The organism is Bacillus sp. IBL03825 (genome assembly GCF_024712505.1).
GTDB lineage: Bacteria > Bacillota > Bacilli > Bacillales > Bacillaceae_G > Bacillus_A > Bacillus_A wiedmannii.
The window spans coordinates 5,047,318-5,104,988 of the sequence record NZ_JAMXKE010000001.1 but is presented as its reverse complement, the minus strand read 5'-3'; the positions used below and the strand labels follow the sequence as shown (position 1 = coordinate 5,104,988).

50 protein-coding genes, 1 pseudogene and 1 riboswitch (2 of these 52 only partly in view) are annotated in these 57,671 nt (G+C 37.0%); of the genes and pseudogenes, 31 read left to right on the top strand and 20 right to left on the bottom strand.

Annotation, left to right across the window (positions count from 1 at the left end; genetic code table 11):
• From NHG49_RS26425 to NHG49_RS26410, 4 genes are all read right to left on the bottom strand, one after another.
• Window positions 1–375: the beginning of a NupC/NupG family nucleoside CNT transporter gene (locus tag NHG49_RS26425; protein WP_064476164.1), read on the bottom strand. The gene continues 837 nt to the left of window position 1, outside the view; only the first 375 of its 1,212 coding nucleotides appear in the window; it begins with the start codon at window positions 373–375; the stop codon falls past the left edge of the window.
• Window positions 376–719: 344 nt separating this feature from the next.
• Window positions 720–2,468, bottom strand: coding sequence for a C40 family peptidase (locus tag NHG49_RS26420; protein ID WP_154131444.1), 1,749 nt, complete (start codon window positions 2,466–2,468; stop codon window positions 720–722).
• Window positions 2,469–2,678: 210 nt separating this feature from the next.
• Entirely contained in the window at window positions 2,679–3,563 is an 885-nt protein-coding gene (locus tag NHG49_RS26415; protein WP_081257338.1) for a D-amino-acid transaminase, read from the bottom strand.
• A gap of 648 nt (window positions 3,564–4,211) precedes the next feature.
• Entirely contained in the window at window positions 4,212–6,140 is a 1,929-nt protein-coding gene (locus NHG49_RS26410) for an LTA synthase family protein (RefSeq protein ID WP_064476167.1), read from the bottom strand.
• Between the two features lie 546 nt (window positions 6,141–6,686).
• Between NHG49_RS26410 and NHG49_RS26405 the strand changes: the two genes are divergently transcribed.
• Both NHG49_RS26405 and NHG49_RS26400 read left to right on the top strand, forming a co-directional pair.
• Window positions 6,687–7,052 carry a YkvA family protein gene (locus NHG49_RS26405; RefSeq protein ID WP_064476168.1) on the top strand — a complete coding sequence of 122 codons (366 nt, stop codon included), beginning with the start codon at window positions 6,687–6,689 and terminating at the stop codon, window positions 7,050–7,052.
• 50 nt (window positions 7,053–7,102) lie between these two features.
• Window positions 7,103–7,594, top strand: coding sequence for a metal-binding protein (locus NHG49_RS26400; RefSeq protein WP_064476169.1), 492 nt, complete (start codon window positions 7,103–7,105; stop codon window positions 7,592–7,594).
• A gap of 118 nt (window positions 7,595–7,712) precedes the next feature.
• Here the strand turns inward: NHG49_RS26400 and NHG49_RS26395 are convergent, their stop codons facing one another.
• Window positions 7,713–8,030: a magnetosome magnetite crystal formation protein family gene (locus NHG49_RS26395; protein WP_064476170.1), complete on the bottom strand. Its 318-nt coding sequence runs from the start codon at window positions 8,028–8,030 to the stop codon at window positions 7,713–7,715.
• A gap of 284 nt (window positions 8,031–8,314) precedes the next feature.
• On the opposite strand from NHG49_RS26395, the gene lldP reads away from it, so the two are divergent.
• Together lldP and thiC are read left to right on the top strand one after the other, a co-directional pair.
• The gene (gene lldP / locus NHG49_RS26390; protein ID WP_258126712.1) at window positions 8,315–9,970 is read left to right on the top strand and encodes an L-lactate permease; all 1,656 of its coding nucleotides are present in this window, start codon (window positions 8,315–8,317) and stop codon (window positions 9,968–9,970) included.
• A 71-nt stretch (window positions 9,971–10,041) separates the two neighbouring features.
• Window positions 10,042–10,157: riboswitch (TPP riboswitch) on the top strand.
• Window positions 10,158–10,269: 112 nt separating this feature from the next.
• Window positions 10,270–12,030, top strand: a complete 1,761-nt coding sequence (gene thiC, locus NHG49_RS26385; protein WP_258126710.1) for a phosphomethylpyrimidine synthase ThiC — start codon at window positions 10,270–10,272, stop codon at window positions 12,028–12,030.
• Window positions 12,031–12,283: 253 nt separating this feature from the next.
• On the opposite strand, the gene NHG49_RS26380 is transcribed toward thiC, so the two are convergent.
• The 3 genes from NHG49_RS26380 to cydA form a co-directional block, all read right to left on the bottom strand.
• The gene (locus NHG49_RS26380) at window positions 12,284–13,642 is read right to left on the bottom strand and encodes an arsenic transporter (RefSeq protein ID WP_048560350.1); all 1,359 of its coding nucleotides are present in this window, start codon (window positions 13,640–13,642) and stop codon (window positions 12,284–12,286) included.
• Between the two features lie 313 nt (window positions 13,643–13,955).
• Window positions 13,956–14,981 (bottom strand): cytochrome d ubiquinol oxidase subunit II, encoded by a 1,026-nt coding sequence (locus NHG49_RS26375; RefSeq protein WP_064476173.1) that lies wholly within the window; start codon window positions 14,979–14,981, stop codon window positions 13,956–13,958.
• A complete protein-coding gene (gene cydA / locus NHG49_RS26370; RefSeq protein ID WP_064476174.1) occupies window positions 14,974–16,329 on the bottom strand; it encodes a cytochrome ubiquinol oxidase subunit I in 1,356 nt (451 codons plus the stop codon). The genes NHG49_RS26375 and cydA overlap by 8 nt, the downstream gene beginning before the upstream one ends.
• A 254-nt stretch (window positions 16,330–16,583) precedes the next feature.
• Here cydA and NHG49_RS26365 point away from each other — a divergent pair, with 254 nt between their 5' ends.
• Both NHG49_RS26365 and NHG49_RS26360 read left to right on the top strand, forming a co-directional pair.
• Window positions 16,584–16,733: a hypothetical protein gene (locus tag NHG49_RS26365; RefSeq protein ID WP_000283173.1), complete on the top strand. Its 150-nt coding sequence runs from the start codon at window positions 16,584–16,586 to the stop codon at window positions 16,731–16,733.
• Window positions 16,734–16,824: 91 nt separating this feature from the next.
• The gene (locus NHG49_RS26360) at window positions 16,825–17,910 is read left to right on the top strand and encodes a transcriptional regulator (protein WP_258126708.1); all 1,086 of its coding nucleotides are present in this window, start codon (window positions 16,825–16,827) and stop codon (window positions 17,908–17,910) included.
• 55 nt (window positions 17,911–17,965) lie between these two features.
• Here the strand turns inward: NHG49_RS26360 and NHG49_RS26355 are convergent, their stop codons facing one another.
• A complete protein-coding gene (locus NHG49_RS26355; RefSeq protein WP_000421920.1) occupies window positions 17,966–18,850 on the bottom strand; it encodes a LysR family transcriptional regulator in 885 nt (294 codons plus the stop codon).
• Window positions 18,851–18,985: 135 nt separating this feature from the next.
• Here NHG49_RS26355 and NHG49_RS26350 point away from each other — a divergent pair, with 135 nt between their 5' ends.
• Window positions 18,986–20,986: a YhgE/Pip domain-containing protein gene (locus NHG49_RS26350; RefSeq protein WP_258126706.1), complete on the top strand. Its 2,001-nt coding sequence runs from the start codon at window positions 18,986–18,988 to the stop codon at window positions 20,984–20,986.
• Window positions 20,987–21,025: 39 nt separating this feature from the next.
• On the opposite strand, the gene NHG49_RS26345 is transcribed toward NHG49_RS26350, so the two are convergent.
• The 3 genes from NHG49_RS26345 to NHG49_RS26335 form a co-directional block, all read right to left on the bottom strand.
• The gene (locus NHG49_RS26345) at window positions 21,026–21,406 is read right to left on the bottom strand and encodes a VOC family protein (protein WP_258126705.1); all 381 of its coding nucleotides are present in this window, start codon (window positions 21,404–21,406) and stop codon (window positions 21,026–21,028) included.
• Between the two features lie 42 nt (window positions 21,407–21,448).
• Window positions 21,449–22,606, bottom strand: a complete 1,158-nt coding sequence (locus tag NHG49_RS26340; protein ID WP_258126704.1) for an acyltransferase — start codon at window positions 22,604–22,606, stop codon at window positions 21,449–21,451.
• 164 nt (window positions 22,607–22,770) lie between these two features.
• Window positions 22,771–23,988, bottom strand: a complete 1,218-nt coding sequence (locus NHG49_RS26335; RefSeq protein WP_000649365.1) for a dicarboxylate/amino acid:cation symporter — start codon at window positions 23,986–23,988, stop codon at window positions 22,771–22,773.
• Window positions 23,989–24,212: 224 nt separating this feature from the next.
• Between NHG49_RS26335 and NHG49_RS26330 the strand changes: the two genes are divergently transcribed.
• The 4 genes and pseudogenes from NHG49_RS26330 to NHG49_RS26315 all read left to right on the top strand — a co-directional run.
• Window positions 24,213–24,515, top strand: coding sequence for a PTS sugar transporter subunit IIB (locus tag NHG49_RS26330; protein WP_048563423.1), 303 nt, complete (start codon window positions 24,213–24,215; stop codon window positions 24,513–24,515).
• Window positions 24,516–24,529: 14 nt separating this feature from the next.
• Window positions 24,530–25,831 carry a PTS cellobiose transporter subunit IIC gene (celB, locus tag NHG49_RS26325; protein WP_000617771.1) on the top strand — a complete coding sequence of 434 codons (1,302 nt, stop codon included), beginning with the start codon at window positions 24,530–24,532 and terminating at the stop codon, window positions 25,829–25,831.
• A 9-nt stretch (window positions 25,832–25,840) separates the two neighbouring features.
• A complete protein-coding gene (locus tag NHG49_RS26320; RefSeq protein ID WP_087983153.1) occupies window positions 25,841–26,158 on the top strand; it encodes a PTS sugar transporter subunit IIA in 318 nt (105 codons plus the stop codon).
• 109 nt (window positions 26,159–26,267) lie between these two features.
• Window positions 26,268–26,435 (top strand): annotated as a pseudogene (locus NHG49_RS26315) (DUF3021 family protein); the annotation flags it as partial.
• Window positions 26,436–26,528: 93 nt separating this feature from the next.
• On the opposite strand, the gene speD reads toward NHG49_RS26315, so the two are convergent.
• Together speD and NHG49_RS26305 are read right to left on the bottom strand one after the other, a co-directional pair.
• Window positions 26,529–26,900 (bottom strand): adenosylmethionine decarboxylase, encoded by a 372-nt coding sequence (gene speD, locus NHG49_RS26310; RefSeq protein ID WP_064476183.1) that lies wholly within the window; start codon window positions 26,898–26,900, stop codon window positions 26,529–26,531.
• Window positions 26,901–26,927: 27 nt separating this feature from the next.
• A complete protein-coding gene (locus NHG49_RS26305; protein WP_258126703.1) occupies window positions 26,928–28,184 on the bottom strand; it encodes a polyamine aminopropyltransferase in 1,257 nt (418 codons plus the stop codon).
• 397 nt (window positions 28,185–28,581) lie between these two features.
• Here NHG49_RS26305 and NHG49_RS26300 point away from each other — a divergent pair, with 397 nt between their 5' ends.
• From NHG49_RS26300 to chbG, 5 genes are all read left to right on the top strand, one after another.
• On the top strand, window positions 28,582–28,884 hold the full coding sequence (locus tag NHG49_RS26300; RefSeq protein ID WP_001023569.1) for a PTS sugar transporter subunit IIB: 303 nt from the start codon (window positions 28,582–28,584) through the stop codon (window positions 28,882–28,884).
• A gap of 16 nt (window positions 28,885–28,900) precedes the next feature.
• The gene (gene celB / locus NHG49_RS26295; RefSeq protein ID WP_064476185.1) at window positions 28,901–30,208 is read left to right on the top strand and encodes a PTS cellobiose transporter subunit IIC; all 1,308 of its coding nucleotides are present in this window, start codon (window positions 28,901–28,903) and stop codon (window positions 30,206–30,208) included.
• Between the two features lie 183 nt (window positions 30,209–30,391).
• Entirely contained in the window at window positions 30,392–30,715 is a 324-nt protein-coding gene (locus NHG49_RS26290) for a PTS lactose/cellobiose transporter subunit IIA (RefSeq protein ID WP_000989050.1), read from the top strand.
• Between the two features lie 3 nt (window positions 30,716–30,718).
• Window positions 30,719–32,044, top strand: a complete 1,326-nt coding sequence (gene celF / locus NHG49_RS26285) for a 6-phospho-beta-glucosidase (protein WP_000145757.1) — start codon at window positions 30,719–30,721, stop codon at window positions 32,042–32,044.
• Between the two features lie 48 nt (window positions 32,045–32,092).
• A complete protein-coding gene (chbG, locus tag NHG49_RS26280) occupies window positions 32,093–32,797 on the top strand; it encodes a chitin disaccharide deacetylase (RefSeq protein WP_064476187.1) in 705 nt (234 codons plus the stop codon).
• A 38-nt stretch (window positions 32,798–32,835) separates the two neighbouring features.
• Here the strand turns inward: chbG and NHG49_RS26275 are convergent, their stop codons facing one another.
• Window positions 32,836–34,017, bottom strand: a complete 1,182-nt coding sequence (locus tag NHG49_RS26275; RefSeq protein WP_088047795.1) for a chromate transporter — start codon at window positions 34,015–34,017, stop codon at window positions 32,836–32,838.
• Between the two features lie 189 nt (window positions 34,018–34,206).
• On the opposite strand from NHG49_RS26275, the gene exsM reads away from it, so the two are divergent.
• The gene (exsM, locus tag NHG49_RS26270; protein WP_098273202.1) at window positions 34,207–34,620 is read left to right on the top strand and encodes an exosporium regulatory protein ExsM; all 414 of its coding nucleotides are present in this window, start codon (window positions 34,207–34,209) and stop codon (window positions 34,618–34,620) included.
• A gap of 100 nt (window positions 34,621–34,720) precedes the next feature.
• Here the strand turns inward: exsM and NHG49_RS26265 are convergent, their stop codons facing one another.
• The 3 genes from NHG49_RS26265 to NHG49_RS26255 form a co-directional block, all read right to left on the bottom strand.
• Window positions 34,721–37,396 carry a sigma-54-dependent transcriptional regulator gene (locus NHG49_RS26265; protein ID WP_064476190.1) on the bottom strand — a complete coding sequence of 892 codons (2,676 nt, stop codon included), beginning with the start codon at window positions 37,394–37,396 and terminating at the stop codon, window positions 34,721–34,723.
• A gap of 104 nt (window positions 37,397–37,500) precedes the next feature.
• Window positions 37,501–38,238 carry a polysaccharide deacetylase family protein gene (locus NHG49_RS26260; RefSeq protein ID WP_258126701.1) on the bottom strand — a complete coding sequence of 246 codons (738 nt, stop codon included), beginning with the start codon at window positions 38,236–38,238 and terminating at the stop codon, window positions 37,501–37,503.
• A gap of 207 nt (window positions 38,239–38,445) precedes the next feature.
• On the bottom strand, window positions 38,446–39,519 hold the full coding sequence (locus tag NHG49_RS26255) for a glycosyltransferase family 4 protein (protein ID WP_016718934.1): 1,074 nt from the start codon (window positions 39,517–39,519) through the stop codon (window positions 38,446–38,448).
• A 588-nt stretch (window positions 39,520–40,107) separates the two neighbouring features.
• Here NHG49_RS26255 and NHG49_RS26250 point away from each other — a divergent pair.
• Window positions 40,108–41,478 carry a UDP-glucose dehydrogenase family protein gene (locus NHG49_RS26250; RefSeq protein WP_308665365.1) on the top strand — a complete coding sequence of 457 codons (1,371 nt, stop codon included), beginning with the start codon at window positions 40,108–40,110 and terminating at the stop codon, window positions 41,476–41,478.
• A gap of 74 nt (window positions 41,479–41,552) precedes the next feature.
• Window positions 41,553–42,668 carry a non-hydrolyzing UDP-N-acetylglucosamine 2-epimerase gene (gene wecB / locus NHG49_RS26245; RefSeq protein ID WP_088047796.1) on the top strand — a complete coding sequence of 372 codons (1,116 nt, stop codon included), beginning with the start codon at window positions 41,553–41,555 and terminating at the stop codon, window positions 42,666–42,668.
• A 40-nt stretch (window positions 42,669–42,708) separates the two neighbouring features.
• Here wecB and NHG49_RS26240 read toward each other — a convergent pair whose 3' ends face one another.
• Together NHG49_RS26240 and NHG49_RS26235 are read right to left on the bottom strand one after the other, a co-directional pair.
• The gene (locus NHG49_RS26240) at window positions 42,709–43,848 is read right to left on the bottom strand and encodes an LCP family protein (protein ID WP_258126698.1); all 1,140 of its coding nucleotides are present in this window, start codon (window positions 43,846–43,848) and stop codon (window positions 42,709–42,711) included.
• Window positions 43,849–43,922: 74 nt separating this feature from the next.
• Window positions 43,923–44,558, bottom strand: a complete 636-nt coding sequence (locus tag NHG49_RS26235) for a YigZ family protein (protein ID WP_000926678.1) — start codon at window positions 44,556–44,558, stop codon at window positions 43,923–43,925.
• Window positions 44,559–44,797: 239 nt separating this feature from the next.
• Here NHG49_RS26235 and NHG49_RS26230 point away from each other — a divergent pair, with 239 nt between their 5' ends.
• From NHG49_RS26230 to ftsX, 12 genes are all read left to right on the top strand, one after another.
• Window positions 44,798–45,640, top strand: a complete 843-nt coding sequence (locus NHG49_RS26230; protein ID WP_000844775.1) for a DegV family protein — start codon at window positions 44,798–44,800, stop codon at window positions 45,638–45,640.
• A 172-nt stretch (window positions 45,641–45,812) separates the two neighbouring features.
• A complete protein-coding gene (locus tag NHG49_RS26225) occupies window positions 45,813–46,127 on the top strand; it encodes a winged helix-turn-helix transcriptional regulator (RefSeq protein ID WP_000400858.1) in 315 nt (104 codons plus the stop codon).
• Window positions 46,128–46,273: 146 nt separating this feature from the next.
• Window positions 46,274–47,680, top strand: a complete 1,407-nt coding sequence (locus tag NHG49_RS26220; protein WP_142289379.1) for a C40 family peptidase — start codon at window positions 46,274–46,276, stop codon at window positions 47,678–47,680.
• 127 nt (window positions 47,681–47,807) lie between these two features.
• Window positions 47,808–49,157: an ATP-dependent helicase ComFA gene (gene comFA / locus NHG49_RS26215; protein ID WP_098625483.1), complete on the top strand. Its 1,350-nt coding sequence runs from the start codon at window positions 47,808–47,810 to the stop codon at window positions 49,155–49,157.
• Window positions 49,157–49,861: a ComF family protein gene (locus NHG49_RS26210; protein WP_064476195.1), complete on the top strand. Its 705-nt coding sequence runs from the start codon at window positions 49,157–49,159 to the stop codon at window positions 49,859–49,861. The genes comFA and NHG49_RS26210 overlap by 1 nt, the downstream gene beginning before the upstream one ends.
• Window positions 49,862–49,987: 126 nt before the next feature.
• On the top strand, window positions 49,988–50,185 hold the full coding sequence (gene cspC, locus NHG49_RS26205) for a cold shock protein CspC (protein WP_001990088.1): 198 nt from the start codon (window positions 49,988–49,990) through the stop codon (window positions 50,183–50,185).
• A gap of 319 nt (window positions 50,186–50,504) precedes the next feature.
• Window positions 50,505–51,047, top strand: a complete 543-nt coding sequence (gene hpf / locus NHG49_RS26200) for a ribosome hibernation-promoting factor, HPF/YfiA family (RefSeq protein ID WP_000671193.1) — start codon at window positions 50,505–50,507, stop codon at window positions 51,045–51,047.
• 275 nt (window positions 51,048–51,322) lie between these two features.
• On the top strand, window positions 51,323–53,830 hold the full coding sequence (gene secA / locus NHG49_RS26195; RefSeq protein WP_000579393.1) for a preprotein translocase subunit SecA: 2,508 nt from the start codon (window positions 51,323–51,325) through the stop codon (window positions 53,828–53,830).
• 144 nt (window positions 53,831–53,974) lie between these two features.
• A protein-coding gene (gene prfB, locus NHG49_RS26190; RefSeq protein WP_096001656.1) for a peptide chain release factor 2 occupies window positions 53,975–55,073 on the top strand; the annotation gives its coding sequence in 2 pieces (ribosomal slippage) (window positions 53,975–54,046 and window positions 54,048–55,073; 1,098 coding nt in all).
• Window positions 55,074–55,511: 438 nt separating this feature from the next.
• On the top strand, window positions 55,512–55,835 hold the full coding sequence (cccB, locus tag NHG49_RS26185; protein ID WP_064476196.1) for a cytochrome c551: 324 nt from the start codon (window positions 55,512–55,514) through the stop codon (window positions 55,833–55,835).
• 314 nt (window positions 55,836–56,149) lie between these two features.
• On the top strand, window positions 56,150–56,836 hold the full coding sequence (ftsE, locus tag NHG49_RS26180) for a cell division ATP-binding protein FtsE (RefSeq protein ID WP_000594325.1): 687 nt from the start codon (window positions 56,150–56,152) through the stop codon (window positions 56,834–56,836).
• Window positions 56,826–57,671, top strand: the 5' portion of a protein-coding gene (ftsX, locus tag NHG49_RS26175; protein WP_000645020.1) for a permease-like cell division protein FtsX. 48 nt of this gene lie beyond the right edge of the window; the window shows 846 of its 894 coding nt (coding positions 1–846); it begins with the start codon at window positions 56,826–56,828; its stop codon lies beyond the right edge, outside the window. The genes ftsE and ftsX overlap by 11 nt, the downstream gene beginning before the upstream one ends.

Below are 57,671 nucleotides of genomic sequence, written 5' to 3'. Positions count from 1 at the left end.
GCCACCAACGACACTAACAAATTTCTGCATAATACCGAAATGATATAAGATTGCTACTAATGAACTAATAAATACGATTGGAAGTAGTGCTTGAATAAAGAAGACAAATCCCCAAGGGCCTTTTGCGTTGACTAAATCCCCAGCAACGAACTTAATTCCCTCGTAAGAAAAATTAATTAATCCTTGAACACCATCAGCAGCGTATTTTAAACCTGCTTTTCCGGCATCCCATCGTAATACGATAAATGAAAATGACATTTGTAATGCTAGCGCGATTAAAATTGTGCGCCAATTAATAGCTTTGCGGTTGGAAGATAGTAAAAAAGCAATTGCTAATACTCCAATCACGCCGCCAATTCCCCATAAAAGATTCATGCAGTGTATGCTCCTTCCTCATAGTAAAAAAGTGTATAAACCAGTTGTCTATACTTTTGCGAATATAACATCTTAAGTAACTTATCATAATGGACATCGGAGGTCAAACGTCTAACAAAAAGTTTAAATAAAAAGAAAATTCTTCAAAAAAACACATATAAAATGATTAGACATGAAATAGGTTATGTTTTTTATGTGAAAATATACATTATGATAACGTTATGGATTGTTTTTGTAGAATATAGTGTATGAAATAGGGAAATAGATACACTATTTTTTCGGGGATATAGGTGACATATACTAAAAAGAGCCTTCTAGTAATCTAGAAGGCTCTAAAATATGACTTAAGGTGCTTTCGTATAACCTAAGAAGTGCTTACTCCAATAAGAATTGCTTAATGAAGCGATTGCGACACCTTTATCTCCAGATTGGATAAATGATCCGCCGCCAAGGTAAATACCCATATGAGAAGGACCTGCTTTATAAGTGTCTTTGAAATAAATTAAGTCACCTGGTTGTGGACTTGAAGTTTGTGGTAAGCTGCTCCAATATCCTGCAACACTTTGACGACTAATGTTATGACCAAATTTCTTAAATACGTGGTAGATGTAACCACTGCAGTCAACACCAGTAGCAGAAGTACCGCCCCAAACGTATGGTACACCTTGCATTGATTTTGCATATGCAAGTATGGAAGAACTATCACCACTATTATTGCCTGTATTATTGTTGTTATTGTTTTGATTGTTATTTTGGTTGTTGTTAGGCTTATTATCTACTGCGCCCCCAACCGGTGTTTTAGAAAGGTAACGTGTTCCGATGTAACCAGTTTGACCGTTGTAGTTAATTTTGCTCCATCCAGAGTTTTCAGAGATTACTTGAACCTTCTGTCCTTGTGGAAGTGCCCCTATGATTCTATAATTTGTACCTTCGCCGCTACGTACGTTTAGTGCAGAAGCATTAATGTAGTAGTCACCAATTGCACCATGATTCGGTTGTTCAGGCTGTTTCGGTTGTTCAGGAGTAGCAGTGCCACCTTTAACGAATTTTACAAATTCGCTACTAACGAAGCCTGTTTTCCCTTGATAGTTTACTTTAAACCAACCGTTTTCAGATCCAACTACGTTTAATGTAGTACCATTTAACACGCCACCAATTACACTATGGTAAGCAGCAGGGCCTGTACGAACGCGTAGAGATGTTGCGTTAACAACGTAAGTACCACCAGTTTGAACAGTTACATTATTGTTTTGTTCTTGTTTGTTATCTTGATTGTTACCTTGTGTAACGTTGTCGCTAGAACCGCCTTTTGTTACGTAGTCTTTGCTTACGTATGCAGTTTGTCCAGCGTAATTGATTTTGAACCAATCTTGAACTTCGCCAACTACTTGTACAACTTGTCCTTTTGTAACAGAAGCTACAGTTGTGTGAGAAGTGCTAGGACCTGTACGAACACGAAGGGAAGATACATTTACTGTATAGTTTCCGCTTGCTGGTTTTACAGATTCTTGGTTGTTATTATTCGTATTGTTGTTTGAAGAACCTGCATTAGAAGAAACACCAGATACGAATTCGCCACTTACATAGCCAACTTGTCCATTATGGTTGATTTTCACCCAACCATTTTCTTGACCAATTACGTTTAATGTTTGTCCTGCATATACACGTCCTGAAACAGAACTAGAAGTGTTCGGAGCAGTACGTACACGTAATACATCAGCAGTAACTTTATTGTTTCCACCTGTTGTACTTACATTGGAATTGCTTGCTCCATTTTTTGATACAAATTCGCCACTAACAAATCCTGTTTTCCCATTAATGTTAATTTTGAACCAACCATTTTCTTCGCCAATCACATTTAATGATTGACCGTTATAAACACGCGAGATGATATCGTGAGAAGTACTTGATCCTGCACGAACATGTAATACGCTAGTGTTTACCGTATAAGATGAGCTGTTTGATGCAGAAGCTTGGACAGTTGTAGCAGCTTTTTGTGTATTTTGTTCAGGGGCAGCTTGAACACTATCAAGTGTAGGTGCTGCTCCTCCTGCTACAGACACTGCCGCAAGACCGGCAAGGTATTTTTTCATAATTTGTCGATTCCTTTCTGTCTGTAATGTAGTGAAGAAATATTTACCAACTGTTAAAAATTCTAAAGAGCATGTCGATTACTGTCAAGACTTATGCGGTAATCTGAATATGACAAAAAGATTACAAAAAAAAATCAAGGCATAAATCTATACCTTGATTTCCATTTAAATACATATATTGAATGTAGAAAGGTTAGAAATTATACGTGTTTAAGAAGATGACATATTGGATTGTAACAAGCTTTGAGAAAATGATCTTTGCAGAATTTTTGTGATAGGGCCAACTTGACCATCTTGAATTGCAGTTCCATCAAGGTGAGTCATCGGCAAAATTTCAATCGTCGTTCCTGTAAAGAAGCATTCATCTGCTTGATAAACATCACGAATGCTGAAAAGTTCTTCTTGTACCGGAATGCGAAGGGTTTTCGCTAAAGAAAGGACATATTGACGAATGATTCCATTTAAAATAAGGTGATTGGCTGGATGTGTATAGAGAGTTCCGTTTTTTATGAGAAAGAAATTAGAACAGCTGCCCTCAGTTACGGTACCATTTCGTACGAAAAGGGCCTCTTTACAACCTTTGCGTTCAGCTTTCGTAGCAGCTAATACATTTGGTAATAAATTTAATGATTTGATATCACAGCGTAGCCAGCGTGTATCTGGTTCTGATATAGCACGTACACCATATTCAATCCATAACGCTGGTCTTTCTTTCTTTGTAATATAGGCATAGATTGTCGGAGGGACGTCATATGAGAATGTATGGGTACGAGCTTGTACACCACGAGATACTTGTAAATAAATCGTTCCATCCTCGTGGAAATTATTATTTTCGATTAGTTTATAGAGTAGGATAATCAGTTCTGCTTTTGAGAAAGGGAGTGTTAATTCTATTTCTTCCATGGAGCGATATAATCTTGTGATATGCGGATCTAATAAGTGAAAGTTCCCTTTATATAAGCGAATAACTTCGTAGACACCATCTCCAAACTGCAAGCCTCTTTCTTCAAAATCTATGTACGCGTGATGTTTTGTTGTATCAATAACTGCATCATTCCAGAGTACAAATTTTTCGTATGCCAATTTTCGTCCCATCCTTTCGTAAGTGCATAAGTAAAATGAAGCTTTAATTCGTTTGGTCTGTGTACAAATAGCGGAATAAAGTCCTTATAGTAATTTTTATGTGAGTAATTCTTTACATATGACGTATATGTATTTGTAAATGGTAGAGAAGTAGTAATGATTTACCCCGCTATTTGTGGGCAGTAAAACTCCTGTTAAAAATTCGGCTGGAGCAAAGAAGTGAAGTGGGCGAATAACGGCCCGTAAATGCCCGATTGGTGAGGGCTGATTAAAGTTTCACTTTTACAGCATTTTGTATATACAAATTCGAAAATGAGAAATAAGAATCCTGCTTTTGAATAAAAAAAAGCAACATTCTTATGGAATGCTGCACAAGGAGGGTAGCTATCTTTCATAGGGACATCGTCTTATTGAATGTTTTGTGTATGGAAACAAAACACATTGAAAGACAATTATAAGAAAGTAGAAATAAACGATTCAAATATTTCTTTAAGGGATCTTATTACAGATGAGAGATAAGAAATATAGAGAACCTCGTTTACATATTTTATTATAGAGATGCTTCATTAATTCTATGTGAATATTTGGTAAAGGTTATGTAATGTTAAAGTTAATGAATATAAGTGATTGTATGGAGAAATATAAAAAAAGAGGCTGAGATTACTCAGCGCTCTTCTTTTCTTCTTTTATAGCCGTCTTTACTTCACCAGTTTTGGTCTTGTTACTTTCAGAGAAGCGAAGTAAGTCACCTTCAATGATTTTGTCAGACATGTTCAATTCATTTTGGGCACGATCAATGAGTGGTTGAGATTCTTCTTTTGGTAATTGTACAACTTCGCCAGTATTACGGTCGTAGAATGTACTGTTCGTGTACATGTACTTATCTGTAACGAAGCTACCGTCACGAAGAACAACGAATCCTTTATTGTCTGGTGAGAATACATCATGACCGAATTGAACTTGATTCGTAGAATCTACACCAAGTAAGTTTAGAATTGTTGGTTTAATGTCAATTTCACCAGTTGGTTTTGAAATTGTTTTACCTTCTTTTTGACCTGGAACGTGAATAAACATCGGTGTTTTTTGTAAGTTCATATGGTCAAATGTAGTGATTTCTTCTTTTCCTAAGAACTGTGCCATTGCACGGTTATGGTTTTCAGAAATACCGTAGTGATCACCGTAGAATACGATAACTGAGTTGTCGTAAATACCTTCTGCTTTTAGACGCTCAATAAAGTGTTTCATTGCTTCGTCTAAATAGCGAGCAGTTACCATGTAACGGTCAAATACGCCATCACCAGAATTGTATTCATCGATTAATTTCGTACTGTCATCATAAGTGAATGGGTAATGGTTTGTTAAAGTAAGGAAGCGAGTATAGAACGGTTGCTTCACTTCTTTTAACATATCGATAGATTGATCGAAGTATTCGATATCTTTTAATCCCCAATTTAATTTCGTTTCTGGCGTAATCTTGTAGTCAAGCTCGTTGTAATAACGATCATAACCAAGTGCCGGATACATAATGTTACGGTTCCAGAATGTTGCGTTGTTCGCGTGGAATACTGATGTGTGGTATCCTTGCTCACGTAAAATTTCTGGAGTTGCTGTATATTCGTTATTACCGTGTGTGAAGAATACAGCACCACGGTCTAGTGGATACATTGAAGTATCTACTAAGAATTCAGCATCAGATGTTTTTCCTTGCCCAGTTTGATGGAAGAAGTTATCAAAGTAATAACTTTCTTTCGTAAATTGGTTTAAGAATGGTGTAACTTCTTGTCCGTTAACTGTTGCACCAATTAAGAATGTTTGTAATGACTCAAGAGAGACAACAATTACGTTTTTCCCTTTTGCAGTACCAAACATATTTGGATCTGGTTTGCTTTGCGTTGTTTTTACGTAGTTTTCTGTTTCCTGTAATTTACTACCGTCAGCAAAAGCTTTTTGTGAACTTGATTTTGCTTGTAAGCCAAGATCATATACTTGGTGTACATATAAACCTAAGTTTTTAACAAGCATAACGCGGTCGAATGAGCGTGTTAATAGTTCAGGACGCTCAGCTTCTGCAAGTCCTAAGTTTGCGAAGAAAATAGCAACTGTTGACACGAAGTATAGGGAACGCATTGGGCGTGCTACACGCTCTGTCGGTGCAAAATTCTTCATCTTCTTCAATAAAATGAAGAATACAATAATATCAGCAAATGCAAGGATAATTTTGTAGTTAAACAATTCTTTCACACTAGAACCTAAACTTCCAAAGTTAGATGTTTGTCCTAGTACTGGTAAAGTAACGAAGTCATTGTAGAATCCGTAGAACATTACGTTACCAACAAGAACGATTGTTAAAACAAAATTAATTCCAAGTGCTATATAGTTACGTTTTTTCCCTTTTGCAAATAATGCAAGACCAACAAGCAGTAATGATGCTGCTAATGGGCTAAGGAATAAAATGAATTCTTGCATGAAAGATTCAAGTTTTAAATCAAAGCTTGTGCGTGTAATAAGGTACGTCTTTAGCCATAAAGCTAAAGCTACGAATACAGTGAAACGCACATTTTGAAATTGTGATTTCAAGGTTTCTTTCATTCATTTCCACCCTTTCTCTATCAGGCTTGGTCGATTTTGGAGCGAAAAATGCTAAAATAAAAAATACATAGTTTTCTTGGCCATAATTAGAGGTTCTATATTCACCCATATACGACTATAACTATGCATACCCTTTTGGTTTCTTGTGTTGCTCATAAGCATAACGTCATTTCTGTATTATACAACAAAATTCATTTCTGAGAAACACTATAACATTTTACATTTTTTGTATAAGATTTGTCACTACCAGAGAAAACTTTAACATTCGTTTTTATGTCCGTCAACTAGAAAATATAACAAAGGTAGAGCAGAATGTTAAGTGAAAGTGAAAATTTTCTTTGTTGAGAAATAAGAAATGACAATGGGTAAGCGGCTATCTAGAAACCTATTATATGATGAGAAATATGTAAAAATTAACGAACACTTGTTCTTTTTTCGTTTGTTTGTTACAATGAAAGTTCATTGATAGATTATGTGTAATTTTGATGAACTTTTACTGATAACATATTGTAGCTTATTTCTTTTAAAAAATAGGGAGGCTTTTACATGGAACAAAAATTTTCAGTTGAAGCGTTTTGGAAGAAAGCAAAACATGTTGCAAAGCAAGCAGGACAGTCGGTTATTTATGCAAGTTTATTATTGTTTTACGTTTTGCAAAGACCTGATGTTCCAAAGCGAGTGAAAATTATTGTGATTGGAGCACTTGCTTATTTTATTGCACCAATTGATGCCATCCCAGATTTTATTGCTGGAGTTGGTTATACAGATGATTTAGGGGCGTTAATGGCTGCTCTATTACAAACGTCGTTATACGTCAATGAAGAGGTGAAAGATAAGGCACGAGTGAAGTTGGCAGAATGGTTTGGTTCGGATATAGACACATCCTTTATCGATCAGAAATTAGATCAATAGGTGAGAACTGTCATATGGTGACAGGGCGAACGTAAGCGAGGAAGTGCATTATGCCATCAGGAAGAACGCATACGAAAATAAACTTAATATCCCTTCCGGTTGTTTTGTTTATGCTCTTTTCGTATGGATTAACAAACTTGGATTTTTTATTAACTTTTGCAATTGGCTTTTTAGTAGGTACTTCATTTTTAACGCCGGATTTAGATACATATAGTAATGCGTATAATAAATGGGGATTCCTACGTATATTTTGGTATCCGTATAAGAAGGTCATGCCGCATCGCTCCTTCTTTACACATACAATTATACTTGGTGATGTGATTCGTATTGCATACATGTTAATTGTGTTTTCTCCGTTTTTATTCCTATTAAATGTAATCGCGCTTGATGGGAATTTAATAGAAATTGCGAAGGAACATGAGGTTGAAATTGTAACGTTCTTAATGGGAATTGTTGTGGCAAGCACGCTTCACATTATAGCGGATAAAGTGAATACGCGCCGCAAAAAAATGATGAGAAAAAAGAAGAAACGCAGAAGATAAAAAAACCGTCCCAAAAGGTATTTTGGGACGGTTTTTTTCTTATTAAAAGATTGTCGTATCGCCGATAAAATTTCATTTATTATGATGCGTGCTGTTTTAATCAAACGTTTGTTTAAACTTAAGCTTTCAGCACTTTAATACCTTTTACGATGTTCCAAATGAAGTAGTATAAGCTAATAATGCCGCAAATACATAAGACAATTATTGCTCCAATTCCAAGTGTTACGTCTGGTTGATCCGATCCGATACCCATAATTCCTAAAATAGTTACGCCAATGAATGTAGCGATACTTGGAATAATGTGTGTCCATAGAGCACGTTTTGCATGTGGTTTTGTTTCAGCATCGCCTACAATCCACACAATAATAGGGAATAAGATAGGGGCAAATAATACACTAAAGTAAGATAAAGCTGCTAATATTTTGTTTCCGTTCATATATATCACCTCATAAATAATGTCCGTTGCTATACTATTATTATGCAATAGTTTTGGCAAGCTTACTATCGATGAACATTACAAGAACGTGACGATTTTGTAAGATTTTCTAGTGAAATAATAAAATTTTCAAAAAAATCTTTTTAAATGAAAATTGTTGTGATAGAATTAATGAAAACGTTTTCTTGGGCGTTTTTTTATTTTAGGTTTAAAGATATGATGACCTGATAGTCTATTGATGAGGTTATTCTATTTAAAAGGGGATTCTTTAGGGGGAGAGAACAATGAACACATGGACACAAGTTTATGATCCGTTCGGAAACATTTGGATTTCGGCAGCGGTCGCACTTATTCCGATTATCTTTTTTTTCTTAGCTTTAGCAGTTTTCCGCATGAAGGGGTATGTGGCAGGATTTATTACAGTTGTACTTACAATTTTAGTGGCGTTATTCGCTTATAAGATGCCGTTCACGATGGCGATGGCAGCGACGGGATATGGTTTCTTATACGGACTATGGCCAATTGCTTGGATTATCATTATGTCGGTATTTTTATATAAAATATCTGTGAAAACAGGTCAATTCGATGTGATTCGTGCATCTGTATTATCAATTACAAATGACCATCGTTTACTCGTTATTTTAATCGGTTTTTCATTTGGAGCATTTTTGGAAGGGGCAGCAGGATTTGGTGCACCAGTAGCGATTACCGCAGCGCTTCTTGCAGGTCTTGGGTTAAATCCTTTATATGCAGCGGGTCTTTGTTTAATCGCAAATACGGCACCAGTAGCGTTCGGAGCGATGGGAATTCCGATTACAGTTGCTGGACAAGTAACAGGTATTGATCCACATAAAATTGGACAAATGGCTGGACATCAATTACCGTTTCTATCATTATTTGTTCCGTTCTTTATCGTATTTTTAATGGATGGATTTAAAGGAGTAAGACAAACATGGCCAGCTCTATTTGTAGCCGGTAGCTCATTTGCAATTACGCAATTCATTACAGCGACGTTCTTAGGGCCAGAACTTCCGGATATTACGTCAGCACTTGTAAGTTTAGTGAGTTTATCGCTATTCTTAAAAGTTTGGCAGCCGAAAGAAATCTATCAGTCTAAAGAAGCAAATAGTGAAGTAGCAGCAACGGCGATATCTATGCCGAAACTAACGGTAGGAAAAGTAGTAAAAGCATGGTCTCCATTCATTATTTTAACTGTGATGGTAGTCATTTGGAGCCAAAGTTTCTTTAAAGCGTTATTTGCTTCAGGTGGTGCTTTGGAAAGCCTTGTGTTTAAGTTTGAAGTTCCAGGCTTACACAATTTAGTAATGAAAGCAGAGCCAATTGTAAATATACCGACGCCTTATGAAGCAATCTTGAAATTAGATATTTTATCAGCGACGGGAACAGCCATTTTAATTGCTTGTATCATTTCTATCTTTATTTTGAAAATGAGTGCAAAAGATGCAGTAGTAACATTTAAAGAAACGTTACATGAGCTTAAGATGCCAATTCTGTCTATCGGATTCGTATTAGGATTCGCGTTTATCGCAAACTATTCTGGTCTATCTTCTACATTAGCATTAGCACTTGCAGGCACTGGAGGACTATTCCCGTTCTTCTCACCATTCCTAGGCTGGATCGGTGTATTTTTAACAGGATCCGATACGTCAGCAAATGCACTGTTCTCGAATTTACAAGCGATTACAGCGCAGCAAGTCGGTGTATCTGAAGTACTTCTCGTTGCAGCAAATACAACGGGCGGTGTAACAGGAAAAATGATTTCTCCGCAATCAATTGCGATTGCTTGTGCGGCAGTTGGACTTGCTGGAAAAGAATCAGATTTATTCCGCTTTACAGTGAAGCATAGTTTATTCTTCGTAATTATTGTTGGTATTATGACGTATGTACAGGCATATTATTTAACGTGGATGATTCCATAAACAACAAAAGAAATAAACTTTGCATTTTTCAGATTATCGTGTATGATGGGAAAGTATTGAAAATTAAATCAGTGATAAACTAGGGGTGCCTAACGTATGCGTAGGCTGAGAGAGAAGCGTGTGAACTTCTTAACCCTTTGGACCTGATCTGGCTCGTACCAGCGTAGGGAAGTTAACGGCTTTACATAATGATGTCTTTATGAGCCAGGTCCTTATTTTTTTATGGACCTGGCTCTTTTTATTTTGGCATACGCTGGCCATATCTCGTCCTTGTCACGTACAGGGGGGCAACAAAGGTTATGAAACAGTCTGTTTCAGCTGAGAAAATTGAATTGAAATCGAGTTTACCAGGAAGTAAGAAAGTGTATGTGGATGGACCACGCGCGGGTATGAAAGTGCCGATGCGCGAGATTGAACAAAGCGAAACGAACGGTATTCCGAATTCGCCAATTCGTGTATATGATACGAGCGGTCCTTATACAGATCCTGCTTATAAAGTGGAACTGGAAAAGGGGCTGCAGGCGCCGCGCCACTCTTGGATCCTGGAGCGCGGAGATGTAGAAGCATACGAAGGGCGCGAAGTAAAACCAGAGGATGACGGTGTGAAAGTGGCTTTGAAACATACGCCTGTTTTCCCGCAAATGGATCGTCAGCCGCTTAGAGCAAAGCATGGTGCAAATGTTACGCAAATGCATTATGCACGTAATGGTATCATTACGTCTGAGATGGAATATGTTGCGATTCGTGAAGGAGTAGAGCCTGAGTTTGTTCGTAAGGAAATCGCGGAAGGTCGTGCCATTTTACCAGCGAATATTAACCATCCGGAAGCAGAACCGATGATTATCGGCCGTAACTTTCACGTGAAGGTCAATGCAAATATCGGAAACTCTGCTGTATCTTCTTCAATTGCAGAAGAAGTAGAGAAGATGACGTGGGCAACGCGTTGGGGTGCGGATACGATTATGGATTTATCTACAGGTAAAAATATTCATACGACGCGTGAGTGGATTATTCGTAACGCGCCTGTACCAGTTGGGACTGTACCGATCTATCAAGCGCTTGAAAAGGTAAACGGAATTGCAGAAGATTTAACGTGGGAAGTGTATCGTGATACGTTAATTGAGCAAGCTGAGCAAGGTGTTGATTACTTTACGATTCACGCGGGCGTATTACTTCGTTACATTCCGATTACTGCAAAGCGTACGACAGGTATCGTTTCACGTGGTGGTTCAATTATGGCACAGTGGTGTTTATTCCATCATAAAGAAAACTTCTTATACACTCATTTTGAAGAGATATGTGAAATTATGAAGCAGTACGACGTTTCGTTCTCTCTTGGAGATGGATTACGTCCAGGTTCGATTGCAGATGCAAATGACGAAGCACAGTTTTCTGAGCTTGAAACACTTGGTGAATTAACGAAGATTGCTTGGAAACATGATGTGCAAGTGATGATTGAAGGGCCTGGGCATGTACCGATGCATTTAATTAAAGAGAATATGGAGAAAGAGCTTGATATTTGTCAGGGCGCGCCGTTCTATACACTTGGGCCGTTAACGACAGATATTGCACCAGGTTATGACCATATTACATCGGCAATTGGAGCGGCGATGATTGGCTGGTTTGGAACGGCGATGCTTTGTTATGTAACGCCGAAAGAACATTTAGGTTTACCGAATAAAGATGATGTTCGCACGGGGGTTATTACGTACAAAATCGCTGCACATGCAGCTGATCTTGCGAAAGGGCACAAAACGGCTCATCAGCGTGATGATGCACTTTCAAAAGCTCGCTTTGAATTCCGTTGGCGCGATCAATTTAATTTATCTTTAGACCCTGAACGTGCGATGGAATATCACGATGAAACATTGCCAGCAGAAGGCGCGAAAACGGCTCATTTCTGTTCAATGTGTGGACCGAAGTTTTGTAGTATGAGAATTTCACATGATATTCGTGAATATGCAAAAGACAATGATTTAGAAACGACAGAAGCAATTGAAAAAGGGATGAAAGAGAAAGCGAAAGAATTTAAAGACACTGGTAGTCATTTATACCAATAATACGTTACACCTCTTTACTTGATTGATCACACTGTAGTACCTAACTTAAATATAGAAGAAGCCCCCTTTGCTAAGACGGTAGCAAAGGGGGCTTCTGTTGTTTATCCCGCTTTAATGGGCAGTAAGACCCCCAACTCAAAATTCAGCGAAAGCAAAGAAGTTAGGTGGGGGATCAACTGCCCATAAAAGTCCGATTGGTTCAACTAATAATCAGTGGGGGATGAAGAAAACCCCCACTGATTAAAGTTTCACTTTATAAGGCGAAGAAAAGGTGTACCCAGTAGTATAAGAGGAATAATGTGACGACTGTTGTGAGAGGAATAACGATAAGGGATACACTTAAATAGTCTTTCCATTTTACTTTAATTTTGTTTTGTTTCAGGATATACATCCAAATGAGGGAAGCTAACGTACCGATTGGTAATAATAGTGAACCGATGTCACTACCAATAATGTTTGCCAGGTAGATAGTTTTTAATGTGACTGGGTCTAGTCCCATTTCTGTTAATGTGATTGTACCAATCATAAGTGCAGGATGGTTATTGAAGACGTTAGAGAGGAGAGAAACGAGTCCTCCCATTGCAAAGCTAGCATAGAGTAGATGTTGACTTACAACTGGTTCAAGCCAATTTACAAGCACCGTTGTTAACCCTGCGTTGTGAAGCCCGTAAATAATTACATACATAGAGAATGCGAAAATTAAAATGTGCCACGGTGTCTTTTTTAAAATGTCGACAGGGTTTGTTCGTAAGTAGTACCATCTCCAGATGAGAAGAACGAGTGAACCGAGTACGGCAACAATTTCGATTGGGATGGATAAGAAGGATGCAACGAAAAGTAGACAGCGCATAAGGAAGACGAAACCTAATACTTTTAGCATGAATTTTGTCCGTTTTTGTTTCGTATCAACAGAATTTTTTCCTTTTAACGGATGGAAGTTTTTCGTGAAGAACATTTCTTCGATATCATATGAAGAAACAGGTAATTTCTCTGGTAGTTTTTTCTTTAAAACTGTGTACATAAGCCATGACATAAATAATAATCCTAATGTTGCAGGTACAAACATCATAGCAGTATGCATATAAAGAGTCATATTCACAATATTTAATGCGATTAAGTTTACGATATTACTTACACCAATGGGGGCACTAGAGGCAGTGGCGATTAAAGCACCACTTAATAAATAAGGGATTTGTTGATGAGGTTTTAATTTAAGGTTTCTCAGTAGTAAAATTAGGATTGGAGTTGTAATTAAAATACTACCGTCGTTATTAAATAAAAGAGTCATAAGAAAACATAATAATTGAATATACCAGTATAAACGGCGACCGGAGCCTTTTGCTAAGTTTGCAAGTTTTGCTGCGGACCAGTGGAAGAAGCCGAAGCTTTCTAATATAACCGCCATAACGATGGTCGCTAATATTGTTATGGAGGCACCGCCAATTTTACTGATAATGTCCATGACGTCTGGCTTTGATACAAGTCCAGTAATCAGGATAATGCCAGCACCAATTGCTGCTGGCCACGCCTCATTTAAGCCACGAGGCCGCCAAAAGACAACAATCATTGTTAAGAAGAATACAATAATAGTAATCCATATTTCAATGCTCATATTTTGCCTACCTTTCTATTTTCCCTTGAACAAATGTAGCTTGTCTCAAGTTTGTATTGATAGTATATTCAGCAAAAAATAAGAAGAACTAGACATATAATGGAATAAAGCCAATATGTGTTTTTCAAGCTAAAGGACAAGTGTCACGAATAGTGAAATAACTATTGTGAGAGGAGTCTATAAATTGTTGGGGGCAGTAAGATAGTAAATGAAATTTTCATCAGTGATTTTTGAAATATATCAACTTATCGACAAAACATGAAAAAAGGAGTCCATCCCAAAATGCCTTTTGGAACAGACTCCCCCGAATATATTATTTTTCCTTCAAAAAAGTTCGATCCTTCAAGAATAAATTCCAGAAGAAAATAAATCCTGGTAGTAAAATTGCGATTCCAATTGCGTATAGGATAAGCAATGCATAGAATGTTTCTGGCGTTGTAAAACTTGTAAATACAGTTACATCAGGATAAATAATATAAGGTAAATGCGCGACACCGTAAGCGTAACTTGCAAATGCATATTGAGCGACGACTGCTAAAACGGCAATGCGAGGGTATCCTAGTGTGCCATACTTCTTGTTTGTCCACCAAAGAGAAGAGTATCCGATAACGAATAAAACGATAGAAACTGTAAACCATGGGAATTGCTTTATGAGTCCTTGCATAAGCCAGTGTGTTTCCGGATCCATTACAACGAGGGCGATAATTGCCGTAACGAGTGTTGCAGGACCGAGGATGATGGCGTTTCTTCTATAAACTCTATACGAATCTTCTGAACCTTGCTCTCTCGCAAAATCTGCGAGAAAGAGAGAGGAGAGAAATAGTTCCGAAGTTAGCCCAAAGAGCATATAGCAGTAGATAACTGGGCTAGAAAGAAGTTTTCCATACAGGAGTACTTCTTTTCCTTCAGTCATTGTAATATAAGCCCCCTCTGTAACGGGTAAAACGGTAATTAATAAGGCTGGAATTAAGAGCCCAGTAATACCTGAAATAACCCGAAGGAGGAATTGATACTTTGGCAGAGAGTAAGCAAATACCATGAATGTACTGCGAATTGCAATGAGTATTAAAATTAACATAACTGGCACGAACATCACTGTCGCAAGGGTGAAAGCAGCTTTCGGAAAGAAACCGAGAAAAGCAACAACGACAAAGACGAGAAATGTATTTGTTACTTCCCAAGTGGGTGATAAGTATCGATTGGCAAGCTTGGCAGCAAGCGTTGGATGTTTTGCGTATACCATGCCCCAAAAACCTGCTCCAAAATCAATGGACCCTAATATACTATATACGAAAATAAGAGCCCATAAGATGATGATTGCAATACTTTCCTCATGCACGAGAATCGCCTCCTTCGTGATGTAAATCATTTGTAAGCGGATGTTTCTTAAAGAATGTCCGTAGTACAAAAACTGTTAAAATGCCGAGTCCAATATATAAAATGATGAATAGAATAAATAAAGGACCGACAAAATCAGCGCGTGTAGAAGCGTCGACTGTCCGTTGCATACCATAAATGGTCCACGGTTGACGACCACTACAGCTGAAAATCCATCCGAATTCAATACCGAGCATCATAATTGGTCCACATGCGGCAGCTCCCCAAAGAAGCCACTTCGGTAATTCTGCACCTTTTTTTCGGTAAACAAAGTACCAATATAAGAGGGCGATTGCTGCAACTGCAAAAGTAAAGGCAGCAGTGCCGACCATTAAGTTGAATAGTGTATGTGTGTAAAATGGTGGCCATGTTTCTTGTGGGAATTCCTTTAGTCCTTTTACGACGGTGCTAGGGTCGAGTCCCACTAATAGGCTAAGCATGTTCGGAATTTCTAGTGCATAGTTTAGTTCAAGTGTGTTAGGATCTACAACTCCGCCAATTGATAACGGTGCATGTGATGTCGTTTCAAATAAAGCTTCAGCAGATGCAAGTTTTTCAGGGGAATGCTTATGTAAGGCAATCGCCGATTCGTGTCCCGAAAGCCACATCGTAGCACCTGTAATAAATGTCACGACGAGTCCTAACAGTAGTCCTTTTTTATGATACGCTACTTCACGTTCACTTAAATTCTTCTTTAATAATTTAAATCCAGCGATAGAGGCAATGACGGCAGCTCCAGTTGCGTAGGCTGTAATCACAACATGGAATGCGCTTGTGCCAAAACTCGGATTAAAGAAAGCTTTCCATGGATCAACGTTAAAAACTGATCCATCTGGTCCCATTGAAAAGCCTGCGGGTGTATTCATCCATGTATTTGCTGATGTAATAAGCACGGCAGATGCCGTGGCACCAATCATGACGAAGAATAGAGAGATTAATCTCATGAATGGAGGTAGTTTGTCCGCTGCATATACATAAATAGACATGAACAAAGCCTCTAAAAAGAAGGCGAAAATCTCAATTTGAAAGGGAACAGAAATAACCTGTCCAACAATTTTGGCAAAACCAGGCCAAAGAAGTGAGATTTGCACACCAACAATTGTTCCAGTTGGAATTGCTACACCGAGAAGGATGGCAAAAGCCTTCGTCCATCTTTTCGCCATAATGGCGTAATCGGAATCCTTCTTCCAGTGATAGAGTATTTCACTTATAAAAATCATTAATGAAAGTCCGACACCAAGTGTTGCAAAGATAATGTGGAATGCTAATGAAGAACCAAAAAATGCTCTTGCTAATGTTACCGTATCCATATGTAAACTCCTCTTCTTTTTGCCATTATTTTCTGATTGAATTGGAAGATTTATTCAAAAAAACTACCAAAAATATATATGTATTTAAAAAGTGGATATGGCAATATAATGTTTGAATATTCTAAATAGAAAGAAGTTAATTTTTAATAATATTTTGTTTGTTTTTTAGTAAGGAATATTTTATAATCTTTTATGCGAACATAAGTTCTGTTTTTCGGGATGAAGAAGTTTATGTGAAATGGAGAGGATGTTTTATGTATCCTGAAGTCATTAAAAAGATGGCATTTTCAAAAGAGCATAGAGATTTATTATTGAAGCTGTATAATAAAGAGATTACGCGTCGTGAATATGATCGACTTGTGGCATCGCTATATAGACCTTCTAAAGAGGCTTGTGAGGGATAGAGGCACGGGAGACAATCTAATAGATTGTCTTTTTTAATTTTACGTATGTTCTGGTAAAATTAAGGCTAGCCTTATTAGGGAGGTGAAAAGATTGCGGAAACGTTTATATATAGGGATTGGAGTTATTCTCTTAATCGCTTTAGGTGGCATTGTATTTTGGTCAGCTATACAAGGAAACCGTACAGAACATTTTATTTTAAGACATATGGTGAATGAAAATGGGACGCTTGCCACATATCGTTTAGCGGATACAAAGGCAGGTACGGGTGAAGCGAAAGGCCGTGAAGCTTTATCGGAATCAGCAGGACTATGGCTACAATATACATTGGATAAAGACGATCAAGCGTTATTCGATGAACAAGTTAAGGTTATTCAAAATAGCTTTGTACATAAGGATCATATTGTTATATGGAAAATCTCTGAAAAGGGAGAAATGCAGTCAGCTACAAATGCACTTATAGATGATCTTCGTATTATAGAACAATTATATCGTGCTTATGAAATGTACAAGGAAGAGCGTTATAAAAACTTGGCAGATCAATTGAGTGACGCTGTAATTCGTTATAATAAGAAAGATAATTATTACGTTGATTATTATGATGCAGATGCAAGGAAACAAAATAATTTTGCAACTACATCATACTTAAATCCACACGCATTCTCGTATATGAAAAAGTACGGCAAAGTTTCTGCACAACAATATCAGGAAGTCGTTCAATTTTTAGCGGATTATCCAAGGCATGGCTGGGCATTCCCAAAAGAGTATAAAGAAGATGGTACATTTACGTACGATAAAGAAGTAAATCTTATTGACCAATCATACGTTGCATATCATCGAAGTTTAGGTGGCCTTTCATCAGCTGCTTATTTGGAATTTATCAAGAAGAAGTTCCAGGAGGATGGAAAGCTATACGGTCGTTACAATTTAGAAACGGGAAAACAAACTGTAAATTATGAATCACCAGCCGCATACGGACTAACGATCTTGTACGTACTACAAACAGGTGATACAAAGTTTGCAAAGGAATTATATGATCATATGGCCACATTCCGAAATCACAATATATTTAGTAGATATTACGGTGGATACGTAACAGGTGAAAATAATAATACGCATATTTTCGATAACGTATTGCCGCTTTTAGCGGAAATGGAATTGGAGAAGAGTAAGAAATAGAAGGTGCTATCCTCTGAAGGTGGCACCTTTTATTTTTTACTAAGTCGATATAATTTTACGTTCTAATATTGGAGAAGTAGTCAATTACGAATTTACGGAATTGCTGAGCGGTTTTTGATAAGTAGCGTTTCTTCGACCAACTTAATCCAATAGTTCGCTCGCAATTGGGTTCAATAATACGTAACTTATTTAATGCTAAAGTAGAGTTTTTTAATAAAGTTAAACTTGGGACAAAGGCGATGCCGAGACCTTGCTTAATAAGGTCGCTAATCACGGTTGGTTCATCTACTTCAAAAGCGATATGTGGAGTGAAGCCAGCTTCTTTACAAAATTCATCCGTTAAGTGCCGAAATCCGTAACCAGTGTTCATACTAATAAACGGTTCGTCTTTTACTTCATGCAGGTAGATACTTTCACGTCCTGATAAACGATGACCTGAAGGGACGACTAAGAAAATTTCTTCTGTAATAAGTGGTTCCCACATAATTTCCTCGCCTTCAATTGGCACAGAAGAAATGCAAAAGTCGATTTCTATATTATCTAGTTGTCGTTTCATAGAAGGAGTAGATGCGAGAAACTGTTGGAATCGAACGTTAGGATGTTCTAGTAAAAAAGAACCGAGTAGTTCTGGTAATATTCTCGGGATAGAAACTGCCAGTGTAATAGAGCGTTGTTGTAATTCAGCTAAGTCTTTAATTTCTCGTTCGCCTTCACTTAATTCATGAAAAATACGCTCTACTCGTTTTAAAAATACTTTCCCAAAAGAGTTTAATGTAATCTGTCGACCTTGGCGATCAAATAAAGGGACGCCTAAGTCCTTTTCTAATCTAGCGATTGTTTTGCTGAGCGAAGGTTGCGCGATATGCAATTCTTCAGCAGCTTTTGTCATATGCTCTAATCGTGCAACTGTCTGAAAGTATTTTAATTGAAGAAGTTCCATTTTGAATCTCCTTTCTATAGACCAGAAGGAATGAATTGATAATTAAAGATGTATTATACAGTATGAAAAGTGACGTGTATAGTAAATCTGTTAAACCATTCTAATGGTGTTAAATTAGGAGAAGGAGTATGTTTCATGAAGGGAATTCAACTTATATTTAAAGATTGGAAAGCGATGTGGCACCATAAACATGGACGTATCGCTTTAATTTTTTTGTTAATCGTTCCTTTAATTTATTCAGGATTCTTTTTAGCGGGATATTGGGATCCATACGGACGATTAGATAAATTACCGGTTGCGGTTGTGAATTTAGATAAGGGCGCTGCGATGGATGAAAAAACAATTCATGCAGGAGACGATTTTGTCAAAAATTTAAAAGAGAATAAGGAACTAGCTTTTCATTTCGTGTCAGAAAAAAATGCTGATGAAGGGTTAAAAGAAGATAAGTATTATATGGTCGTTACGATTCCAGAGGATTTCTCTAAGAAGGTAAGTACACTTATGGATGAGAAACCAGAGCCAGCGCAGCTTCAGTACAAAGTAAATCCGGGTAAAAACTTTGTAGCAGCTCAAATTGGAACGACAGCTGTTGAAAATATGAAAACAAAAATTTCAAATAGTATTACGAAATCTTATACAGAAGGTGTCTTTTCAAAGTTTCAAGATTTGGCACAAGGATTGAGTGATGCAAGTAATGGTGCTGAGAAGCTGCATGAAGGAACGACAGATGCAAAAAATGGGGCGAATCAGCTTGCAGATGGTATTCATCGTTTAAGTGACGGGGCATCAAAAGTGAAAGAGGGAAGTGAAAAACTTGCTTCTAGCCAATCTGCCTTAAGTGGCGGCGCAAATGAGCTGAGTGAAGGGGCAACCTCACTTCATAGTGGTATGGTGTTATTAGCTCAAGGTGAAAAAACTTTACAATCAGGGGTTAGTGAATTAAGTGCTGGTACAAATGAATGGGTGAACGGAAGTGAGAAACTTGCTGAAGGGCAAGTGAAAGCGGACAATGCAGCAAATAGTGTAAAACAACAATTAGAAGAGTACGTGAAAAGTCATCCGGAAGTGCAACAAGATCCTGCTTTTCAAAAGATGATTGCTACTTCTAACGGATTAGCTAAAGCAGTAAACACTTTAAATAATAGCCAACAACAATTGACACAAGGAGCGAAGAAGCTCGCTGAAGGTCAGAATAAGATTGAAGAAGGTATGAATACATTCGGAGTTAAGTTAAATGAAGCTACTGAAGGAACGAAAAAGATAGCAGATGGTGCAGCAAATGTAGCAGATGGATTTACGAAGTGGGGAAATGGATTTACATCCCTGCAAGAAGGTGTAAATCATCTTGCAAGTGGCGGAACAGAGCTGAATCACGGGGCTGATCAGTTAACGAACGGACTTGTTAAACTTGACGATGGTGCGAAAGAACTTTCTACGGAATTAGGAGAGGGCGCAGAGAAGATAGCGGATGTTCGCAATGATGATGCCCGTAATACGATGTTCTCAGAGCCGGTTCAGTTAGTGAAGTCGACAGTTTCTGATGTGCCTAACTACGGTTCAGGCATTGCACCATACTTTTTATCACTGGCATTTTATGTTGGCGGAATTATGGCATCGAATATTTTACCTCTTGGCCGTAGACAGAATATGAAGGTAAGCGGAACAGTACATTTTATTAATAAACTAGGATTAGTATATTTAATTGGACTTATTCAAGCATTACTTGTGGATGTGGCTGTGCTAGGAGTTATGAAATTAGAAGTTGCAAGTGTGCCACTCTTTGTTTTATCAAGTATCGTTATTTCCTTTACGTTCATGACATTTATTCTTATGCTAGTAACGGTATTTGGTCTCGTTGGAAAGTTCTTAGCAGTAACGCTTCTCGTCCTGCAATTAGCGACGAGCGGGGGGACTTTCCCAGGAGAATTAAATATAGCTGTTCTTAGCAAAATTGGACAGTTTCTCCCAATGTCCCATTCTCTTAGAGGATTACAAGATGTTATCTCTTTAGGAGATTGGTCACAATTACAAATGCAAATTTTAATATTGTTATGCTATCTCGTTGTTGCCGGCGGAATTGCTTGGATCACGAGTCATATACAACATAGGGAAACGAATGCGGAACAAGTTTCTTAAAATGAAAAAAGCTATCCGATTTTTCCGGATAGCTTTTTCTTATTTCTTTTCCATTACCGCAAAGTAATTGTTTTCATTATCAGCAAAGTTGAATGCTCTACCTGTAGGTAAATCTACAACTTGTCCAACGGTAACATTTTTCTCAGAAAGATCTTTATACAGTTGATCTAAGTTATTAGAGAAGAACATAAGTGAAGGCGTATGTAAGTTTAATTCAGGTTGCATCTTCGCAATTAACGCTTTATCGTGAAGGACGATGCTTGTGCCTGCTTCTTTCGTTGGTGCAATTTCAATCCAGCGAAATCCTTGTCCGTTATTTTCTTCCGCAATAATTTGGAATCCTACTGTCTCAGTCCAAAATTGTACTGCTTCATCTTGATTATTTACATATAACATAATTTGTCCAATTTGATTAATCATAGGTGTGTCCTACTTTCTTTTCTTGTATGGAATTCTATTATATCAAAGATATGGTTTGAATACCTTTTCGTGATTTTTCCGAAGTACAACCTTCGCCCATTTCACATTTGTTGTAGGGGAAGGTCCTGTAATCCACGTATGAAGTGGTAGTGTACTGCAAATGACCATTGCTGAAATCGAGATTGTGGCCGTTATTGTAAATAATAATAGGCTATATAATATTGTGTTTTCTTGCAGTGTAAATAAAGAAAGAAATTTTGTACATAGTTGTAAGAAGAAAAAGTGAGCTAAATAAGCACCATATGTGTAATTCCCGATAAATCGTAAAGCTTTATACAAGAAACCGCGTCGCTGTACGATTGTAATAGACAGAACGTAAAGTATGATAATTTCGCATACAATATATAAAAACATAGACGGTTTTAAATAAGTCGAAACGGTTAAATGAATAGAGTTTGCTCCGTAAAAACTAAATAACTCATAATTGATGAATAGAAATAAGACGAAAAATAACATTGTTATAAGCGGGATATGTTTCATGACAAATAAACGCCAAGTTTTTAGTGCGACAGCAGCGATTCCTCCCATGACGAAATAGAATGAGTAGAAGAAGAAGGAACGATCTGTATAATGTAAAATGGTTGAGCTAGTCAATTTCTCTCCATTAAAAATGTAGTGAGAAGAATACCACATTAAGAGGAAATATAGAGAAGCAAAGATGGTCATATATTTATATATGTCTTTTTTATTTTCTGTTCGTTTTTGAAACCAATAAAATAGTGTGCAAAGCAAAGGGAACAATAAATGAATTTGGAACATCATAATCACGTACCAAAGATGGGGCGCGGCTGTTCCGAGTAATAAACTTTTTATTCCGCTTTGTAGTGTAATCATATCGTTTGTTGTTAATAAGTAAAGAATAGACCAGAAGAAATAAGGAATGAGTAAATGTGCGGCTTTTTCATAAATATATTCTGTATAGGCTAGTTGCTTTGTATATTGCCGAATTAAGTGAAAGCCAACGATAAATATGAATGCAGGTGCTGAAAATTTTGCAAGGTTGAATAGCATGCCCATAATGAGGGATTGCTCAAGTAAGACATTTCCTTGATGCATTGTGTATAATAAGGAACTTTGCAAAACGACAGCAAGGAATGCAATGCTTTGCAAAATTTTAAATTCTGGTGCGCTTTGAGTCATTATGTCCATCTCCTTTTCCATACATGATTATAGTACGGAGAATGGATAATAGGTGTGGAATATTTGTGAAGATTATAACAAATTTGTGGCGGAATGGATTATTTCGATATATTTATCACAACAAAAAAGAGGATGCTCGTTTGGAGCATCCTCTTTCCATTTTATTAAGCAAATTTATTTTTGATCCAGTTTTTACCTTCTACAAGGCGAGCTGTCATTACGGCACAAGCGTTATCTGCTGTTACGTTTAACATCGTTGCAGGAGGATCAATGATTGTACTAATTGCTGCGATAATTGGCAATGCTTCTGGCGGGAAGCCGTATAGAGAAACGATTAACATTTCACCAATCATACCACCACCTGGAATGGCGCCCATTACTGTTCCTACTAATAGAGAGACAACAAGTGCAATTGCTAATGTTTTCGGTCCTTCGAATTCCATGTTGAAAATACCGAATAAGAAAGCAATTTTTAATACGCCACCTAAAACAGATCCGTCTTTATGAAGTGTAGATCCAAGAAGGACAACTGTTTCACGAACGTCAGAAGAGATACCCATTTTCTTCGTTGCTTCTAAGTTCGCTGGAATACTTGCGGCACTACTACAAGTTGCAAGAGATGTAACTGTAGGAGAGACCATGTTCTTCCAAAATAATTGTACACCTTGCTTGCGACCCGCAAGGTATGCATAGAACGTGAAGAATACAAAGAAGTAAATTAGAGAAGCTGGATAGTATACCATTGCTGCTCGGAAATAAGTTCCAAGAAGTTGTGGTCCGAATTCACCAACTAATGCCGCGAAGTAAGCAGCAAGTCCGATTGGAGCGTAGTACATAATGAAAGATACAACTTTCATTGAAATTTCTGCACCAGCTTGTAAGAATGTAGCGAATGGTTTTCCTTTTTCACCAACTGCTGAAGTTGCAACCCCCATTAAAATAGAGAAGAAAATAAGAGCTAACATATTTTCACGAGATAGTAACTTCGAGAAATCAGATACTGTTATAATACCAACAATTTGATCCGCAACACTAACAGCTTTTTCAGCTTTATCGGGCTGCGTTAGTTCTAATACAACACCTTGTGCTGGCGGAAATACTTTCACGACAATAATCATAAAAATAGCAGCTAAAATACTTGTAAATAAGAAAGTTCCAGCCATACTAGACATAATTTTACCGAAACGTTTTAATCCATCCATATTAGCAATAGATGACGCGATGCTAAAGAACACTAAAGGTACAACAATCGTAAACATTAAGTTTAAGAAAATGTCACCAAGCGGCTTTAAAGCAACGGCATCGGCACCCATGAAATAACCAATGAAACCACCAATTAGGATAGAAGATAATAAAATAAGCGGAAAGCGATATGCCTTCATAAATATATCCTCCTATCAATTAAAAAAATCATACTGAATTATTATAGCGAGTTAGAGTCCTCTTTACTAGGAGAATAATGATAGATGGAATAGCGTGAAAACCGAGAAATTTTTGTTTTTAAGCTCGGCATACAGCAGGAAATCTAGACATATATATTTGTAACCTAGTGGTGGCAAAGGATGCGCCGTAACTTAGGTTTGGAAAAAGGGGGAGGGGAAAAGGGATGAATATTTTACTTTGCTGTGCAGCGGGAATGTCTTCCAGTTTGATTGTTACTAAAATGGAGAAAGCAGCAGAGGCAAAAGGGATAGAGGTAAAGATTTGGGCAGTATCAGGTTCTGAAGTAAATAGTCACATAGATGAAGCTGACGTACTTTTACTTGGACCACAAGTACGTTATTTATTACCGAAAATGAAAGAGTTATGTAAGGAGAAGGGAGTACCTGTTGATGTCATTCAATCTGTCCATTACGGGCTTTGTAATGGAGAAGCTATCTTACAAGCAGCTTTGTCAATGAAACCATGAGGAGAGTGGGATAGATGATACGGTTTTTAGAGAAATATGTAATGCCAGTAGCGGGAAAGGTTGCAGAACAGAGGCATTTGCTAGCAATTCGTGATGGACTTGTATTGACGATGCCTTTCTTAATTATAGGATCATTTTTCCTCATCATTAGTGCTTTACCAATACCAGGTTATAATGATTTTATGGCAGGTTTGTTTGGGGAGAATTGGCAGAGGGCTTTGGGGTATCCAGTTAGTGCAACTTTTAATATAATGGCTTTAATAGCTGTTTTTGGAATCGCTTACAGACTTGGAGAATATTATAAAGTGGACGCTTTAGCATCCGGGGCATTGTCGCTTGTGACGTTTTTACTTGCGACGCCATTTCAAGTTGCATATATTATACCAAGTACAAAAGAGAGTGTACTTGTAGAAGGTGCTATCCCAGCTGCGTTAATGGGAAGCCAAGGGTTATTTGTAGCAATGATTATTGCACTTATATCTACTGAACTTTATCGGTTTATTGTACAAAAAAAGATAATTATAAAGATGCCAGAGACAGTTCCGCCAGCTGTGACACGTTCATTTGCCGCGCTTGTTCCAGGATTTATTGTTGTAACGGTTATTTGGATTTTACGCTTAATTATAGAAAATACTTCTTTTGGCAGTATCCATAATATTGTGGGGCAAATTTTACAGGAACCACTTAGTGTACTTGGTGCTAGTCTTTGGGGCGCAATAATAGCTGTTATTCTCGTTCATGTTCTTTGGTCATGTGGAATTCATGGAGCTACTATTGTTGGTGGTGTAATGAGTCCGGTTTGGTTGTCGTTAATGGATCAAAACCGAGTTGCTTACCAAGCAGGGCAAGATATACCAAATACGATTACTGCACAGTTTTTTGATTTATGGATTTATATGGGCGGATCTGGTGCGACACTTGCTTTAGTTATTGGAATGTTATTGTTTGCACGAAGTCAGCAATTAAAAAGTTTAGGTAGATTGTCAATTGCACCTGGTATATTTAACATTAATGAGATGGTAACTTTTGGTATGCCGATTGTCATGAACCCAATTTTACTAATTCCATTTATATTGGTTCCAGTTGTGTTAACAATTGTTTCTTACTTTGCAATGGAATGGGGATTAGTTGCTCGTCCGAGCGGGGCTGCTGTTCCTTGGACGACACCGATTCTGTTTAGCGGATATTTAGGATCGGGTGGGAAAATTTCAGGTGTTGTGTTACAACTTGTTAATTTTGCGCTTGCATTCTTCATTTATTTACCGTTCTTAAAAATATGGGATAAACAAAAGTTGGCGGAAGAAAAGGGGGAGTAAAGAACTAAAATGGATACGATAGAAACGAAGGCTTTTCATTTAATTTTGCATGGGGGAAATGCACGAAGTTGTTCAATGGAAGCAATTGATTGTGCAAAGCGTGGAGAATTTACAGAAGCAGAAGCGAAATTACAAGAAGCGTTAGAGGAATTAAAAGAGGCGCACCGTGTACAAACGGAGCTCATACAGAAAGAAGCTGGTGGTGAAAAGACCGAAGTTACCCTTCTGATGGTGCACGCGCAAGATCATTTAATGAATGCAATTACGGTGAAGGAATTAGCGAGTGAATTTGTAGAATTATATAGGAAGATGTCGATGTCTGAATGAACCTTGCGTATGCAAGGTTTTTTTATGTTGTATTAAGAGACAGTTATGACGAAACAAAAACCACTTACGCAGGATTATATTTATTATTTCCAGGTTTATGTAAAAATGAATAGGAACATTTTTGCCTACAGCCATTTGGATTGGATGGGTTTCAAATCGTTTCGGTCCGATTCTTGTTTGTATAGGAAGTTTTATTGTTATTTACTTCATTATATGGTTTATGATGATGTTATACTGGAAGCGAAAAATCGAGAGATTAAACCATCAATTAAGGTGAAAAAATATGTATGTTTCTGTACCATCAGTGGAATGGTCGTTCCACTGACGGTATTTACAATCCTCCTTTTTCACAAATGAGTAAGAGTGATAATTAATCGGTTGTAACAATCTCTCCTATACCACGAATTAGTTTTTTTATATTCATCTCATTTGGTTTTAATATACTTACGATATAATCAATTGCTATTTGCGGTTCAACGGTCGTACCACACGTATAACAGTCAACGGCTGCAAAGTTTTTTTCTGGATAAGTGTGAATAGAAAGGTGGCTTTCTGATAGTAAAACTAAGACAGTAACACCGTACGGTTCGAATTCTTTTGCACTTACGTTTAAAACATGGGCACCTGAGTGATCAGCAGCGGTAACTAAATGATATTCTAAAAAGTGAACATCATCTAATAGGGAAAAGTCCACTCCCCATAAATCTACTATTATATGCTTACCGAAAGTAGAGTATTCCATAAGATAGCACTCCTCACTATAATATCGTTAAAACTCCATTTCTTTTTTATAACACTGATGTAGGATAAGGTTTGATTTTGAATTTAAAAGGGCAAGGTTACGCTGTTCGAGATGTTCTTCTTTAAATTGAAATAAGGGAGAAAGAAGAGAAGGTAATGTTTGAGGAGTTGGTACAACATATAATTGCTCAATTTGATCAAGTACATAGTCAGAATTAGCCGCAATATGAAATCCCCAGTCAGTTCCAAAAGAAGGAACGATTGTATGATAACTTTTCACAGTTAATCCAGCATGTTCAATTGTGTTACCGATACTCCAATATACAAGGGGTGCATCAGCAGGTGAATTAGATTGACAGACGAACGCGCCATCTTCTGTTAAAAACGTAGCGATACGAGCAAAAAGTTCACTTGTATATAAAGTACTTAACAACTCTGTCGCTGGGTCTGGAAAATCAATAATGATTACATCGTATAAAGAGGAAGGAGAATTCAGAAATTTCTTTGCATCGCATACGTGTGCATTCACACGATTATCAAAAAATGCGCTTTTGTTCAAAGAAACTAATTCAGGAACATTACGAGCCATATCAATCATCGATCCATCTAAGTCAACAAGGTCTACATGTAGCACAGTTTCATACTTCAAAACTTCTCGTAAGGCAAGGCCATCGCCACCACCTAATATGAGAACACGTTTTGGATCAATTACTTTTGACATAATCGGATGCACAAGGGCTTCATGATAAATTTGTTCGTCAACGGAACTGAATTGTAGTTGTTTGTCTAAATATAAACGGACATCGCTTACTTGTAACAAAGTAATATTTTGATAATTACTTTGTTCTGCAAATAAACTCGTATGCTCGCCATTTTGTATCTGTTGTAGAGAAATTGTATCCCATACATCTAAGTTGTGTGAACTTGTTTCTATTATAGGTTCCAATTGTTCTTGTTTGTCCTGTTTGTCCTGTTTATCTTGTTTATTTTGCTTGTCCTGCTTGTCTTGTTTATTTTGCTTGTCCTGTTTGTCCTGTTTATTTTGCTTGTCCTGTTTGTCCTGTTTATTTTGCTTGTCCTGTTTGTCCTGTTTATTTTGCTTGTCCTGTTTGTCTTGTTTGTTTTGCTTGTCTTGTTTGTCCTGTTTGTTTTGCTTATCCTGCTTATTTTCTATTTCCTGTTGTTCTAGTTCAAATTTGTCAGAGTCTAATTCAGAACGCTTGTCTTTTTTATAGCTTGTTATTCTATAAATCTTTATTTTGTTCTGTTTTCTATGTTTTGGCATAGGAATCCCCTTTCGAATTTTGTTATTTTATTCTATTCTATGTAATTTAGTAGAGGTGGCTTGGACAATAGATAGAAGAATGTGTTTAAGAGAGGTTTATTTTTTCACTAGATTTTCACGCTAAAAAAATTTTAGTGTTTTTTTGTTTTGAATACAACTAGACAACTAAACACTAATCTATTTTCATACAGTTATGTGTTAAAAGCGTGTTGTTTTATAACACACTGTGTGTTTTTTGATGACACACTAATTGAAAGCGTTAACACACAAAGAAAACAGTCGAAAAAGTGCTGATTTTAGTGGTTTTAAAAAGTTGGCACGCTAATTGCATTAATAAATAGCGTAAAGAAAAATAAATAAACATAAATTTTTTATACTACACAAGGGGGATTTTCAAATGAATATTTTATTATGTTGCTCAGCAGGGATGTCTACAAGTTTACTAGTTACAAAAATGGAAGCGGCTGCAAAAGCTCGCGGTCTAGAAGGAAAGATTTGGGCTGTATCTGGGGATGCAGTAAAAACAAATATCGATCAAGCAGATGTATTATTACTAGGACCACAAGTTCGTTACATGCTTTCTTCAATGAAAACGCTTGCTGATGAGAGAAACGTTGGAATCGACGTTATTAATCCAATGCACTACGGCATGATGAATGGAGAAGCAGTTTTAGATCACGCATTAACACTTAAAAAATAATTAGGGGGGAAGCGAAATGCAAAAGTTTATTGCATTCATGGAGAAATATATTGTTCCTGTCGCTGGTAAAATCGGATCGCAACGTCACTTAGCTGCGATCCGTGATGGATTTATTGCAGTTATGCCACTTATTTTAGTTGGTGCACTGGCATCACTAATTAATGGTTTTCCGTCTGAAGCTTTCCAAGAGTTCATGAAAGGTTTGTTTGGTGAAACGTGGAAACAAGTTGGCGGTGGAATGTGGACTGGTTCTTTCGCAATTTTAGCACTAATCATAGCATTTACAACAAGTTATAACTTAGCAAAATCTTACGGCGTTGATGGTTTGTCAGCAGGTATTATTTCATTTGGTGCGTTAATTATTCTTACGCCAACAACACCGAAAGAAGGCGGATTGAACTTAGCTTGGACAGGGGCACAAGGGCTATTCGTAGCAATTATCGTGGCACTCCTTGTTACTGAAGTATTCCGTTTCTTTGTACAAAGAAACATTACTTTTAAAATGCCTGATGGAGTACCGCCAGCAGTTTTAAGATCTTTCGCAGCTATAGTTCCAGCATTTGTTATCTTAACAGTAGTTGCAGGTATTCAATTAGCAGTGAAATTAGCTGGTACAAGTGTTCATGAATTTATCTTTAATACGATTCAATCACCACTGCAAAGTTTAGCAGGGACATTACCAAGTGCAATTATCATTGTACTCCTTGTTCATCTTCTTTGGTTCTTCGGTTTACATGGGCCAAATATCGTTGGTGGTATTATTGAGCCATTATACTTACCGGCATTAGAGAAAAATATGAAGTTATTCCAAGGTGGTACATCTGCATTTGATGTTCCAAACATTATTACAAAACCATTCTTTGATACTTTCGTATATCTTGGTGGTTCTGGTGCAACATTAGCGTTCTTAGTGGTCGTATTAATTGTAGCAAAAAGTGCACAATTACGCGGTGTATCTCGCTTATCAATTGGACCAGGTGCATTCAATATTAACGAACCAGTAATCTTTGGTACACCAATTATTTTAAATCCAATTTTATTCTTACCGTTTATCCTAACACCAATTGTATTAGTAATTACTTCTTATACAGCAATATCTATTGGTTGGGTACCAAAAACAGTTGTGATGATTCCATGGGCAACACCACCAATTATTAGTGGTTATCTTGTAACAGGTGGACATCTTTCAGGTGCAATTCTACAGTTATTCAACTTTGTAATTGCGATGGTAATCTACTATCCATTCGTTGTATTATCTGACCGTTCTGTTGTTCGTACTGAAAAAGCAGCAGCACAAGGAAATAACAACTCTGTACCTATGTAACATAGTAATTGTTCTCACGGGTAACATTATCTGTGAGAACAATCACCTTTATATCATGTTCAGAAAGATGAGACCCATCTACAAGAACACCAAACTATCATTCATAAAATAATAATTTAATAGAAATGTTCAAACTGAAGGGGTATTTCAATCGGTTGAACCATAATAGAGAGGGCGGTAATTATGATGACTACAGCAGAACAAATTCCATTCCAATTAATTTTAAATAGTGGTAATGCACGAAGCTTTGCGATGGAGGCACTTCAATTTGCCAAACAGGGGAAAATGGCAGAGGCTGATGAAGCGATGGTAAAGGCGAAAGAAGCGATTAATGAAGCGCATCATTTCCAAACAGAGCTCATACAATCAGAAGCAAGAGGAGAAAAAACAGAGATTAGTGTTCTTTTAATTCATGCACAGGATCATTTAATGAATGCGATTACAGTAAAAGAATTAGCAGCTGAATTTATTGACCTTTATAAAAAGTTAGAAGCGAAAGGGGAATAAAGCATGACTGGAATTAAAATTGCTACAATCGGCGGTGGATCTAGTTATACACCAGAGTTAATTGAAGGATTTATTAAGCGTTATGATGAGCTTCCTGTTCGTGAAATTTGGTTAGTAGATATTGAGGCAGGAAAAGAAAAGTTAGAAATCGTTGGTAACTTAGCGAAACGTATGGTGAAAAAATCTGGTTTACCAATCGAGGTACATTTAACACTTGATCGCCGTGAAGCATTAAAAGATGCTGACTTCGTAACAACGCAGCTTCGCGTAGGTTTATTAGAAGCTCGTGCAAAAGATGAAGCAATCCCATTAAAATATGATGTAATCGGTCAGGAAACGAATGGTCCTGGTGGTTTATTCAAAGCACTGAGAACGATTCCTGTTATTTTAGATATTTGTAAGGATATGGAGGAGCTTTGTCCGAATGCATGGTTAATTAACTTCGCGAACCCAGCTGGTATGGTAACGGAAGCTGTGCTTCGTTATACAAATATTCAAAGAGTAGTTGGTCTATGTAACGTTCCAATCGGAATCCGTATGGGTCTTGCAAGATTACTTGAAGTAGATGCAAGTCGTGTCCACGTTGATTTCGCAGGTTTAAATCATATGGTATACGGACTAGATGTATATTTAGATGGCGTAAGTGTAATGGATCGTGTGTTAGAGCTTGTAACAGATCCAGAAAAGCAAATTACGATGGAAAATATTGCAGCGCTTAACTGGGAGCCAGACTTTATTCGCGGCCTTCGTGCAATTCCATGCCCATACCACCGTTATTACTACAAAACACGTGAAATGTTAGAAGAAGAGAAAGAAGCTTCTGTTGAAAAAGGTACACGTGCAGAAGTAGTAAAACAATTAGAAGATGATTTATTCGAGTTATATAAAGATCCGAACTTAGATATTAAACCACCACAATTAGAAAAACGTGGCGGCGCTTATTATAGTGACGCAGCATGTAGCTTAATTACGTCTATTTACAATAATAAAGGTGATATTCAGCCTGTTAATACACGAAACAACGGAACAATTGCAAGCTTACCACATGATTCGGCTGTTGAAGTGAACTGTATTATTACGAAAGAAGGTCCAAAACCAATTGCAGTTGGAGATCTTCCCGTACCAGTTCGCGGTTTAGTACAACAAATTAAATCATTTGAGCGCACAACAATTGAAGCTGCTGTTACAGGGGATTATCATAAAGCGCTGCTTGCTATGACAATTAATCCACTTGTACCATCAGATAAAGTTGCAAAACAAATTTTAGATGAAATGTTGGAAGCACATAAAGAATATCTTCCACAGTTCTTCAAAAAGGTAGAGAAATAAAGCGGCGCTATTTAGCCCGCTTTTTTTATTCTATTAGGAGGTATTACGATGATTAAGTTAATTGTAAATGCAGATGATTTCGGTCTTACAGAAGGTACAAATTACGGCATTATTGATGGACATATAAATGGACTTGTAAATTCAACGACAATGATGATGAATATGCCAGGAACAGAGCATGCGGTACGCTTAGCAAAAGAGTATAACCTACTCGGAGTAGGCGTACATCTCGTATTAACAGCAGGGAAACCACTTCTTAGAGACGTACCATCACTTGTAAGTAGTGATGGATTGTTTCATAAACAAAGCGTCGTATGGAAAGGGAATGTAAATCCAGAAGAAGTAGAGAGAGAGTGGACTGCTCAAATTGAGAAATTCCTATCTTACGGATTAACGCCAACTCATTTAGATAGTCATCATCATGTGCATGGATTACCAATCTTGCACGATGTTCTTGAGAGGTTAGCGGCTACATATAATGTTCCAATTCGTCGTTGTGAGGAAGAGCGAGCAGTACGCCCGTTTTCTGACGTGTTTTACAGTGATTTTTACGCGGATGGTGTGACGGAAGATTACTTTGTGAAGTTAAAAGAAAGAGTAAAAGGTGAACAAACGGTAGAAATTATGGTTCATCCAGCTTATATTGATCCAGAGCTTGTGAAGCGTTCTTCTTACGTAATGGATCGTGTGAAAGAATTGCGTATTTTAACAGAGAGCGAGTTGCCTGAAGGAATAGAACTTGTGAAGTTTTAATAGAGAAACGACGGCTATATAATGCCGTCGTTTTTTGCTTACAAGATGGATAGAACATACCCGCCAAAGGCTCCGAGTATAACGATAACCCAAGGTGGTGTTTTCCAAAAAGCGAGCAAGCAAAATAGAAGAGACGCAAAAACAAAATCTACAGCGTTTATAATTGTGCTTGTCCAAATAGGATCATAAAAAGCTGCTAATAAAATACCGACAACGGCTGCATTGACTCCAAGTAGTGCACCTTGTATGTAAGAGATTTTTCTCACACTGTCCCAAAATGGTAAAACACCAATAACGAGCAAGAAAGCAGGAAGAAAGATCGCAATTGTTGCGAGTATGGCTCCAAGCGTCCCGTTTAAAACTGCTCCTATATAAGAGGCGAATGTAAATAGTGGACCTGGTACCGCTTGTGTTAATCCGTATCCAGCTAGGAACTGTTCTTTCGTCATCATTCCGTTTTGTACGAACTCACCTTCAAGAAGGGGTAGAACGACGTGTCCGCCTCCAAATACAAGTGCACCAGAGCGATAGAAACTATCAAATAAAGCGATGTAATAAGAGAACGGTCTTACTATTGGTAGCAGTATTAATAGTCCGAAGAATAAGATGAGACAAGAAACTGCTATCTTTTTTGAAATAGGTACTTTTATATTTTGAGATTGGCTAATTGGTTGGTTGCGATATAAAAACCAGCCTATAAAGCCCGATATTATAATAAGGGTGACTTGTGTCCAACTGCTTGGCCATAATAAGGCGATTGCGGCAGTTACAATCGCAATCGTCGCACGATTTCGGTCTGGCGTTAATTTTTGTGCCATTCCCCATATGGCATGAGCAACAATGGCGACTGCTACAAGTTTTAGTCCGTGAATCCAGCCAGCACTTCCAAGATCGAACTGATTAAGGAATGAGGCGAAGAAAACTAAAACAAGCACAGACGGTAAAGTGAATCCAATCCATGAAATAATAGCACCTAATACCCCGCCTCTTAATAATCCAACCCCCATACCGACTTGGCTGCTAGCAGGACCAGGGAGGAATTGGCATAGTGCTACTAAATCACCATAGCTTCGTTCATCCATCCATTTTCTTTTTTGTACATATTCGTGGTGGAAATAGCCGAGATGGGCGACGGGGCCACCAAATGAAGTAATTCCTAATTTAAATGAAACGAGAAAAATCTCTAATAATGTGTGAAAAGTGTATTTGTTATTTTTCAAAACGACCTCCGAGAATGTTTTTCTATGTGCATTATACAAAAGATAGTGAAGCAAAAGGAACGATTCTAATGTAAAGATTGTGTGAATCTTTTCTTCGTAATTAAAATTTGAAAAAGTCATAAATGATTATGTATAAACCATAAAGTAGTAGAAGTAGTGCTGGGAAATTTATATGAGGAGAATGCCCGTATGACAACACATTTCTTTGCGAGGTTAACAGGAAAGAGGGAAATACCTCCTGTAAATACAGAAGCTTATGGTGTAACAGAGTTTATATTTAGTGATGATTTAAAGAAATTACAATATCGGATCATATTGAAAAACATCGAAAAAGTTACATCATGCCAAATTCATTTAGGAAAAGCGGATCAAATAGGTCCAGTGATTTTAAATTTGTTTGGTCCAATAAAGCAAGGTATTAGTGTAAATGAAGGAGTCGTGACCGGTGTAGTCAATGTGGAAGATTTTGAAGGCCCTTTACAGGGAAGAGCGTTTGATAGCCTACTTCAAGAAATCATTCAGGCAAATGTATATGTAAATGTTTATACAAAGTCCAATAAGAAGGGCGAAATCAGGGGGAGAATCAGAAAAGTAAAGAAGTAGAAAAAAGGCTGTCCATATTTTGGAACAGCCTTTTTTTCTATAAGGTGCAAATTTTAGTGGTTATTATCGTTAAATCGATATATTTAAAAAACTACTTCGATTAATTTTTTACAGGCTGATTTTTAATGAAGAAGTCCATGATATAAAACACTTCATCATCAGGTATTTGTATTTCAAATGTATTTTCAATTGGTTGTAATGCTTTTTTCACTTTCATATACATCCAGTACTCATCTTGTCTTCGTTTCTCTTTATCTGGATGAGGGAGGAGGCTTTCTCCTTTTTGAAGACGGTCAACCATACAGCTCATATGCAGAATCACACCCATTAAGCTGTCAGGAGTTAGCTGTAAGGAAATTAATTCTTGAATTGTATTTAATGCGTAACGAATTGTTTTAATAAGTAATGCTCCGTCGTTCCGCTGCATTTGTTGTTCCAGAATATCAGCCATTTTTGCATATGTTTCTTCATACGTAATTAATTCTTGAATTGGCTGAATCGCTGTGTAGTTTACAATGTCTTGGAAATGGTATGTTAAGCATGGCACCTGCACATCGAAATTTGTGACGATACAAATGATATTCCGTTCTTTTTTTATATTCTCAATCATTTTCGTTAAATCTTTTTCATGGACGATACTAATCGGAATAATTTCAATTAAGTCTTTGTCAAATCGCAAATAGTTCTCTAACATTTTTTGAATAGCTAAAGCACTGCCTTCCCCAGTTAAACAAGCTGTTAAAATAACAGACTTCATTGGTGATAGTGGCTTTTTCTTTTCTTCTTGTACGTTTAAGTAAAACGGTGTTAAGTTCTTCACTGTTTCATATAATGCATCTAATGAGTAGCCAAGTTGAGCTTTTCGAGCTGCTTCTAGTGCATGTGGAGTGCTTGTCATGGAAAGAACACGTACCGGAATTTTGAACTCAGTTTCTAATATATCACCAATATAAGCGAGCGAGCCCATATCGACGAGTAAGAGAAGTCCATTTACATTTTGGAGTGTTTTCATATACACTTTCACACGCTCTAAGAAATCTTTCGGCGATTCATGTAACGGCATATCGATACCGGTTACTTCCTCAATGCCGAGCAGTTCGTTTGCGACGTTTGCCATTTCTGTTGCGATGCCGTTGCCGTGCGCTAATATTAATACCTTTACTTCTGTTTGTGAGGCAGGAATTGGATCAACAACGAAGAACATTGTTAAAAAGCCTGCTTCATCAATAGGCATTGTTATGTGTAATTCGTCCTCCAGTAGTTGAATGCATTGCATGGCTACGGAAAAAGCGTCTTTATATTTCGTACGAATTTGATTTAATTGTGGGTGATGAATTTGTTTCCCAGCTTGTAAACGTTGTAGAGTTGTCTGTACATGTAAGCTTAAAGCGAGAAATACTTTTTCATCAAACGTCTTAGATAAATGCTTTTCAGCAAGTTCCGCAATTCTTTCACATACGGAAACGATATTACGATCCACAATTTTAAAAACATTTTCATGACTTGTTTTTTTGGAAATTTGGTTAAAATATTGTACGAAAAAGCTTTGAATATCATTTTCTATTAGTAATTCTAATTCGTCTTCTTCAATACCGCGAGCTTGAAGTTCTTCGTATTTATAATCAATATAATCGTAAATAGAAGACCGTTTTTCATTCTCTATTTTATGATTACTCCAACCTTCATCACTTGTAAATATAAATGTTTCATTTGGTATTTGGTATAGATGACGGCTCTTTCTTTCAATGAATAGTCCTTCTTTCATATACCAAGGTAAATCTGTACTTGAAACATAGACAGAATCACGTTTCTTTGTCACAAATTCAGAGTAGGCTTTCGCACAGGCAATTTGTACATCCGTTTTTAATTGCCCGATGTTATTGGGGCAATTGTAAAAGACGAAAGCGCGCATTGCATTCGGACTAACGTGAATTTCTTTTCGCAGACGGATTGCTTCATTTGTGAAAAATAGTTGCAGTAAAGCAAATCGTTCTTTATGTGTACGCTCACGAAGTGGTGGTAGCGTAACAGTCATTGGTATACGTCTTGTAAATGTTTTTAATAAAAATGAATTTGGTTCTTCTGTTGTTGCAGTAATGATTAATACTTGTGCTGTACGCTCGTTTTCTGTTTCTCCAAGGCGGCGGTATACCCCGCGGTCAATAAAGGTGAAAAGCATTTCTTGTCCCTCGGGAGGAAGGCGATGTACTTCATCTAAGAAAAGGATCCCTTCATGTGCTTTTTCAATTAACCCTTTTTGATCACTTGCCCCTGTATAAGCTCCTTTTTTAATCCCAAATAATTGCCCCAGTAGTAGCTGTGGATTATTTGCGTAATCGGCACAGTTAAAGACGATAAATGGTGCATTTTTAGGAAGCTGTTCAACTTCAATTGCATATTCGTGCATTAAAGAAGCGAACATAGATTTTCCGACCCCTGTTTCTCCTAGCAGTAAAGTATGCATACCGTTTGGAGGATAGAGAATAGAAGCTTTCGCTTTTTCGATTGCGATTTTAAGGCTTGTATTTTCAATTGCAAATGTATCTAATGAAGTCATTTCCTTTGAATGCGTTTCCAACGAAGCGTTCGTTTCTATATAAAAACGAACAGGACGCGTATTTGTTTTTAATAAACGTTTATCTTTTACAAGTTTGTTTAAGTCGCTACTTACATTGGCGCGATCTAGTTGTAGAAGGCTAGCGAGTTCTGATGCGGTTACACCTTCTATATAATTACCTTCTTGTATTGCGTTAAAAATGAGATCTATTCGTTTCATTTCTATTCACCTCGAAAATTCATCGCTATTTAAAATTTTACACAAAAATGGGAAGGGTGGGAAGAGAAAAATAAAACAGCTTTAGCACATAGGCACTAAAGCTGTTACAATCTTGTGTCTTTCCAAAAGTTCACTTCGAGGTGAGAAGATGGATTATAGGGAAGAAGTTTGTATCCTTGTGACTGTAAGTAATCAATTAATTTGGGCAGTATTTGTACGGTTACACTCGAGTCATGCATTAAAATCACTTCGACTTGTTCATCGCTCTGATTACGTACTCTTTCTAGTATGGCAGAAGGATTGTCATAGCTTTTCCAGTCATATGTATCGATTGTCCAATCCCACATTTTATACCGGGCGGATACAAGTGCATCACGGTAATTCTTTTTTAAGTAAGGCATGCTACCGTACGGGACACGAACGAGATGTGTATTTAATTTTGTAACTTGCTGAACAATATTTTGTGTTTGTTCCATTTCTGTAATTAAAGCGGATGGATCACCAGTGTAAAGGCGTTTTACATCGTGTGACATACTGTGAAGTCCGATATAATGCCCCTCTTTAATTAATCGTTGCATTGTTTTTTTATAATGTGGCACTTTTCCACCAATAACAAAGAAAGTTGCTTTTCCGTTCTTTTCTTTTAAGATGTTTAAAATTTGCGTAGTATATTTGTTTGGTCCGTCATCAAATGTTAAGTACGCGATTTTTTGGATAGGAGAGGTAGTTTCAGTATTTGGATGATGTTCAGCAGGGGGCATTGTAGTTGCTCCTGCATGAGATGACGCGTACATAGTAATCGTTAAAAATAAAATAATGTATTGAGATACTCGCTTGATCATAACATTCACCCTCAGTTTGACAATCAAGATGTAAAAAAGAAAATATAATCCTTTTCTTATTATGTATATCTTTCTCCAATAGTGGGACTCTCAAACAAACTATATTTTGGAAATATGAAATGAGGAGTAAAAAATAAAAAATAGCACCCTCTTATAAGAAAGAGGGTGCTATTTGAATATTTCATAATTGTAAAGGCTATACTACAATTAGTCTTCGCGTTTTTTCACTTTTTTATAGAAGGAAATAAGTGGTTTGTAACGTTCATGTACAAGCCCAATTACTTCAGCAATGATTTCTGTAAAGAAGATTAAAACGAAAAGAAGAATAATGGATAACCATAATGTCGCACTAGAGAAAATGATTGCATTTACACTAAAGAAAATACCGAATGCGTATATAATTAGTACCGTTTTACGATGAGAGAAGCCCATTGCAAGTAAACGGTGATGTAAATGCGATTTATCTGGTGCTGAAATAGGTTTTTTATTTACGATACGGCGGATAATTGCAAATGTCGTATCAAATACAGGTACGCCTAAAATGATAACTGGAACGATAAAGCTGAATAACGTTACACTTTTGTATAATCCAAGTAACGATATAACAGAAATACAGTATCCTAAAAATAGTGCGCCTGTATCTCCCATGAAAATTTTTGCTGGATGGAAGTTGTAGAATAAAAATCCAATTGTACTTGCTAATGTAATTAATGCTAGCGGTAAGATAATAGCGGCTCCAGTGCCCCATGGGCTAGTGAAGGCCATATATGCTAGCGTTGCAAGTACGATAGATGAAATACCAGCAGATAACCCATCTAAGCCATCAATTAAGTTGATTGCATTTGTAATACCTACAATCCAAAATACTGTAATTGGATAAGCAAGCCATCCGAGTTCAGTATCCCCGAGGATTGGAATATATAATACTTGCACTAATAATCCACTTTTTACAATCATTATGGCAACTAATAGTTGTCCACCGAATTTTACCTTCGCAGATAACTCGTACATATCATCTAAAATACCGATGATTACAATGATAATCGCACCTAGCGTTATCGATAACATTCTTTGTTCATATAAGCCGCCGACAACAAATCCTACAGCTACACCAATAAATATCGCTAATCCGCCAAGACGAGGCATAATCTTTTGGTGTACTTTACGAGCGTTTGGCTTATCTGTTGCTCCTATTTTAAAAGCTAACTTAATAACTAAAGGAGTAACGACGAGTACAGTGATGAAAGATGCCAAAATGGCATAAATCACTTGTGAGTCCATTAATACCCCACCCTTTTATAGTCTAACGTAAATTTTTTAATACATTTATCTGAAAATTATGATGTTTATTTACAGGCTCATAACATATGGTATCACAAAAAGATTAGAATTCAATCTTTTTTTCTGTTTACGGTAAATGGAAGCAGATAGAATATATGACAATTGTATACAGAATGTTGAATCATTTGAGAAGGTTAATCGTATTGGGCTTTGGAATATGACATTTTCTCTTTTTCTTCGATAGTGAATACTTTTATTTCAGTATTATAAGTGTTACACGTAGAAATGAGTAAGTTCCGTGTTAAAATGTGGGAATTTATCTGCATGAACGGGCAGTAAGGTTCGCACCTCAAAATTCAGTTGGAGAAAAGAAGTTAGGTGGCAATCTTAATTCCTGTAAAAGGCCGATTGGTTTAACTAATAATTAGTCGATGATGGATGCCCCTCACTGAATAAAGTTTCATTTTATATTCTTACATGTAATTTTACAAAAACTTAAAAAAGAATGGAAAAAGTAATTCATATAATAAAGAAGTAAAAGAGTTTTCTCATTTTTAATGTGAGAGGGGGAAGCACAGGGAGAATTCTATGTATTCGTATATTTTATATTTTATATTCCTGTGCGAAAAGGAAATGAAAATTACGATAATAGGTACCGGATACGTTGGATTAATTACAGGAGTAGGATTGGCAATGTTAGGCCATTCAGTCACATGTTTTGATATAAATGATGAGAAAATTGAACGGATAAAGCAAGGAGATCTGCCAATTTATGAAGCGGGTTTATATGAATTAATAAATGATGCATGTGAGAATGATTGTTTAACTTTTACAACATGTAGAGTAAAAGCATTTTACGATGCAGAATTTATATTTATTGCAGTTGGAACGCCATCTTTATTAGATGGGACAGCGGATTTAACATATATTCGAAGAGCTTGTGACGATATTGGAACATATGCGACGAACGACATTATTGTCGTTACGAAAAGTACGGTTCCTGTAGGTACAAATGATGTTATGAGGGGATGGATTGAGGAGAAATTACAAAATAGATATGAATTACATATTGTATCGAATCCGGAATTTTTACGGGAAGGTTCAGGGATTTACGATTTTTTTCAGGGAGATCGTATTGTAATTGGAGCAGATAATGAGGAAGCGGCACGAAAAGTAGAGAATTTGTATAGTGAATTACGCTTGAAAACGTATGTTACAGATATAAAAAGTGCAGAGATGATTAAATATGCATCGAATGCTTTTTTAGCGACAAAAATTAGTTTTATCAATGAAATCTCAAATATATGTGAGAAGGTAGGAGCCAATGTATTAGACGTTGCACAAGGGATGGGAATGGATAAGAGAATTGGGGCGTCTTTTTTAAATGCTGGCATTGGTTATGGGGGTTCGTGTTTTCCGAAAGATACGAAAGCCCTTGTGCAAATTGCAGGGAATGTGGCGCATGATTTTCGCTTGTTAAAAGCAGTCATTGAAGTGAATAATAAACAACAGTTGTTATTGATTGAGAAAGCGAAGAAAGTATTAAATATGAACAAGAAGCGGATTGCGGTGCTGGGAGCGGCATTTAAACCGAATACTGATGATATAAGAGACGCACCGTCCCTTATTATGATACAAGAATTAATTCATATAGGTGCGGATGTAGTTCTATATGACCCAAAAGCGATTCCAAATATGAAAAATATCTTTGGAGAGACTATACAATATAGCGAATGTATAGATGAATCGATTAGAGGAGCGAGTGCGGCTTTTATCATGACAGAATGGGAGGCTATCCGAGCTTATCCGTTAGAAAAGTACGCACAACTTATGAGAGAGCCTATTTTATTAGATGGAAGAAATTGTTATACTATTGAGGATGTCAAGAAGCAAGAAATAGATTATTATTCGGTTGGAAGAGAAAGTATTTGTAAAAGGGACTTTTCCGTTATTCGTTAAAAAGGCATGTATTCATGTATATTCTTATATGTCATAATAGAATTTGTAACTAGTGAAAGAAAAGAGGCAATGAAATGACTGAACGTTTAAAAGTAATGACAATTTTCGGGACACGTCCAGAAGCAATTAAAATGGCACCTCTTGTGTTAGAGTTGCAAAAGCATCCAGACAAAATTGAATCGATTGTGACTGTAACAGCACAACATCGTCAAATGTTAGACCAAGTATTAAGTATCTTTGGAATTACGCCAGATTTCGATTTGAATATTATGAAAGACCGCCAAACTTTAATTGATATTACAACGCGTGGTTTAGAAGGTTTGGATAAAGTAATGAAAGAAGCAAAGCCGGATATTGTACTTGTACATGGTGATACAACGACAACATTTATTGCAAGTTTAGCTGCTTTCTACAATCAAATTCCAGTAGGGCATGTTGAAGCAGGACTTCGTACATGGGATAAATATTCTCCATACCCAGAAGAGATGAATCGCCAATTAACAGGCGTCATGGCAGATCTTCATTTCTCACCTACAACAAAATCAGCAACGAACTTACAGAAAGAAAATAAAGATGAGTCACGCATTTTCATAACAGGAAATACAGCGATTGACGCACTAAAAACGACTGTAAAAGAAACATATAGTCATCCTGTACTAGAGAAACTTGGAAACGATCGTCTTGTACTTATGACAGCTCACCGTCGTGAAAACTTAGGAGAGCCAATGCGTAACATGTTCCGTGCAATTAAACGTCTTGTTGATAAGCATGAAGACGTACAAGTTGTGTATCCTGTTCATATGAACCCTGTTGTTCGTGAAACAGCGAATGATATTTTAGGCGATCATAGCCGCATTCATTTAATTGAGCCGCTAGATGTAATTGATTTCCACAATGTTGCAGCTCGTTCATACTTAATGTTAACTGATTCTGGTGGTGTACAAGAAGAAGCGCCTTCATTAGGTGTACCGGTTCTTGTTCTTCGTGATACAACAGAACGCCCAGAAGGTATTGACGCAGGTACATTGAAATTAGCAGGAACAGACGAAGAGACAATCTTTGGTCTTGCTGATGAGTTGTTATCAGATAAAGCAGCTCATGATAAGATGTCAAAAGCATCTAATCCTTACGGTGATGGCCGTGCATCAGAGCGTATTGTAGAAGCAATTTTGCAACACTTTAATAAGTAAATAAAAAAGAGCCAAATCATATGCGATTTGGCTCTTTTTGTTATTGCTGATTTCTCATAATCCACTCTGCATGAGCATTTGTGGATGGAGGAGGTTCAGTTGGTGTTTGGTTCTGATTCTGATTCTGATTCGTTTCTTTCTTCGCTTTTTCGTTAGAGTTAGCATTTGAAGAAGGATTTGATTGGGTTTTTGTAGTTTGATTTTCTTGAGTGTTTGCTGTTTCTCCTAATTCTTTTTTAATTTCGTTACGTACTGTCTCTACACCGATTGGGTCTGGAAGGAAGTAATAAATCCCACCTATTTTTTTGTCTTCTCCTTCAAGTTTGAACGTTTGTATTGTAGAAGGATCAAACCCAGATAGTTTATTGTAAAGTGCAAGTCCGTCAGAAATAGGAATGTCAGTTTTTATATATTTTCCAACGACGGCCGTTAAATCTTTAATTTTAAATACGGTAGAGGCTGAATTTAGTTTTTGAGCAACAGCGGCTAGTAATTGTCTTTGTCTAGCGGCCCGACCATAATCGCCGTTTGGATCCTGCTTTCGCATACGTACATATGCGAGTGCTTCTTCCCCATTTAAGTCTTGTTGTCCTTGCTTAAATTCGATTTTTTTGTAGTAATCCACGTCCGAACGCTCCCAAAAATCGAATGGGACATCAACAGTAACACCGCCAACAGCATCAACAATACCTTTAAAGCCTTGGAAATCAATTTTAAGATAATGGTCTACAGGCACTTTTAGAAAACCTTCGACAGTTTTGATTGCCATTTCTTCTCCACCGTAAGCGTGCGCAGCGTTAATTTTGTCCTCTTTGTTCTTACCAACAATTGGAACGCGACTATCACGAGGGATACTCATAAGCGAAATCTTTTTAGTTTTAGGGTTGACGGTCGCAAACATTAATGAATCTGTACGACCGTTTTGACCGTCCGTTGCGTAATCTTCTATACCCATAATGAGGAGTGTAAAAGGCTCCTTTGTAATTTCTACATCTTCGGTTCTCAAGTCCGATTTTTCACGAGTAAAACCACTATACATCCCCATGAGAGAAGAGTAGGAATTTAATATATAAAGTCCTACACCACCAAATAAAAATACGAAAATAAGGAAGTAGAAAAACTTTCTTCTTCGTTTCTTTTTTATTCTGCTATTTTGGAGATGATAATAACGTTCTTCCATATATAATCTCCTTAGTTCATTTGTAGGAAAGTAATTCACTACATTAATCTTTAAAGGTGAGGATGTAGTTATTCTTAGATAACATCTTGTTCTAAGTACAACATATCTCCTTCTGTAATTGTACATTTCCCATTTGTTAACTCAATCATCCAATCTGTGAATGCTTGTTTTCCGTCTTCTTCTACATACGTATCAAATGTGACATTTTCGAGATAATGTATATCTTTAATGGCATATTTCGAATTACGTAATTCATTTTCAATTTTGCCAAGTAATGTGTAATCAATTTCGGTCTGCATAACACGCATTAGTTTTCGCTGAACAACACCGACATGATTAATGCCTTCGCTTGTACATTTTCCATATGCGCGAATTAATCCACCTGCGCCAAGTTTGATGCCACCAAAATAGCGTGTAACGACAACGACGGTATCTTTTAAACCGCGTTTTTTTAGTACCTCTAACATAGGTACGCCAGCTGTGCCGCTAGGTTCTCCATCATCATTTGCTTTTTGGATTTGATCTTGTTCGCCAATCAAATACGCAGAACAATTATGTGTGGCATTCCAATTTTGTTTTTTTATTTTTTGTATAAATTCTTGAGCTTCTGCTTCGGTTGTAGCTCTGCTAACGTAACAAATAAATCTTGATTTTTGAATGACAATTTCGTGCTCACCGTAGTCTTTGATTGTTAAATATTGTAATAACACTCGTATACGCCCCTATCTACCAAAATGACTAGTACTTTACATTTTAAAAGCGAGCGTTTTTATATTCAAACATTTTTTATAAATAAGTTGAAATTTTTGGTGAGTATTTCACCTTCTTGTTGTAATTTGTCGAGATGGTAAGTATGATTTCAAATCGGCATTTTCATGTATGGATGCACCATTTTTAGTTTTCGTGTAAACTTAGGGAATAAAAACTTTTTTATAAGGCAGGTACGCAAATGAAAACAGCTATTGTTACTGATAGTACAGCATATATACCGAAGCATATTCGTGATGAACTCAATATATATATGATTCCATTAAACGTTGTGTTTGGAACGGAATCTTATCAAGAAGAAGCTGAAATTTCAGTAGATGATTTCTATGTAAAAGTACGTGAGCAAGAAGAACTTCCGAAAACTTCTCAGCCAGCAATCGGAAAGTTTGTTGAGTTATTTGAAGAACTATCTAAGGATTATGATGCGGTTATTAGCATTCATCTTTCAAGTGGGATTAGTGGTACATATCAAACAGCAACGACAGCCGGGCAAATGGTAGAGGGTATTGATGTATATACGTACGACTCTGAAATTAGTTGTGAAGTACAAGGATTCTATGTACGTGAAGGTGCAAAGCTAGCAAGCGAAGGAAAGGATCCGAAAGAGATCGTTGCCCGTTTTGATGAAATGAAGAAAACGATGGACGCTTATTTTGTAGTGGATGATTTACATCATTTACAACGTGGAGGACGATTAAATAGTGCACAAGCTTTCATTGGTAGTTTGTTACAAGTGAAGCCTGTTTTATATTTTAGAGATAAAATCATTATTCCATTTGAAAAGATTCGTACACGTAAAAAAGCGTTAAAACGAATTGTTGAAATTTTTGATGAGCAAGCAAGTCAAGGTGTACCTATGGAAGCAGTTATCATTCATGCACAACGTGAAGAGGAAGCGAATGAATGGAAGGCAGAATTAGAAGCAAAATATCCTCATGTTACAATCCGCACAGGCTATTTCGGTGCTGTAATTGGTACGCATTTAGGTGAAGGTGCACTAGGTCTTGGATGGTATACGAAGTAATAAGATATAAAAAGCTCTCTTTTTGAAGAGGGTTTTTTTACGGATATTTTACGTGTAGTTGACAAGTTAATATTTGGAAATGGTAAAATGTACGTAAAATAAAATAATGAGGAAAGTTTTATAACTTACTTTTTACAAGAAACTATATTATAATGGAAGAGAGGTGAAACATATGGAGCATAATTCTTGTTTATGTCCAAAGTTTGAGTCAGCTTTTACTTTGCTTAGTAAAAAATGGACTGGCTTAATTATTAAATCTTTGCTTGAAGAGTCAAAACGTTTTAGAGAAATCGCAGATATTATACCGAATATGAGCGATCGTATGTTATCAGAGCGTTTAAAGGAATTGGAAAGCGAAGGCATTGTAGTGCGTAATGTTTATCCAGAAGTACCAGTTCGAATCGAGTACGGCTTAACTGAAAAAGGGAAAGCATTAGAAAGTGTTATGGATGAAGTCCAAAATTGGGCTGAGAAATGGATGAAATAACGTTTTGATTTCATTCGTATTAGTGTATGTAACAAAACGTAAGGGAAACCTTGCGTTTTTTCTTTGCTTATAAAAAGCTTTTAGAATTCTACACATATATACAAAAATATGCATATTTTGCGATAGAGTTACATATAATATTACATTTGTTTTACAATAGCGTAACATTAGCAAAAAAAATCCCGAATTATGGTATAAATTTTATAGGTTATATACGGAAAAAGACAAAAGAAAGCGGTGTAAAAAATAAAATGAAAAAGCTAAAAATGGCATCTTGCGCATTAGTTGCAGGGTTAATGTTTTCAGGACTAACACCAAATGTATTTGCAGAAGATAAAATTTCTGACGTGAAATCACAAATTAATACACAAAATGACACTTTACATAAACAACAACAAGAACGTGATGAATTACAAAAACAAATGAATGACTTAAACAAAACAATTCAAGGTTTGGATAAATCTGTTCAAGCGAATGCTTCTAAACTTGATGAAACAACGAAAAAAGTTGCGGATACTGAGCAATTAATCGAAAATAAAAATAAAGATATTGCAGAACTACAAACGAAAATTGCAAAACGTGAAGAGTTATTAAGAAAACGTTTAGTTGCACTTCAAGAACAACCAAATACAAACGTTGTAACAGAAGTTCTTGTAAACTCTAAAAACGTTGCAGATTTAGTTGATCGTTTAACTTCTGTTTCTAAAATTCTTGAGTCTGATGAAGATATCATGAAAACACAACAAGAAGATCAAGCGAACGTGAAAAAAGATGTTGAAACGGTAAAAACAAAGCAAAAAGAATTAAAAGAAGCACAAGCTCAAATTGAAACTGCTAAGAAAGAACTTGACGCTGAAAAAGCGAAAAAATCAACAGCAGTAAATGATTTAAGCGGTAAAATGGATACAGTTGTAACTTCAATGACAAGTACGGAAAGTCAATTGAAAGATCTTGAAAAACAAGCACTACAATTACAACGTATTGCTGAACAAGAAGCACAAGAAAAAGCTGCACAAGAAGCTGCTGCTCAAAAACAAGCAGAACAAGCTGCTAAAGCTGCGCAAGCTCAGCCAGCACCTGCAGAGCAAGCTGCACCAGCAAATAATGGTGGACAAGCTCAAAAAGAAGAGCCTAAAAAGGAAGAACCTAAAAAAGAAGAACCTAAAAAAGAAGAGAAAAAACCAGCACCAACACCAGGCCCAGCTCCAGCTCCTGGCGTAATTGGTAAAGCACAACAATATTTAGGCATGCCATATGTTTGGGGAAGTGCATCTCCATCAAACGGTGGTTTTGACTGTAGTGGATTTATTTCTTACATCTATGGTGTAGGACGTCAAGACGTTGCAGGTTACTGGAATTCAGTTTCTAAAGTAAGTAGCCCACAACCTGGAGATTTAGTATTCTTCCAAGGTACTTATAAACCAGGTCCATCTCACATCGGTATTTACGTTGGGAATGGCCAAATGATTCATGCTGGTGATAAAGGGATTGCTTACGCTAGCTTAAGCAGTAGTTATAACCAAAAACACTTCTTAGGTTACGGAAGATTATAGGATTACAATTCAATAAAAAAATGTATATAAAGTCGATAGCTTACTATTTTATAAGTAGGTTATCGGCTTTTTTGAGTTTTTACGAGATTATGAGAAGGGTTTATAGTAGTGCTGGAGGTGCTTGCTGATGTTGGCAGGGAAACAGTTACTATTAGAGGAACTCTCTTCAGATTTACGGGATACATTACATGATTTGAAAAAGAAGGGGGAGGTCGTATGTGTACAAGGTGTAATAAAGAAGGCTTCTAAATATATATGTCAGCGCTGCGGAAATATAGAGCAGCGACTATTTGCATCATTTTTATGTAAAAGGTGCAGTAAAGTATGTACGTATTGCCGGAAGTGTATAACGATGGGGAGGGTAAGTGAATGTGCTGTACTTGTTCGTGGGATTGCTGAAAGAAAAGGAGAAAAAGGTGTAAATTCGTTACAGTGGAACGGGGCCTTGTCTACTGGTCAGGAGTTGGCGGCGCAAGGTGTTATAGAAGCTATTAAGAAGAAAGACTCTTTTTTTATTTGGGCTGTGTGCGGGGCTGGAAAGACAGAAATGTTATTTTACGGTATGGAAGAGGCATTGCGAAAAGGAGAAAGGGTTTGTATCGCAACGCCAAGAACAGACGTTGTACTAGAATTAGCGCCGAGATTACAAAAAGTGTTTCCAAATGTAAATGTAGCGTCCTTATACGGAGGAAGTGAAGATAGGGACAAAGATGCAGCTTTAGTCGTTGCAACTACGCATCAACTGTTACGTTACTATAGAACGTTTCATGTCATGATTGTAGATGAGATAGATGCCTTCCCGTATCATGCAGATCAAATGCTACAGTATGCAGTAAAACAAGCGATGAAAGAGAAAGCGGCGCGTATTTATTTAACGGCAACTCCCGATGAAAAGTGGAAGCGCAATTTCAGAAGGGGTAAACAAAAAGGTGTCATTGTCTCTGGGCGATATCACCGGCACCCGTTACCAGTTCCTCTATTTTGCTGGTGCGGAAATTGGAAGAAAAGTCTCCACCATAAAAGAATTCCTCGAGTGTTACTACAATGGTTAAAAATGTACGTAAGCAAAAAGTATCCCATTTTTTTATTTGTTCCCCATGTGCGATATATAGAAGAATTGAGCCTGATATTGAAAACGTTGTATCCTAGAATCGATGGTGTACATGCAGAAGATCCGATGAGAAAAGAAAAAGTAGCAGCTTTCAGAAAGGGAGAAATTCCGTTATTAGTTACAACGACAATTTTAGAGAGAGGAGTAACTGTGAAGAATTTACAAGTTGCGGTGTTAGGGGCAGAAGAAGCAATCTTTTCAGAAAGTGCGCTCGTACAAATTGCAGGCCGAGCAGGTCGTAGTTTTGAAGAACCTTATGGTGAGGTCGTTTATTTTCATTATGGTAAGACAGAGGCGATGGTACGCGCGAAAAGGCATATTCAAAGTATGAACAAAAAGGCGAAAGAACAAGGGTTAATCGATTAATGTATTGTCTACTTTGCGATGAGTATATGTTGGAAACAGTTAGTTGGTACACCTTCTTTGTAAAGCCTCTTAAAAAATATATATGTGATAGGTGTGAGCGGAAACTTTCCTATATTATAGGAGAGATTTGCATAGAGTGTGGGCGACCTTTAGAGGACTTGCCTTCCGAATATAAAGAAAATGATATTTGTATGGATTGCGTAAGGTGGATAAATGTGGAGAAGTATCGTCCTTTTAAAAATCGTTCTTTGCACGTGTACGATGATGAGATGAAAGAAATATTAGCACAGTTTAAGTTCCGGGGGGATGCGGAGTTGGTTCGTATTTTTCATCGATCCTTTCGGGAACTATTTCAAAAGTATTTTACGGATGTTTCAAGTGTTATTGCTGTTCCGCTTAGTAGGGAACGGGAATATGAACGTGGTTTTAATCAAGCAGAGTTATTAGCAGCTTGTTTGCCTGTCAAAATTTCTTATCCCTCATTAAGAAGAAGGGAAACAGAAAAGCAAAGTAAGAAGACACGTAAAGAAAGGCTTTCGGGAAGTAATCCTTTTTATTTTCAGGGAGAAGAGATGTTTCAGGGCCAACATATCTTACTCGTTGATGATGTATATACGACAGGAATTACAGTTAGACAAATTGGAAGTCTTTTATACGATAGAGGAGCAAGGGAAGTTTCTAGTTTGACGCTCTGTAGAAGTTGATCTGTAACTGTCGAAAGGGATAATAAAAAGACGATAAGTCTTCTTTGACTTCGTAAGTTGTCATTCGTTATAGTCAAAGTATGGGGCGAATGCCCTGATTTTAAGAGTGAAGGGAATGGAATGAACATGCAAGGAAGAGTGAAATGGTTCAATGCAGAAAAGGGATTTGGGTTTATTGAGCGTGAAGATGGTGATGATGTGTTTGTTCATTTTTCTGCGATTCAACAAGATGGATATAAGTCATTAGAAGAAGGGCAACAAGTTGAGTTTGACATTGTAGATGGAGCACGTGGACCACAAGCAGCTAATGTTGTAAAACTGTAGGAATATTGTTTTTGGGAAGAGAAAGCTGCGTTTGTGGCAACGTTATATATATGGTAGAACCTCTTGTTTTTGCAAGGGGTTTTTGTTACGAATCAAGTTGTCAAAAAGTTGTTTCTTTTCTGTAACGAATTGTCCACAGTTATATTCGTTATTCACGATGTTAATAGGATAAAATAAAGATAGAAACGATGCATCTTTTCATTTCAACAAAAAACGATAAAAAAATCGCAATTCCACTAATTTTTTTAAAAAAGTTAGAAGGAGTTTTTAAGCCAATGTCGAAATTATAGTACATAGGCTTGAAAGGAGGAATTCATCTATGAAATTCAACATTCGTGGTGAAAATATTGAAGTAACTCCAGCATTAAAGGAATATGTAGAGAAAAAACTAAGTAAGTTAGAGCGTTATTTTGATACATTCCCAGAGATTAAAGTTAATTTAAAAGTATACTCTGACAAGCAACGTGTCGAGGTAACAATTCCATTTACTGATTTATTACTTCGTGCAGAAGAAACTAATAGCGATATGTACGCTGCTATCGATTTAGTAGTTGATAAACTTGAGCGACAAATTCGTAAACATAAAACAAAGGTAAATCGTAAGTTACGTGAGAAAGGTTCTGTGAAAACGAACTTTATCCTTCCAGAAGCAGTAGCTGTTCTGGATGCGGTAGAAGAGGATGAATTAGAACTTGTACGTACAAAGCGATTTGATTTAAAACCGATGGACGTTGAAGAAGCGATCCTACAAATGGATATGCTAGGACATAATTTCTTCGTCTTCACAAATGCTGATACAAATGAAACTAATGTTGTATATGGCCGTAAAGACGGGAAATATGGTTTAATCGAAACTAAATAATAATTCAAAAGCGCAGCCGAAATGGCTGCGCTTTTTTTGCTGAAAATAGATTTTTTTAAAAAGTTTCCTTAATTTAGAACGAGACATTCGGCCGATTGTTGTCATAGTTATAAGACAAGTGTTACAATTATCATTAGGTATATACATTTTAGTTTTTTTAATTAGGAGAAAAATTGGCATAACATACATTTGATTTTTACAACGACTGATTGTAATAGAGAAAAAGAAAAACAATCGGAAGTTTTATTTTAATAAAAAAGAGGAGCGTATTTCCTATGATCGGTATTTTAAAAAAGGTATTTGATGTAAATCAACGCCAAATTAAACGTATGCAGAAGACAGTTGAGCAAATTGATGCATTAGAATCATCTATTAAGCCATTAACAGATGAGCAATTAAAAGGAAAGACGCTTGAATTTAAAGAACGTTTAACAAAAGGTGAGACAGTAGATGATCTACTTCCTGAAGCTTTTGCAGTTGTTCGCGAAGCTGCGACTCGTGTTCTTGGAATGCGTCCGTATGGTGTGCAGTTAATGGGTGGTATTGCCTTACATGAAGGGAATATCTCTGAGATGAAAACGGGTGAAGGTAAAACGTTAACATCTACATTACCTGTATATTTAAATGCTTTAACAGGAAAAGGTGTTCACGTTGTTACGGTCAATGAATACTTAGCACAACGTGATGCGAGCGAAATGGGACAACTTCATGAGTTCCTTGGCTTAACAGTAGGAATTAACTTAAACAGTATGTCACGCGAAGAGAAACAAGAGGCTTATGCTGCTGATATTACGTATAGCACAAATAATGAGCTTGGATTCGATTACTTACGTGACAACATGGTTTTATATAGAGAACAGTGCGTTCAGCGTCCACTTCATTTTGCTATTATCGATGAAGTCGATTCTATTTTAGTCGATGAAGCACGTACGCCGCTTATTATTTCGGGACAAGCTCAAAAATCAACAGAGCTATACATGTTTGCAAATGCATTCGTTCGTACATTAGAAAATGAAAAAGAGTATTCATTTGATGTGAAAACGAAAAATGTAATGTTAACTGAAGATGGTATTACGAAAGCAGAGAAAGCTTTCCATATTGAAAACTTATTCGATTTAAAACATGTCGCACTTCTTCACCATATTAATCAGGCGCTTCGTGCACACGTTGTCATGCACCTTGATACAGATTATGTTGTACAAGAAGGCGAAATCGTAATTGTAGACCAATTCACTGGTCGTCTTATGAAAGGTCGTCGTTATAGCGAAGGTTTGCACCAAGCTATTGAAGCAAAAGAAGGCGTAGAAATTCAAAATGAAAGTATGACACTCGCAACAATTACGTTCCAGAACTATTTCCGTATGTATGAAAAGTTATCTGGTATGACTGGTACAGCGAAAACGGAAGAAGAAGAATTCCGTAGTATTTACAATATGAATGTTATCGTAATTCCAACGAACAAAGATATTATTCGTGATGACCGTGCTGATTTAATCTTCAAATCAATGGAAGGCAAATTCAATGCAGTTGTTGAGGATATTGTAAATCGTCATAAACAAGGGCAACCTATTCTTGTTGGTACAGTTGCAATTGAAACGTCAGAGCTTATTTCAAAAATGTTAACACGTAAAGGTGTACGCCATAACATTTTAAATGCGAAAAACCATGCGCGAGAAGCAGATATCATTGCAGAAGCTGGTATGAAAGGTGCTGTAACGATTGCGACGAATATGGCTGGTCGTGGTACGGATATTAAGCTTGGAGACGATATTAAAAACGTTGGTCTAGCAGTTATCGGTACAGAGCGTCACGAAAGCCGTCGTATTGATAATCAGTTACGTGGTCGTGCTGGTCGTCAAGGGGACCCTGGTGTAACGCAGTTCTACTTGTCTATGGAAGATGAACTAATGCGCCGCTTCGGTTCTGACAATATGAAAGCGATGATGGATCGTCTTGGTATGGATGATTCACAGCCGATTGAAAGTAAAATGGTTTCTCGTGCGGTAGAATCTGCGCAAAAACGTGTAGAAGGAAATAACTATGATGCACGTAAGCAGTTACTGCAGTACGATGATGTACTTCGTCAGCAACGTGAAGTTATTTACAAACAGCGTCAAGAAGTAATGGATTCTGAGAACTTACGCAGTATTATTGAAGGTATGATGAAATCTACAGTAGAACGTGCTGTTGCGCTTCATACACAAGAGGAAATTGAAGAAGATTGGAACATTAAAGGTCTTGTTGACTACTTAAATACAAACCTTCTGCAAGAAGGCGATATAAAAGAAGAAGAGTTACGTCGTCTTGCTCCAGAGGAAATGAGCGAGCCAATTATCGCGAAATTAATAGAGCGTTACAATGACAAAGAAAAGCTTCTGCCAGAAGAGCAAATGCGTGAGTTTGAAAAAGTTGTTGTATTCCGTGTAGTAGATACGAAATGGACAGAGCATATTGATGCGATGGATCACCTTCGTGAAGGTATTCATTTACGTGCTTACGGTCAAATTGATCCACTTCGTGAGTATCAAATGGAAGGATTCGCAATGTTCGAGTCAATGATTGCTTCTATTGAAGAGGAAATCTCTCGTTACATTATGAAAGCTGAAATTGAACAAAACTTAGAGCGTCAAGAAGTTGTTCAAGGTGAAGCTGTTCATCCATCTAGTGATGGCGAAGAGGCGAAGAAAAAACCAGTTGTAAAAGGTGACCAAGTAGGCCGCAACGATTTATGTAAATGTGGTAGCGGCAAAAAATATAAAAACTGCTGTGGTATCGGGAAGTAATACAGGGCGATAGCCCAGATTGCTTTGCAAAATTTTACATCAAAAATGTATAATTAAGAAAGATTAAACTCTCTCCGTCATAAGTGGAGAGAGTTTCCCTTGTTTTCATAAGAAAGTAACAGCAATTACATAGAGGTGAAGGAAATGGAATTAGTAGAAATTAGACAAGAATTAGAGAAAATGGCTAAGAGATTAGCGGCTTTTAGGGGGTCTCTTTGACCTTCCTACTAAGGAGAAACAAATTGCAGAGTTAGAAGAGACAATGATGGGTGCAGGATTTTGGGATGACCAACAAGGCGCACAAGCTGTAATTAACGAAGCTAATGCACTGAAAGAGATGGTTGGAAAGTTCCGTCAGTTAGATGAGACATTCGAAAATTTAGAAATCACGCATGAGCTTTTAAAAGAAGAGTATGATGAAGATTTACATGAGGAACTTGAATCTGAAGTGAAAGGCTTAATTCAAGAAATGAATGAGTATGAGCTTCAGTTACTACTAAGCGATCCTTATGATAAAAATAACGCTATTTTAGAATTACACCCAGGTGCTGGTGGAACAGAGTCACAAGACTGGGGTTCTATGTTATTACGTATGTACACACGTTGGGCTGAAAAACGTGGGTTTAAAGTAGAAACGGTTGACTATTTACCAGGTGATGAAGCTGGTATTAAGAGTGTTACTTTATTAATTAAAGGTCATAACGCTTACGGTTATTTAAAGGCAGAGAAAGGTGTACATCGTCTTGTACGTATTTCGCCATTCGATTCTTCAGGCCGTCGTCATACATCGTTCGTATCTTGTGAAGTTGTACCTGAGTTCAATGATGAAGTTGAAATCGAAATACGTTCAGAAGACTTAAAAGTTGATACGTACCGTGCAAGTGGTGCAGGTGGACAGCATATTAATACGACAGACTCAGCAGTTCGTATTACACATACACCAACAAACACAGTTGTAACATGTCAGTCAGAGCGTTCACAAATTAAAAACCGTGAGCACGCGATGAAAATGTTAAAAGCGAAATTGTATCAAAAGAAACTAGAAGAGCAACAAGCGGAGTTAGATGAAATTCGCGGTGAACAAAAAGAAATCGGATGGGGTAGCCAAATTCGTTCTTACGTATTCCACCCGTATTCTCTTGTGAAAGACCACCGTACAAATACAGAGGTTGGTAACGTACAAGCGGTTATGGATGGAGAAATTGATCCATTTATTGATGCTTACTTACGTTCTCGCATCTAATAAGCGAAAAAAAGCCAACAAAGTTGTTGGCGTATGCTGAGGATAGTCGAGGAGATAAAGAATTTGATTTTATTTCTATAGATGAAGTAAAGAGGAAGAGAAGTTGGAAACGACAACTTCTCTTTTTGATGGGATTATATGTAGCATACAATGTTGTATATTGTATTGTAAAAAGTAGAGAATAGTAAAACAGAGCGGCAATAGAGTAAGACTTGAACAGAACTTTTCTGATTTTCTGTTCAACAAGAATTCTTTATAGAAGTTTTTACGTTGTTCACAGAATTGAAACAACTTATGAAAGCTTTATATTATCAGGGTTCTTACTGTGTTTTTGAAAAATATGAAATATACCTTAGTTTTTCTATATAAAGATAATGCTTATAATGAAAATGAGTGTGTTAGGAATGAAAAGAATATCAACAATGGGGAGCGATAGAAGTGAAAAAGAAATTGTTGGCTATTGCGTTAGGAACATCAGTCGTTTTTGCTTTAGGAGCATGTGGAAATAAAGAAGAGAGTAAGCCTTCGAAACAATCTGCAAGCACAGATAGCGCAGAGCAAATTTACCAAAAAAGTTGTATAGGCTGTCACGCGAAAGATTTATCGGGAGCAACTGGACCGGATTTACGAAAAGTGGGACAGAAATATGATGCAGCAGAGATTGAAAAGATTATTGAAAAAGGTCGCGGTTCTATGTCACCAGGAATCATTCAAGGTGAAGATGCGAAAAAAGTAGCTGATTGGTTAGCTGAACATAAATAAAAAAGGATAAAATGGACGAGTTGGTTATATAATCTTATCCCAAAATGATTTTGGGTAAGAACTATGACGACTCGTTTCCTTTTTCTGGAGTGTAACATAACTGTAACAAAAATGTATCCGAACTGGAAACCGTTTGATGTTACAATGGGGTTTGTAGAATTTTGCTGAAATATATTACATAGAGTAGCGCTGCTAATAAAAAGCATGAATGGAAGCTACCTTCAACAAGAGTGGTTAAGTGAGAATAAAGTTTTTATTTTCAGATGTACAGAAAAGTATTTCGAAAAAAATCATTAAGTATTGGGTGATAAATAATGATAAAAATGACGAATGTTTATAAGGAGTACCCGAATGGTATGAAAGCCATTGCTGGTCTCACAGTTAACATTAAACAAGGTGAGTTTGTATACGTAGTTGGACCGAGTGGAGCCGGGAAATCTACATTTATTAAAATGATGTATCGTGAAGAGAAGCCATCTACAGGGTCAATTAATGTAAATGGACTTGTTATTGAAACATTAGCAGAAAGAGATGTTCCATATTTCCGTCGTCAATTAGGCGTAATTTTCCAAGATTTTAAATTACTACCTAAGTTAACGGTATATGAGAATGTTGCGTTTGCCTTAGAAGTAATTGAAGAAGAAAAAGAAGCCATTCGTGAGCGTGTAACAGAAGTTTTAGGTCTTGTAGGTCTTGAGGATCGTGCAGACGCACTACCAAGTGAACTTTCGGGCGGAGAGCAGCAACGTGTTGCGATTGCGAGAGCAATTGTTAATAGACCAAAGGTTGTAATTGCCGATGAGCCAACAGGTAACTTAGATATTGAAACAGCTCTTGATATTATGAAGATTTTTACGCGTATTAACGAGCGTGGTACAACGATTGTTATGGCGACACATAACTCAGATATCGTAAATACAATTCGTCATCGTGTAATCGCGATTGAAGGCGGAAAAATTGTTCGAGATGAGATTGAGGGAGGATACGGATATGAAGGCTAAGACCCTTAGTCGACATTTGCGAGAAGGTGTAAAGAATCTATCACGTAACGGATGGATGACATTTGCTTCTGTTAGTGCAGTAACAGTTACATTATTACTTGTAGGTGTCTTTTTAACAGCGATAATGAATATGAACCATTTTGCGACGAAAGTAGAGCAAGATGTAGAAATTCGTGTACACATTGATCCAGCAGCAAAAGAAGCTGATCAAAAGAAATTAGAAGATGATATGAGTAAGATTGCGAAAGTAGAATCTATTAAATATTCTTCTAAAGAAGAAGAGCTAAAACGCTTAATTAAAAGCTTAGGTGATAGCGGAAAAACGTTTGAGTTATTTGAACAAGATAACCCACTTAAAAACGTATTCATTGTAAAAGCAAAAGAACCAACAGATACAGCGACAATCGCGAAAAAGATTGAGAAAATGCAGTTTGTAAGTAATGTTCAATACGGTAAAGGCCAAGTTGAAAAATTATTTGATACTGTAAAAACAGGACGTAATATCGGGATTGCGTTAATTGCTGGTCTTTTATTCACAGCAATGTTCTTAATCTCTAATACAATTAAAATTACAATTTATGCTCGTAGTACAGAAATCGAAATTATGAAACTGGTAGGTGCAACAAACTGGTTTATTCGTTGGCCGTTCTTATTAGAGGGATTATTCCTAGGAGTATTAGGATCAATTATTCCAATTGGCTTAATTCTAGTTACGTATAATTCACTACAAAGTGTGTTTAACGAAAAACTTGGCGGAACAATTTTCGAACTTCTACCATACAGTCCTTTCGTATTCCAATTAGCTGGTTTACTAGTGTTAATCGGGGCTTTAATC

Coding starts and splice junctions, on each gene's coding strand:
- NHG49_RS26420 (WP_154131444.1), bottom strand. CDS start 2,468: ATGAAAAAATACCTTGCCGGTCTTGCGGCAGTGTCTGTAGCAGGAGGA.
- NHG49_RS26415 (WP_081257338.1), bottom strand. CDS start 3,563: ATGGGACGAAAATTGGCATACGAAAAATTTGTACTCTGGAATGATGCA.
- NHG49_RS26410 (WP_064476167.1), bottom strand. CDS start 6,140: ATGAAAGAAACCTTGAAATCACAATTTCAAAATGTGCGTTTCACTGTA.
- NHG49_RS26405 (WP_064476168.1), top strand. CDS start 6,687: ATGGAACAAAAATTTTCAGTTGAAGCGTTTTGGAAGAAAGCAAAACAT.
- NHG49_RS26400 (WP_064476169.1), top strand. CDS start 7,103: ATGCCATCAGGAAGAACGCATACGAAAATAAACTTAATATCCCTTCCG.
- NHG49_RS26395 (WP_064476170.1), bottom strand. CDS start 8,030: ATGAACGGAAACAAAATATTAGCAGCTTTATCTTACTTTAGTGTATTA.
- lldP (WP_258126712.1), top strand. CDS start 8,315: ATGAACACATGGACACAAGTTTATGATCCGTTCGGAAACATTTGGATT.
- thiC (WP_258126710.1), top strand. CDS start 10,270: ATGAAACAGTCTGTTTCAGCTGAGAAAATTGAATTGAAATCGAGTTTA.
- NHG49_RS26380 (WP_048560350.1), bottom strand. CDS start 13,642: ATGAGCATTGAAATATGGATTACTATTATTGTATTCTTCTTAACAATG.
- cydA (WP_064476174.1), bottom strand. CDS start 16,329: ATGGATACGGTAACATTAGCAAGAGCATTTTTTGGTTCTTCATTAGCA.
- NHG49_RS26365 (WP_000283173.1), top strand. CDS start 16,584: ATGTATCCTGAAGTCATTAAAAAGATGGCATTTTCAAAAGAGCATAGA.
- NHG49_RS26355 (WP_000421920.1), bottom strand. CDS start 18,850: ATGGAACTTCTTCAATTAAAATACTTTCAGACAGTTGCACGATTAGAG.
- NHG49_RS26350 (WP_258126706.1), top strand. CDS start 18,986: ATGAAGGGAATTCAACTTATATTTAAAGATTGGAAAGCGATGTGGCAC.
- NHG49_RS26345 (WP_258126705.1), bottom strand. CDS start 21,406: ATGATTAATCAAATTGGACAAATTATGTTATATGTAAATAATCAAGAT.
- NHG49_RS26340 (WP_258126704.1), bottom strand. CDS start 22,606: ATGACTCAAAGCGCACCAGAATTTAAAATTTTGCAAAGCATTGCATTC.
- NHG49_RS26335 (WP_000649365.1), bottom strand. CDS start 23,988: ATGAAGGCATATCGCTTTCCGCTTATTTTATTATCTTCTATCCTAATT.
- NHG49_RS26330 (WP_048563423.1), top strand. CDS start 24,213: ATGAATATTTTACTTTGCTGTGCAGCGGGAATGTCTTCCAGTTTGATT.
- celB (WP_000617771.1), top strand. CDS start 24,530: ATGATACGGTTTTTAGAGAAATATGTAATGCCAGTAGCGGGAAAGGTT.
- NHG49_RS26320 (WP_087983153.1), top strand. CDS start 25,841: ATGGATACGATAGAAACGAAGGCTTTTCATTTAATTTTGCATGGGGGA.
- speD (WP_064476183.1), bottom strand. CDS start 26,900: ATGGAATACTCTACTTTCGGTAAGCATATAATAGTAGATTTATGGGGA.
- NHG49_RS26305 (WP_258126703.1), bottom strand. CDS start 28,184: ATGCCAAAACATAGAAAACAGAACAAAATAAAGATTTATAGAATAACA.
- NHG49_RS26300 (WP_001023569.1), top strand. CDS start 28,582: ATGAATATTTTATTATGTTGCTCAGCAGGGATGTCTACAAGTTTACTA.
- celB (WP_064476185.1), top strand. CDS start 28,901: ATGCAAAAGTTTATTGCATTCATGGAGAAATATATTGTTCCTGTCGCT.
- NHG49_RS26290 (WP_000989050.1), top strand. CDS start 30,392: ATGATGACTACAGCAGAACAAATTCCATTCCAATTAATTTTAAATAGT.
- celF (WP_000145757.1), top strand. CDS start 30,719: ATGACTGGAATTAAAATTGCTACAATCGGCGGTGGATCTAGTTATACA.
- chbG (WP_064476187.1), top strand. CDS start 32,093: ATGATTAAGTTAATTGTAAATGCAGATGATTTCGGTCTTACAGAAGGT.
- exsM (WP_098273202.1), top strand. CDS start 34,207: ATGACAACACATTTCTTTGCGAGGTTAACAGGAAAGAGGGAAATACCT.
- NHG49_RS26265 (WP_064476190.1), bottom strand. CDS start 37,396: ATGAAACGAATAGATCTCATTTTTAACGCAATACAAGAAGGTAATTAT.
- NHG49_RS26260 (WP_258126701.1), bottom strand. CDS start 38,238: ATGATCAAGCGAGTATCTCAATACATTATTTTATTTTTAACGATTACT.
- NHG49_RS26255 (WP_016718934.1), bottom strand. CDS start 39,519: ATGGACTCACAAGTGATTTATGCCATTTTGGCATCTTTCATCACTGTA.
- NHG49_RS26250 (WP_308665365.1), top strand. CDS start 40,108: ATGTATTCGTATATTTTATATTTTATATTCCTGTGCGAAAAGGAAATG.
- wecB (WP_088047796.1), top strand. CDS start 41,553: ATGACTGAACGTTTAAAAGTAATGACAATTTTCGGGACACGTCCAGAA.
- NHG49_RS26240 (WP_258126698.1), bottom strand. CDS start 43,848: ATGGAAGAACGTTATTATCATCTCCAAAATAGCAGAATAAAAAAGAAA.
- NHG49_RS26230 (WP_000844775.1), top strand. CDS start 44,798: ATGAAAACAGCTATTGTTACTGATAGTACAGCATATATACCGAAGCAT.
- NHG49_RS26225 (WP_000400858.1), top strand. CDS start 45,813: ATGGAGCATAATTCTTGTTTATGTCCAAAGTTTGAGTCAGCTTTTACT.
- comFA (WP_098625483.1), top strand. CDS start 47,808: ATGTTGGCAGGGAAACAGTTACTATTAGAGGAACTCTCTTCAGATTTA.
- NHG49_RS26210 (WP_064476195.1), top strand. CDS start 49,157: ATGTATTGTCTACTTTGCGATGAGTATATGTTGGAAACAGTTAGTTGG.
- cspC (WP_001990088.1), top strand. CDS start 49,988: ATGCAAGGAAGAGTGAAATGGTTCAATGCAGAAAAGGGATTTGGGTTT.
- hpf (WP_000671193.1), top strand. CDS start 50,505: ATGAAATTCAACATTCGTGGTGAAAATATTGAAGTAACTCCAGCATTA.
- secA (WP_000579393.1), top strand. CDS start 51,323: ATGATCGGTATTTTAAAAAAGGTATTTGATGTAAATCAACGCCAAATT.
- ftsE (WP_000594325.1), top strand. CDS start 56,150: ATGATAAAAATGACGAATGTTTATAAGGAGTACCCGAATGGTATGAAA.